This window comes from Streptomyces sp. NPDC034103 (genome assembly GCF_055575395.1).
In genome coordinates this window covers 223,810-280,263 of record NZ_JBVISS010000009.1, presented here as the reverse complement: position 1 = coordinate 280,263, position 56,454 = coordinate 223,810, and the positions used below count along the sequence as shown (strand labels likewise).

General features: G+C 70.3%; 52 protein-coding genes and 3 pseudogenes (2 of these 55 cut by a window edge). 24 read left to right on the top strand and 31 right to left on the bottom strand.

All coding sequences use genetic code 11. From position 1 onward, the window contains the following. Positions 1–1,539, top strand: the final stretch of a protein-coding gene (locus ACZ56U_RS21965) for an NACHT domain-containing protein (RefSeq protein WP_469085679.1). The gene continues 1,632 nt to the left of window position 1, outside the view; the window shows 1,539 of its 3,171 coding nt (coding positions 1,633–3,171); the start codon falls outside the window, past its left edge; its stop codon occupies positions 1,537–1,539. Here ACZ56U_RS21965 and ACZ56U_RS21960 read toward each other — a convergent pair. Beyond that, entirely contained in the window at positions 1,499–1,702 is a 204-nt protein-coding gene (locus tag ACZ56U_RS21960; protein ID WP_469085678.1) for a DUF397 domain-containing protein, read from the bottom strand. The genes ACZ56U_RS21965 and ACZ56U_RS21960 overlap by 41 nt on opposite strands. After that, complete coding sequence (locus tag ACZ56U_RS21955) at positions 1,699–2,502, bottom strand: helix-turn-helix domain-containing protein (protein WP_469085677.1); 804 nt, start codon at positions 2,500–2,502, stop codon at positions 1,699–1,701. The genes ACZ56U_RS21960 and ACZ56U_RS21955 overlap by 4 nt, the downstream gene beginning before the upstream one ends. Before the next feature lie 131 nt (positions 2,503–2,633). Between ACZ56U_RS21955 and ACZ56U_RS21950 the strand changes: the two genes are divergently transcribed. Then, positions 2,634–3,095, top strand: coding sequence for an ATP-binding protein (locus ACZ56U_RS21950; protein WP_469085676.1), 462 nt, complete (start codon positions 2,634–2,636; stop codon positions 3,093–3,095). A gap of 39 nt (positions 3,096–3,134) precedes the next feature. Here the strand turns inward: ACZ56U_RS21950 and ACZ56U_RS21945 are convergent, their stop codons facing one another. After that, positions 3,135–3,548, bottom strand: a complete 414-nt coding sequence (locus ACZ56U_RS21945; protein ID WP_469085675.1) for a hypothetical protein — start codon at positions 3,546–3,548, stop codon at positions 3,135–3,137. A gap of 238 nt (positions 3,549–3,786) precedes the next feature. Between ACZ56U_RS21945 and ACZ56U_RS21940 the strand changes: the two genes are divergently transcribed. Both ACZ56U_RS21940 and ACZ56U_RS21935 read left to right on the top strand, forming a co-directional pair. Continuing rightward, positions 3,787–4,752 (top strand): arabinan endo-1,5-alpha-L-arabinosidase, encoded by a 966-nt coding sequence (locus tag ACZ56U_RS21940; RefSeq protein WP_469085674.1) that lies wholly within the window; start codon positions 3,787–3,789, stop codon positions 4,750–4,752. After that, positions 4,734–6,170, top strand: coding sequence for a family 43 glycosylhydrolase (locus ACZ56U_RS21935; protein ID WP_469085673.1), 1,437 nt, complete (start codon positions 4,734–4,736; stop codon positions 6,168–6,170). The genes ACZ56U_RS21940 and ACZ56U_RS21935 overlap by 19 nt, the downstream gene beginning before the upstream one ends. 96 nt (positions 6,171–6,266) lie before the next feature. Here ACZ56U_RS21935 and ACZ56U_RS21930 read toward each other — a convergent pair whose 3' ends face one another. From ACZ56U_RS21930 to ACZ56U_RS21895, 8 genes and pseudogenes are all read right to left on the bottom strand, one after another. Further along, positions 6,267–7,895, bottom strand: a complete 1,629-nt coding sequence (locus ACZ56U_RS21930) for a pyridoxal phosphate-dependent aminotransferase (protein WP_469085672.1) — start codon at positions 7,893–7,895, stop codon at positions 6,267–6,269. 183 nt (positions 7,896–8,078) lie between these two features. Further along, positions 8,079–9,128, bottom strand: a pseudogene (locus ACZ56U_RS21925) (aldose epimerase family protein); the annotation flags it as partial. A gap of 63 nt (positions 9,129–9,191) precedes the next feature. Beyond that, positions 9,192–10,436, bottom strand: coding sequence for a multiple monosaccharide ABC transporter permease (gene mmsB, locus ACZ56U_RS21920; RefSeq protein WP_469085671.1), 1,245 nt, complete (start codon positions 10,434–10,436; stop codon positions 9,192–9,194). After that, positions 10,433–11,983: a multiple monosaccharide ABC transporter ATP-binding protein gene (mmsA, locus tag ACZ56U_RS21915; protein ID WP_469085670.1), complete on the bottom strand. Its 1,551-nt coding sequence runs from the start codon at positions 11,981–11,983 to the stop codon at positions 10,433–10,435. Before mmsA ends, mmsB begins: the two co-directional genes overlap by 4 nt. Positions 11,984–12,026: 43 nt before the next feature. Next, positions 12,027–13,133: a multiple monosaccharide ABC transporter substrate-binding protein gene (chvE, locus tag ACZ56U_RS21910; RefSeq protein ID WP_469085669.1), complete on the bottom strand. Its 1,107-nt coding sequence runs from the start codon at positions 13,131–13,133 to the stop codon at positions 12,027–12,029. 141 nt (positions 13,134–13,274) lie between these two features. Next, positions 13,275–14,243: a hypothetical protein gene (locus ACZ56U_RS21905; protein ID WP_469085668.1), complete on the bottom strand. Its 969-nt coding sequence runs from the start codon at positions 14,241–14,243 to the stop codon at positions 13,275–13,277. A gap of 122 nt (positions 14,244–14,365) precedes the next feature. Then, positions 14,366–15,370: a zinc-dependent alcohol dehydrogenase gene (locus ACZ56U_RS21900; RefSeq protein ID WP_469085667.1), complete on the bottom strand. Its 1,005-nt coding sequence runs from the start codon at positions 15,368–15,370 to the stop codon at positions 14,366–14,368. Beyond that, complete coding sequence (locus tag ACZ56U_RS21895) at positions 15,367–16,527, bottom strand: mandelate racemase/muconate lactonizing enzyme family protein (RefSeq protein WP_469085666.1); 1,161 nt, start codon at positions 16,525–16,527, stop codon at positions 15,367–15,369. The genes ACZ56U_RS21900 and ACZ56U_RS21895 overlap by 4 nt, the downstream gene beginning before the upstream one ends. Positions 16,528–16,867: 340 nt before the next feature. On the opposite strand from ACZ56U_RS21895, the gene ACZ56U_RS21890 reads away from it, so the two are divergent. From ACZ56U_RS21890 to ACZ56U_RS21865, 6 genes and pseudogenes are all read left to right on the top strand, one after another. Further along, positions 16,868–17,887 carry a LacI family DNA-binding transcriptional regulator gene (locus ACZ56U_RS21890; protein WP_469085665.1) on the top strand — a complete coding sequence of 340 codons (1,020 nt, stop codon included), beginning with the start codon at positions 16,868–16,870 and terminating at the stop codon, positions 17,885–17,887. Between the two features lie 135 nt (positions 17,888–18,022). Further along, positions 18,023–19,030 carry an ABC transporter substrate-binding protein gene (locus ACZ56U_RS21885; RefSeq protein WP_469085664.1) on the top strand — a complete coding sequence of 336 codons (1,008 nt, stop codon included), beginning with the start codon at positions 18,023–18,025 and terminating at the stop codon, positions 19,028–19,030. A gap of 130 nt (positions 19,031–19,160) precedes the next feature. Next, entirely contained in the window at positions 19,161–20,711 is a 1,551-nt protein-coding gene (locus ACZ56U_RS21880) for a sugar ABC transporter ATP-binding protein (protein ID WP_469085663.1), read from the top strand. Beyond that, positions 20,708–21,793, top strand: a complete 1,086-nt coding sequence (locus tag ACZ56U_RS21875) for an ABC transporter permease (protein WP_469085662.1) — start codon at positions 20,708–20,710, stop codon at positions 21,791–21,793. Before ACZ56U_RS21880 ends, ACZ56U_RS21875 begins: the two co-directional genes overlap by 4 nt. Beyond that, positions 21,793–22,815 (top strand): galactofuranose ABC transporter, permease protein YjfF, encoded by a 1,023-nt coding sequence (gene yjfF, locus ACZ56U_RS21870; protein WP_469085661.1) that lies wholly within the window; start codon positions 21,793–21,795, stop codon positions 22,813–22,815. Before ACZ56U_RS21875 ends, yjfF begins: the two co-directional genes overlap by 1 nt. Before the next feature lie 175 nt (positions 22,816–22,990). Next, positions 22,991–23,266, top strand: a pseudogene (locus ACZ56U_RS21865) (SCO2400 family protein); the annotation flags it as partial. 176 nt (positions 23,267–23,442) lie between these two features. Here ACZ56U_RS21865 and ACZ56U_RS21860 read toward each other — a convergent pair. Then, positions 23,443–23,607 carry a hypothetical protein gene (locus tag ACZ56U_RS21860; RefSeq protein WP_469085842.1) on the bottom strand — a complete coding sequence of 55 codons (165 nt, stop codon included), beginning with the start codon at positions 23,605–23,607 and terminating at the stop codon, positions 23,443–23,445. 453 nt (positions 23,608–24,060) lie between these two features. Next, positions 24,061–24,498 (bottom strand): MarR family winged helix-turn-helix transcriptional regulator, encoded by a 438-nt coding sequence (locus ACZ56U_RS21855; protein ID WP_469085660.1) that lies wholly within the window; start codon positions 24,496–24,498, stop codon positions 24,061–24,063. Between the two features lie 90 nt (positions 24,499–24,588). Between ACZ56U_RS21855 and ACZ56U_RS21850 the strand changes: the two genes are divergently transcribed. Both ACZ56U_RS21850 and ACZ56U_RS21845 read left to right on the top strand, forming a co-directional pair. Further along, positions 24,589–25,587, top strand: a complete 999-nt coding sequence (locus tag ACZ56U_RS21850; protein WP_469085659.1) for an NADP-dependent oxidoreductase — start codon at positions 24,589–24,591, stop codon at positions 25,585–25,587. Positions 25,588–25,681: 94 nt separating this feature from the next. After that, entirely contained in the window at positions 25,682–26,101 is a 420-nt protein-coding gene (locus tag ACZ56U_RS21845; RefSeq protein ID WP_469085658.1) for an organic hydroperoxide resistance protein, read from the top strand. A gap of 55 nt (positions 26,102–26,156) precedes the next feature. On the opposite strand, the gene ACZ56U_RS21840 is transcribed toward ACZ56U_RS21845, so the two are convergent. After that, positions 26,157–27,314: a serine hydrolase domain-containing protein gene (locus tag ACZ56U_RS21840; protein WP_469085657.1), complete on the bottom strand. Its 1,158-nt coding sequence runs from the start codon at positions 27,312–27,314 to the stop codon at positions 26,157–26,159. A 19-nt stretch (positions 27,315–27,333) separates the two neighbouring features. After that, positions 27,334–29,877: a M14 family zinc carboxypeptidase gene (locus ACZ56U_RS21835; protein WP_469085656.1), complete on the bottom strand. Its 2,544-nt coding sequence runs from the start codon at positions 29,875–29,877 to the stop codon at positions 27,334–27,336. Positions 29,878–30,078: 201 nt separating this feature from the next. Between ACZ56U_RS21835 and ACZ56U_RS21830 the strand changes: the two genes are divergently transcribed. Both ACZ56U_RS21830 and ACZ56U_RS21825 read left to right on the top strand, forming a co-directional pair. Beyond that, positions 30,079–30,864 carry an EI24 domain-containing protein gene (locus ACZ56U_RS21830; RefSeq protein ID WP_469085655.1) on the top strand — a complete coding sequence of 262 codons (786 nt, stop codon included), beginning with the start codon at positions 30,079–30,081 and terminating at the stop codon, positions 30,862–30,864. Further along, the gene (locus ACZ56U_RS21825) at positions 30,861–31,475 is read left to right on the top strand and encodes a LysE family translocator (protein WP_469085654.1); all 615 of its coding nucleotides are present in this window, start codon (positions 30,861–30,863) and stop codon (positions 31,473–31,475) included. Before ACZ56U_RS21830 ends, ACZ56U_RS21825 begins: the two co-directional genes overlap by 4 nt. Here the strand turns inward: ACZ56U_RS21825 and ACZ56U_RS21820 are convergent. From ACZ56U_RS21820 to ACZ56U_RS21810, 3 genes are all read right to left on the bottom strand, one after another. Then, positions 31,447–32,715, bottom strand: coding sequence for a pyroglutamyl-peptidase I (locus ACZ56U_RS21820; protein WP_469085653.1), 1,269 nt, complete (start codon positions 32,713–32,715; stop codon positions 31,447–31,449). The genes ACZ56U_RS21825 and ACZ56U_RS21820 overlap by 29 nt on opposite strands. A 93-nt stretch (positions 32,716–32,808) precedes the next feature. Continuing rightward, positions 32,809–33,075, bottom strand: coding sequence for a hypothetical protein (locus tag ACZ56U_RS21815; RefSeq protein ID WP_469085652.1), 267 nt, complete (start codon positions 33,073–33,075; stop codon positions 32,809–32,811). A gap of 146 nt (positions 33,076–33,221) precedes the next feature. Then, complete coding sequence (locus ACZ56U_RS21810) at positions 33,222–34,187, bottom strand: LysR family transcriptional regulator (RefSeq protein ID WP_469085651.1); 966 nt, start codon at positions 34,185–34,187, stop codon at positions 33,222–33,224. Between ACZ56U_RS21810 and ACZ56U_RS21805 the strand changes: the two are divergent. Together ACZ56U_RS21805 and ACZ56U_RS21800 are read left to right on the top strand one after the other, a co-directional pair. Then, positions 34,159–34,674: pseudogene (locus tag ACZ56U_RS21805) on the top strand (NAD(P)-dependent oxidoreductase); the annotation flags it as partial. The gene ACZ56U_RS21810 and the pseudogene ACZ56U_RS21805 overlap by 29 nt on opposite strands. 381 nt (positions 34,675–35,055) lie before the next feature. Next, positions 35,056–35,457, top strand: a complete 402-nt coding sequence (locus tag ACZ56U_RS21800) for a RidA family protein (protein ID WP_469085835.1) — start codon at positions 35,056–35,058, stop codon at positions 35,455–35,457. 175 nt (positions 35,458–35,632) lie between these two features. On the opposite strand, the gene ACZ56U_RS21795 is transcribed toward ACZ56U_RS21800, so the two are convergent. Continuing rightward, positions 35,633–36,604 (bottom strand): aldose epimerase family protein, encoded by a 972-nt coding sequence (locus tag ACZ56U_RS21795; RefSeq protein ID WP_469085650.1) that lies wholly within the window; start codon positions 36,602–36,604, stop codon positions 35,633–35,635. Positions 36,605–36,619: 15 nt separating this feature from the next. Continuing rightward, positions 36,620–37,522: an SGNH/GDSL hydrolase family protein gene (locus tag ACZ56U_RS21790; RefSeq protein WP_469085649.1), complete on the bottom strand. Its 903-nt coding sequence runs from the start codon at positions 37,520–37,522 to the stop codon at positions 36,620–36,622. A gap of 257 nt (positions 37,523–37,779) precedes the next feature. On the opposite strand from ACZ56U_RS21790, the gene ACZ56U_RS21785 reads away from it, so the two are divergent. Beyond that, the gene (locus tag ACZ56U_RS21785) at positions 37,780–38,274 is read left to right on the top strand and encodes a DUF3145 domain-containing protein (RefSeq protein WP_469085648.1); all 495 of its coding nucleotides are present in this window, start codon (positions 37,780–37,782) and stop codon (positions 38,272–38,274) included. An 84-nt stretch (positions 38,275–38,358) separates the two neighbouring features. On the opposite strand, the gene fabF is transcribed toward ACZ56U_RS21785, so the two are convergent. The 5 genes from fabF to ACZ56U_RS21760 form a co-directional block, all read right to left on the bottom strand. Then, positions 38,359–39,630, bottom strand: coding sequence for a beta-ketoacyl-ACP synthase II (gene fabF, locus ACZ56U_RS21780; protein WP_469085647.1), 1,272 nt, complete (start codon positions 39,628–39,630; stop codon positions 38,359–38,361). 71 nt (positions 39,631–39,701) lie between these two features. Beyond that, complete coding sequence (locus ACZ56U_RS21775; protein ID WP_391229396.1) at positions 39,702–39,950, bottom strand: acyl carrier protein; 249 nt, start codon at positions 39,948–39,950, stop codon at positions 39,702–39,704. Positions 39,951–40,025: 75 nt separating this feature from the next. Continuing rightward, positions 40,026–41,021 (bottom strand): beta-ketoacyl-ACP synthase 3, encoded by a 996-nt coding sequence (locus ACZ56U_RS21770; protein ID WP_469085646.1) that lies wholly within the window; start codon positions 41,019–41,021, stop codon positions 40,026–40,028. A gap of 17 nt (positions 41,022–41,038) precedes the next feature. Beyond that, positions 41,039–41,953, bottom strand: a complete 915-nt coding sequence (locus ACZ56U_RS21765; RefSeq protein ID WP_469085645.1) for an ACP S-malonyltransferase — start codon at positions 41,951–41,953, stop codon at positions 41,039–41,041. Between the two features lie 89 nt (positions 41,954–42,042). After that, a complete protein-coding gene (locus ACZ56U_RS21760) occupies positions 42,043–43,248 on the bottom strand; it encodes a PucR family transcriptional regulator (RefSeq protein WP_469085644.1) in 1,206 nt (401 codons plus the stop codon). Between the two features lie 71 nt (positions 43,249–43,319). Here ACZ56U_RS21760 and ACZ56U_RS21755 point away from each other — a divergent pair, with 71 nt between their 5' ends. Next, the gene (locus tag ACZ56U_RS21755; RefSeq protein WP_469085643.1) at positions 43,320–43,973 is read left to right on the top strand and encodes a pirin family protein; all 654 of its coding nucleotides are present in this window, start codon (positions 43,320–43,322) and stop codon (positions 43,971–43,973) included. Here the strand turns inward: ACZ56U_RS21755 and ACZ56U_RS21750 are convergent. Further along, positions 43,970–44,785 (bottom strand): serine hydrolase domain-containing protein, encoded by an 816-nt coding sequence (locus ACZ56U_RS21750; protein WP_469085642.1) that lies wholly within the window; start codon positions 44,783–44,785, stop codon positions 43,970–43,972. The genes ACZ56U_RS21755 and ACZ56U_RS21750 overlap by 4 nt on opposite strands. A gap of 85 nt (positions 44,786–44,870) precedes the next feature. Between ACZ56U_RS21750 and ACZ56U_RS21745 the strand changes: the two genes are divergently transcribed. Beyond that, positions 44,871–45,344, top strand: a complete 474-nt coding sequence (locus ACZ56U_RS21745; RefSeq protein ID WP_469085641.1) for a MerR family transcriptional regulator — start codon at positions 44,871–44,873, stop codon at positions 45,342–45,344. Further along, on the top strand, positions 45,341–46,357 hold the full coding sequence (locus ACZ56U_RS21740; RefSeq protein ID WP_469085640.1) for an aldo/keto reductase: 1,017 nt from the start codon (positions 45,341–45,343) through the stop codon (positions 46,355–46,357). Before ACZ56U_RS21745 ends, ACZ56U_RS21740 begins: the two co-directional genes overlap by 4 nt. Position 46,358: 1 nt before the next feature. Here the strand turns inward: ACZ56U_RS21740 and ACZ56U_RS21735 are convergent, their stop codons facing one another. From ACZ56U_RS21735 to ACZ56U_RS21725, 3 genes are all read right to left on the bottom strand, one after another. Further along, on the bottom strand, positions 46,359–47,219 hold the full coding sequence (locus tag ACZ56U_RS21735; protein ID WP_469085834.1) for a DUF4429 domain-containing protein: 861 nt from the start codon (positions 47,217–47,219) through the stop codon (positions 46,359–46,361). Between the two features lie 67 nt (positions 47,220–47,286). Further along, positions 47,287–48,495, bottom strand: coding sequence for an alpha/beta hydrolase (locus tag ACZ56U_RS21730; protein ID WP_469085639.1), 1,209 nt, complete (start codon positions 48,493–48,495; stop codon positions 47,287–47,289). 82 nt (positions 48,496–48,577) lie between these two features. Further along, the gene (locus tag ACZ56U_RS21725; protein ID WP_469085638.1) at positions 48,578–49,204 is read right to left on the bottom strand and encodes a TetR family transcriptional regulator; all 627 of its coding nucleotides are present in this window, start codon (positions 49,202–49,204) and stop codon (positions 48,578–48,580) included. Between the two features lie 66 nt (positions 49,205–49,270). Here ACZ56U_RS21725 and ACZ56U_RS21720 point away from each other — a divergent pair, with 66 nt between their 5' ends. Continuing rightward, positions 49,271–50,890 (top strand): MFS transporter, encoded by a 1,620-nt coding sequence (locus ACZ56U_RS21720; protein ID WP_469085637.1) that lies wholly within the window; start codon positions 49,271–49,273, stop codon positions 50,888–50,890. Between the two features lie 493 nt (positions 50,891–51,383). After that, positions 51,384–51,689: a small hydrophobic protein gene (locus tag ACZ56U_RS21715; RefSeq protein WP_469085636.1), complete on the top strand. Its 306-nt coding sequence runs from the start codon at positions 51,384–51,386 to the stop codon at positions 51,687–51,689. Positions 51,690–51,739: 50 nt separating this feature from the next. Here ACZ56U_RS21715 and ACZ56U_RS21710 read toward each other — a convergent pair whose 3' ends face one another. Then, positions 51,740–52,477 (bottom strand): potassium channel family protein, encoded by a 738-nt coding sequence (locus ACZ56U_RS21710; RefSeq protein ID WP_469085635.1) that lies wholly within the window; start codon positions 52,475–52,477, stop codon positions 51,740–51,742. A 71-nt stretch (positions 52,478–52,548) separates the two neighbouring features. Beyond that, positions 52,549–55,281 carry a pyruvate dehydrogenase (acetyl-transferring), homodimeric type gene (gene aceE / locus ACZ56U_RS21705; protein ID WP_469085634.1) on the bottom strand — a complete coding sequence of 911 codons (2,733 nt, stop codon included), beginning with the start codon at positions 55,279–55,281 and terminating at the stop codon, positions 52,549–52,551. Between the two features lie 363 nt (positions 55,282–55,644). On the opposite strand from aceE, the gene ACZ56U_RS21700 reads away from it, so the two are divergent. Beyond that, positions 55,645–56,082 carry a DUF3052 domain-containing protein gene (locus tag ACZ56U_RS21700; RefSeq protein ID WP_391229425.1) on the top strand — a complete coding sequence of 146 codons (438 nt, stop codon included), beginning with the start codon at positions 55,645–55,647 and terminating at the stop codon, positions 56,080–56,082. A gap of 134 nt (positions 56,083–56,216) precedes the next feature. Continuing rightward, positions 56,217–56,454: the 5' portion of a peroxiredoxin gene (locus tag ACZ56U_RS21695; RefSeq protein ID WP_469085633.1), read on the top strand. The gene runs 221 nt beyond the window's last position; only the first 238 of its 459 coding nucleotides appear in the window; it begins with the start codon at positions 56,217–56,219; its stop codon lies beyond the right edge, outside the window.

Here is a 56,454-nt window from a genome sequence, read left to right as displayed (position 1 = left end):
GTCGCCCAGCACACCCTCCTCCAGCGGCTGGCGATCTGGCTGGTGCGCACCGGACAGCAGCAGATGACGCACACCGAGGCGGTCAAGCAACTCGCCTCCGCCCTGCGGGACATGCCCCACGTCGAGGAACAGGGCCCGCCGGAGCGGGTGCTGCGCTTCCTCCTCGACCGCAGCGGGCTGCTCCAGGAGCGGTCGGACACCGCGATCCAGTTCATCCACCGCACCTTCCAGGACTTCCTGGCCGCCAAGGAGTTCCACGAGAGCGGATATCTCCGGGAACTCGACCAGCACGCGCTCGACGAGACCTGGCAGGACGTGATCGTGCTGGCGGCCGGCCACGCGGCCCGCCCGGACGCCTACCGCCTCATCCACCACCTCGTGGCCCTCGGGGACGCCGAGGAGGACAGGACGGGGCGATACCGGCTGCACGTCCTGGCGGCGCGCTGCGCGATCAGTGTGCAGACCCTGGACCAGACGCTGATGGAGACGGTGAAGGGACGCGTGGACGCCCTCATGCCGCCCCGGGACGACGGGGAGGTCGAGGATCTGGCCGGCCTGGGCGACTGGATCGTCGGCGTGCTGCCGGACGGACGGCAGCTGAGAGAACGCGCGGCCCTGAACACCGTGCGGCTCCTGACGCGGATCCGCAGCCCCAGGTCCCGGCGGAAGCTGCGGCAGTGCGCGTTCTTCTGGTCACCGGAGATCCGCAGCGAGGTGGCCAAGGGCTGGGACCTCCAGCCGACGGAGGAGTACACCGCCGAGGTCCTCGAAGGAGCCGACCTCCACGATCTGTTCGTCGACAGGGACGCGCAGCTCGAACGGCTGCCCAGGCTCGGGTCCGTCAGGAAACTGACGGTGCGGGGCTCCTACGGTGCCCGGCGACTCGACGAGCACCTCCCGGTGCGGCGCCTGGAGTCACTCACGCTCTGGGGCAACGGCGACCTGCGCGGCATCCGCTTCCTGCACAGCCGCAAGGACCTGCGCGTGCTCGAACTACAGGACTGCGCCGCCCTGCGCGACGTGTCCGTGCTGCGCCAACTCGACCTGGTGAGACTCCGGGTGATCGGAGGCGGCACCGCCCTGGACCTCGAACCGCATCCGAAGGTGAGCCGCCTGGAGATCGACGCCGAGCATCTCCGACGGCTCGACTACCTGCGGTCCTGGCCGGAGCTGCGGTCCCTGACGGTCGAGGGGTACACCCACAGCCCCGCCTGGATCCTGGAGGCGGTGTACCACGCCCCCAAGCTCACCGGGATCGGGCTGGCCGTCGACACGATCTCGGCACTGCGGTCGCTGGTCCCCTTCCCGCACATCCAGAAGCTGATGATCACCGGCCTGGAGTACTACACCGACATCGGGCTGTTGAGCCGCGTGTTCCCCAACCTGCGACGACTGGGACTGGAGCTGATCGGAGGGGGCCACCTCGACCTCAGCCCCCTGCACGACATGCCCGGACTACGGATCGACCTGTGGCACTCCATGCCGAGAAAGGCGGTCATCAAGGGCGCGGAGGCCTTCGGTGACCGGCTGCGCATGTGAGGAAGTCGGCCCAGGCGACGGGGGAGACGGCCAGTCGGGGACCGGGCCGGTTCTTGGAGTCACGGACGTGGACGGTGGCGGGGGTGAGGGCGACCTCGACGCAGTCGCCGTCGCCGCTGCTGCTGTAACTCGACGTGAACCAGGGCAGTGTGTCGCCGGTCATAGTGCTCCTCGCATCCGTTCGAGCAGGCCCACGGAGTCTTCGAGGGAGAGAGCCTGTGAACGCATCCTGGCATACCGCATCTGGAGCACGCTGATCTCTTTCGGGTCGCTGACGAACAGGCCTCCTCGTTGGCCTTCGTTGTACGCGAACCGCTGGTTCTCGGGGGTTTCCAGTAACTGCATGGGACCGGCGAGGCCAGCGTGCGCCCCTCGGGACTGCGGCATGATCTGGATCTCGACGTTGCGCAACTCCCCGATTGCCAGGACCTGTTCGATGACCTCGCCCGTGACGCTCGGCCGCAGGAGCAGGTGCTCCTCCAGGATGAAGCTGAAGGCGGTATTGGGCCGCTCCCGCAGCAGCTTCTGGCGGTCGGCGCGCGCGGACCACCGCTCCTCGATCTGAGCGTCGTCCAACGGCGGCAACTGCCCGGCGAACAGGCTCCGTGCGTACGCCTCCGTCTGCAACAGCCCGGGGATCATGCGGCATTCGTAGGTGCAGAGAGTGATCGCCACCCGCTCCAACCGAGCCCACCGCCGGAACCAGGCCGCCAACCCCGGCTGCCGAGCCAACGTAGGCAACGCCCTCCGCAGCGCGCCCGTGTTCCCCAGCACCTCCTCGGCTCGCTCCACATATGTGGGGTCCGGCATCCGCCTCCCCAACTCCACCGACGCCACCGTGTGTTTGGAGAACCGCACCAGATCGGCGTACGCCTCCCTGCTCATCCCGGCGTGCTCCCGCAGAGCCTGGTGCACCGCACCGAACGTCCTCAAGCTGTCCGACGCCTCCGGCTCATCGACCACAGTCGGTCACCTCCCGAGCCCAGGGTTACGGCCTGTGACGCGTACTGTCCACCCCGTGACCGCGTACGCTGCGGCAGCGTACGCGCGCCGGACCTGGTGGATCGCCGTGCTCACCCGCCAGATTGGGCCCCATGACCGGACCCGTCGCCCCCCACCTTCGGATTACCGTACGTGCGTTCTCCCAGCGCCTGAGCCCCACTCCGCGCGGCGCCCGGTTGGCCCGCCACCTCGCCCTGCACCAGCTGCACGAGTGGGGCATCCCGCACGGCAGCGACACCTCCGACACGGTCGCGCTGATCGTCGCCGAGCTGGCCGCCAATGCCGTGACCCACGGGCGCGTCCCGGGGCGGGACTTCGAGCTGCGGCTCAGCCTGGTCACCGGCAGCGTCCGGATCGAGGTCACCGACACCCGTACGGAACGCAGACCGCCCGCGCCGGGCGCCGTACCGGAGGTGCGGCCGCTGGACGAGGGCGGCCGTGGTCTCGTGCTCGTCGAGGCGCTCGCGGACCGGTGGGAGGTGGTGGACCGGGAGCCGCCCGCGAAGACCGTCCGGGCCGAGGTCGACCTGCCGGTCCACAGGTTCCGCCGATGACCGCACCCCCGGTCCCGGGCCGGGGGCGCGGTCGTGTGATCAGTTCGCGGCGCAGGCGAGGACCCAGCCGCCGTAGGAGCCGCTGACGTAGGCGCCGTCGTCGACGTGGCCGACGCGGAAGTAGAAGCAGGCGTCCTCGTTCATGTCGGTGTCGTACACGTAGGCGTTGGACAGGTCCCAGCCGGTGTAGCCGCCGGTGTAGTCCACGGTGATCTTCGTGTTGCTGGTGGACGGACTGCCCGTCGTGGGGTTCGTGTACTGCAGGCGCACGCCCTTGCCGTCCGTACAGACGTCGATCATCTTGAACGTGTCGCCGACGTCGTAGAAGTACGTGGCCCCGCAGGAGTTGCTGGAGCTGGCCGTGTAGGTCGAGGCGTAGGACGAGCCCGCCGTCCCGATCACGAGGCTGGCCGCGGCGAGTGCGGTGATGGCGAGGTGCCTGATCTTGGGCATGCCGAAATCTCCTTGCAGGGCGGGGACCGCTGGTGCGGGGGGTGTTCACGTCGTGATCACGACGTGAACGGATCATGCCCAGTATTTGATCTGTGGACAAGTCCCTGCCCGGTTGCGAACTCCTGTGAGTGCCAGGGCCATTGACGCGCGAGTGATTCGATTCTACGTTCCGTCCGTCCGAAGTGGCGACCGCTGTTCGGTCTACCGAACAGTCCCCCCTCTGTCAGGAGTCCGTGTGATGCGCACCCGCACTCGTACCACGCTCCTCGCCCTTCCCACCGCAGCCCTGCTCGCACTCGTGCCGTCCACCGCGTCGGCGTACCCCAACCCCGGGACCGTCACCGGGGCCACCGTCATCCACGACCCCACGATGATCCGCACCTCCGCCGGCCGCTACCTGCTGTACGGCACCGGCGGCGGCCTCGGCTACCGCACCTCCACCGACCGCACCGCGTTCACGGCCGGCCGCGACGCCTTCTCCACCAAGCCGGGCTGGTGGTCCTCGTACGCCGCCGAGGCCTGGGCGCCCGACATCTCCTACCAGGGCGGCAAGTACCTCATGTACTACGCCGTCTCGACCTTCGGCTCCAACAAGTCCGCCATCGGTCTCGCCACGTCGAGCACCGGCCTGCCCGGCTCCTGGACCGACCAGGGCACCGTGTACACCTCCACCACCTCCAGCGACTACAACGCCATCGACCCGAACCTGTTCGTGGACGGCGACGGCAAGTGGTGGCTGTCCTTCGGCAGTTGGTGGACCGGCCTGAAGATGATCCAGCTCAACCCCGCCACCGGAAAGCAGCTCTCCACCAACACCACCCGCTACTCGATCGCCTCCCGCCCCACCGGGACCAAGGCCGTCGAGGCGCCGTACATCGTGAAGCGGGGCGGCTACTACTACCTCTTCGCGTCCTACGACACCTGCTGCGCCGGCACCAGTTCGACCTACAAGGTCAAGGTCGGCCGCGCCACCAGCGTCACCGGGCCGTACGTCGACAAGAACGGCGTCTCGATGACGAACAACGGCGGCACCCCGGTCCTGGAGTCGCACGGCCGGTACATCGGCCCCGGCGGCCAGTCGATCATGAACGACTCCGACGGCGACCTGATCGTCTACCACTACTACGACGGCAACGACAACGGCACGCCCAGGCTGGGCATCAACCTTCTGAACTGGAGCAGCGGATGGCCCGTCGCCTACTGACCCTGCTGGCCGCACTGGTCCTCGCCCTGTCCCTGGGGCAGTCCTCGGCGAGCGCGGCCTCCTTCAGCAACCCGGTCAAGACCCAGAAGGGCGCCGACCCCTGGATCTCGTACTACAACGGCAACTACTACCTGGTGACGACGAGCTGGACCAACGTCATCACCCTGCGCAAGTCGCCGACGCTCGGCGGCCTCGCCACCGCCCCCAACATCCAGGTGTGGACCGGCGACAACGCCTCGCGCTGCTGCAACATCTGGGCGCCCGAACTGCACTTCCTGGGCGGCAAGTGGTACCTGTACTACGTGGCCGGCCAGAACGTCACCGACTACAACGCCACCCAGCGCACCCACGTCCTGGAGAGCGCGGGCACGGACCCGACCGGCCCGTACACCTACAAGAACCAGCTCAACTCCGCCTGGATGCTGGACCCGACGGTCGCCACCATCAACGGCCAGCTGTACCTCTTCGGCAGCGCCACCGGCGGCGGCACCCAGAACCTGGTCGCGGCCCGGATGTCCAACCCGTACACCCTGGCCACCGGCTTCTCGACGATCTCCACGCCCACCCACTCCTGGGAGACCTCCGGCGGCACGGTCAACGAAGGGCCCGAGATCCTCCAGCGGGGCGGCCGGACCTTCCTGATCTACTCGGGCAGCGGCTGCTGGACCCCGGACTACAAGCTCGGCCAGCTCACCCTGACCGGCTCGGACCCGCTGGCGGCCTCCTCCTGGACGAAGAAGTCAACGCCCGTCTTCCAGCGCAACGACTCCGCAGGCGTCTACGGACCCGGCCACAACGGCTTCTTCACGTCCCCCGACGGCACCGAGAACTGGATCGTCTACCACGCCAACGACTCGGCCTCCGACGGCTGCGACAACGGCCGCACCACCCGCGCCCAGAAGTTCACCTGGAACTCCGACGGCACCCCGAACCTCGGCACCCCGGCGGCCCTGGGCGCGAGCATGACGGGCCCGTCCGGAGAACCGTCGGCGACGTCCACGACGTACACCCTCACCAACCGCAACAGCGGCAAGTGCCTTGAGGTCGCCGGGGGTTCGACCGCCGACGGCGCCAACGTCCAGCAGTACACCTGCAACGGCGGCAGCAACCAGAAGTGGCGCGTCCAGGACCAGGGCGACGACACCAGCAGGCTGGTGAACGTGGCGAGCGGCAAGGTCCTGGACACGGCGGACTGTTCGAGCGCCGACGGCGCGGACCTGCGCCAGTGGAGCTGGCTGGACAACACCTGCCAGAAGTTCAGGTTCGTCGTGACCGACAACAGCTGGGTCAGGATCGTCAACCAGGCCACCGGCAAGGTGGCGGACGTCGCGAACTGCTCAACGGCGGACGCGGCGGACGTCAGGCAGTGGTCGTGGCTGGGCAACACCTGCCAGCAGTGGCGTCTGACCCCGGCCTAGGGCCGACCGACCCAGGGGCGCGGGGAACTGCGGGACCAGACACACCGGACCCGCGGTCGCCCCGCGGCACCAGCCCCTACGGCGAACAGGCCAACGTCACGCCCCCGCGGCGTTGGGCCAGCTCCCGGGGTTGGGCCACCCCGAAGCCGGCGCGGGCGTCAGCCCGTTCGTCCCCCGCACCTGGGCCGCCGTGAGCCCACCCCGTGCCGGCACCCCCGGCGGGGTGGGCCCGGCGGGCGCGGCGAACGGTGAAGGAGCCGCGGCGGCCGGAGCCACCGGCTGGGGAACCTGGGGCATCTGCGGCTGCGGAAACTCCGGCTGAGAAACCTGCGGCTGGGGAATCCGCGGCTGCGGGATCTGGGGCTGCGGCATCTGGGGCTGGGGAACCTGCTGCGGCATCTGCGGGGCGACCTGCGCCGCCGCCGGCATCGGCACCGGCTGAGGCTGCGGCATCGGCACACCGCCCCCGTACGACGGCGTGGCAGCCATCGCCTGGGCCGCCAGATTCGGCATCCCGGCCCCGTTGGACGCACCGACAAGCCGGTCCACGGCCGCCGTACCCGAGCTGTAGTTGGTCCCGGTGGCCAGCTCGGGCACGGCGGCTCCCCTCCTGGTCCCGTAGAGCACCTGTTCCAGGCCGGACACCAGGCGACGCACGTCCACCTGGGGGCGCACCACGAGTCTCAGGAAGCGGCTGGACGAACCGATCTTGTTGCCGCACTCGCGGACCAGGATCCGGTGCTCGGTGAGCAGCCGGTCCCGGACCACCGTGCCCTCGGCGCCCACCGGGAGGCGCACGAAGAGGAAGTTGCCCTGCGAGGGGTAGACGGTCAGGCCGGGCAGCGCGGAGAGCTGGCTCGACATGTCGAGCCGGTCCCGGAACACCTGCCGCAGACTCTGCGCGTACTCGGCGCCGTGCTCCTTGAGCATGAACACCACGTACTCGGCGAAGGCGTTGAGGTTCCACTTCGGCAGCATCGAGCGGACCCGGCCGGCCAGCGACGGGTTGGCGACCATGTAGCCGAACCGTATGCCGTGCAGGCCGAAGTTCTTGCCGAGCGAGCGCAGCACGATGACGTTGGGCCGGAGCATCGCCTCCTGGACGACCGACGGCTCGGCCTCGGCGTCGGCGAACTCCAGGAAGCTCTCGTCGATGACGATCAGGTCCAGGTCGGCCATGGCGTCCATGAACTGCACGATGGCGTGCTTGTGCAGGAAGCCGCCGTCGGGGTTGTTCGGGTTGCAGATGACCGCGGCCCGGGTGCCCCGGGCCCGGATGAACTCGGCGTACTGCGCGAGGTCGAGGGCGAATCCGCTGGACTCCTGGAGCGGGAACATGTCGACCCGCTTGCCGGTCTCCATCGGCTGGTCGGTCCAGCGGCCGAAGGTGGGGACGGGGATGGCGAGGGACTCCCGGACCAGCAGGTGGTCGATCCAGGTGATGAGCTCGGTGGAGCCGTTGCCCATCGCCACGGCCTGCGGCGGGAGTTGGAGGAGGTTGCAGAGCTCGGAGGTGATGGTGTCGGCGCTGCTCGGGTAGTACGTGATGATGTCGCGCAGCCGGCTCGACATCTCGTCCCACATCCCCGGGGTGGGGAAGTAGGGGTTGACCGGGATACAGAAGTCGATGGGGCCCGCCCCGTCCCCGGCCGCCCGCGTCAGCGCCGCCATGGACGGGCTGTGCGCCGCGGTGGCTCGAAACAGCGACGTGACGTTCTCGCCCATGGAACCTCCGTGTGGGGCGGACCCGGTGGGGACGTCCGGGGCCGTCGTCTTTGGGTGGCCCGCGCGGGGGAGCGCGGGCCGTCCCTACATACGGAGGCCGGGATGGCACTGTTCAACCGCTGAGAAACGGGTAAGAACATGTGCCCCCGCTGTGCGGAACGGGCAGGCGGCGCCCGCCGGGACTCACGCGGGGAACGAGTGCACCGTCGACGACCGGTACGTCTCGCCCGGCCGCAGCACGGTCGAGGGGAACGACGGCTGGTTCGGGGAGTCGGGGTAGTGCTGGGTCTCCAGGCACACCGCGTCGCCCTGGCGGTAGGCGCGCCCGCTCGGCCCGACCAGGGTGCCGTCGAGGAAGTTGCCCGAGTAGAACTGCACGCCGGGCTCGGTGGTGGCGATCTCCAGGGTGCGCCCGGACAGCGGGTCGTGCAGGGTCGCGATCGGCTCGGGTGCGGCCGTGATCCCCTTGTCCAGGACCCAGTTGTGGTCGTACCCCTGGGCGGCGAGCAGCTGGGGGTGCCCGGCGCGCAGGTCCCGGCCGATCGACCTGGACGCGCGGAAGTCGAAGGGGGTGCCGTCGACGGGCGCCAGCTCGCCGGTGGGGATCAGGCCGGGGCCGACGGGCGTGAAGCGGGAGGCGGCGAGCCGCAGTTCATGGTCCTCGACGGTGCCGCCGCCCTCGCCGGCGAGGTTCCAGTAGACGTGGTTGGTGAGGTTGACGACCGTGGTCCGGTCGGTGACGGCCTCGTAGTCGACGCGCCAGTCACCCCGGTCGGTGAGGGTGTACGTCACCTGCGCCGTGAGGGTGCCCGGGTAGCCCATCTCGCCGTCGGCGGAGGTGTAGGCCAGGCGCAGGCCGACGTCGGTGCCGTCGGTGAACGGCTCGACCTCCCACACCCGCCGGTCGAAGCCCTCCGCGCCGCCGTGCAGACTGTTGTCCCCGTCGTCCACGGACAGTCGGTACGCCGTGCCGTCCAGCGTGAACCGGCCCAGGGCGATGCGGTTGCCGTACCGGCCGATCAGCGCGCCGAAGTAGGGGCTGGAGTCGACGTAGTCCTCTAGACGGTCGAAGCCGAGCGAGAGATTCGCGTACACCCCGTGCCGGTCGGGTCTCTCCAGGGACTGCACGATCCCGCCGTAGGACAGGACCTTCAGACGGGTGCCGCCGTTCTCCAACGACCAGCGGTGGACCTCGGTGCCGTCGGCCAGGGTGCCGAAGAGTTCCTTCACCGGTGCTTGTCTCCTCCCATGGGAAGGGCCCCGCCTTGCGACGGGGCCCGATCCGGTCGATCCGGTCTACGAACCGGACTTGCGCTTGTTCCAGACGTCGAAGCCGACCGCGGCCAGCAGGGCCATGCCCTTGATGACCTGCTGCCAGTCGGAGCCGACGCTGAGCAGGTTCATGCCGTTGTTGAGCACGCCGAGGACGAGACCACCGATGATCGCGCCGAGGACGGTGCCGACACCGCCGCTCATGGACGCGCCACCGATGAACGCCGAGGCGATGGCCTCGAGTTCGTAGTTCAGGCCCGCCTTCGGGGAGGCCGCGTTCAGTCGGGCCGCGATCGCCAGACCCGCCAGGGCGGCGAGCGCGCCCATGTTCAGGAAGACGAGGAAGACGACCTTCTTGTCCTTGACGCCGGACAGCTTCGCGGCCGGCAGGTTGCCGCCGATCGCGTAGATGTGGCGGCCGAAGACGGCGTTGCGCATGAGGTAGCCGTAGCCGACGACCAGTCCGCCCAGGATGAGCAGGATGATCGGCGCGCCCTTGTAGCTGGCGAGCAGCATCGTGACGAGGAGGACCGCGGCGACGATCGAGACGAGCTTCAGCAGGAAGAGGTTGCGCGGCACCACGTCCAGGGCGAACTCCTGCTGGCGCTTGCGGTCCCGGAACTCCTGGAGGACCACGAAGACGATCAGGACCAGGCCGAGCAGCAGCGTGATGTTGTGGTAGTTGGTCTCCGGGCCGGTCTCCGGCAGGAAGCCGTTGCCCATCTTCTCCAGGCCGCTCGGGAACGGGCTGAGGGTCTGGCCCTCCAGCAGGATCTCGGTGAAGCCACGGAAGATCAGCATGCCGGCGAGGGTGACGATGAACGACGGGATGCCGAGATACGCGATGAAGAAGCCCTGGATGCCGCCCGCCACCGCGCCGACCACCAGGCTCAGCGCCACCGCGACCGGCCACGACACGTTGTGCTGCACGGTCAGCACGGCCGCGAACGCGCCCACGAACGCCGTCAACGAGCCGACCGACAGGTCGATATGGCCCGAGATGATGACCAGCATCATGCCGATCGCGAGGATCAGGACGTAGGCGTTCTGGAGGACCAGGTTGGAGACGTTGCGCGGCTCCAGCAAAACGCCGTCGGTCCAGACGGCGAAGAGGGCGACGATCAGGCCGAGGGCGATCAGCATGCCGTACTGGCGCATGTTGCGGCGCAGGCCGTCCAGCATCAGCTGCAGCAACCCGGCGTCGGAGGACGATCCCCCGCTCTTCCCCGGGGGTGCCACCGCCGGGCTCTTGGTCACGTTCGTGCTCATCGGGTTACCTCTTTGTCCTTGGTCATCTGTCGCATCAGCGATTCCTGCGAGGCCTCGGCCCTGGAGAACTCGCCGGTCAGCCGCCCCGCGGCCATCGTGTAGATGCGGTCGCACATACCGAGCAGCTCCGGCAGCTCGGAGGAGATGAAGACGACCGCCTTGCCCTGGGCGGCCAGCTGGTCGATGACGGTGTAGATCTCGAACTTGGCGCCCACGTCGATGCCGCGCGTGGGCTCGTCCAGGATCAGCACATCGGGACCCGCGAAGATCCACTTGCTGAGGACGACCTTCTGCTGGTTGCCGCCGGACAGCTTGCCGACCGGCTCGAAGACGGTCGGCGCCTTGATGTTCATGGTCTTGCGGAAGCCCTCGGCGACCTTCCGCTCCTCGTGCTCGTCGACGATCCCGCGCTTGGCCACCTTGTCCAGGGCGCTGAGCGAGATGTTGCGGTTGATGGTGTCGATGAGGTTGAGGCCGTAGTGCTTGCGGTCCTCGGTGACGTACGCGATGCCGTGCCCGACCGCCTCGGACACGGTCTTGGTACGGATCTCGCTGCCGTCCTTGAGCACGGTGCCGCCCGCGTACCGGCCGTAGGAGCGGCCGAAGACGCTCATGGCGAGTTCGGTGCGCCCCGCGCCCATCAGGCCCGCGATGCCCACGATCTCCCCGCGCTTGACGTTGATCGACACGTCGTCGACCACCTTGCGCGCCTGGTCGATCGGGTGGTGCACGGTCCAGTCGCGGATCTCGAGCGCCGGAGCCTCCTCCGACTCGCCCTTGTACGCGGTGCGTTCGGGGAAGCGGTGGTCGAGGTCGCGGCCGACCATGCCGGAGATGATCCGGTCCTCGCTGGTCTCCTCGGCCTTCACGTCGAGCGTCTCGATCGTCTGCCCGTCGCGCAGGATGGTCACCGAGTCGGCGACCTTGCGGATCTCGTTGAGCTTGTGGGAGATGATGATCGAGGTCATGCCCTGCTTCTTCAACTCCAGGATGAGATCCAGGAGTTTGCCGCTGTCCTCGTCGTTGAGAGCCGCGGTCGGCTCGTCGAGGATGAGCAGCTTCACCTTCTTGGAGAGCGCCTTGGCGATCTCCACGAGCTGCTGCTTGCCCACGCCGATGTCGGCGACGCGGGTCTCCGGGTGGTCGCTCAGACCGACCCGGCGCAGCAGCTCACTGGCGTGCCGCAGGGTCTCGCGCCAGTCGATGAGCCCGCTCTTGGCGTGCTCGTTGCCGAGGAAGATGTTCTCCGCGAGGGAGAGGTAGGGCACCAGCGCGAGTTCCTGGTGGATGATCACGATGCCGTGATCCTCGCTCGCGCGGATGTCCTTGAACTCGCAGCGCTCTCCCTCGAAGAGGATCTCGCCCTCGTACGTGCCGTGCGGATGGACGCCGGAGAGCACCTTCATCAAGGTGGACTTGCCGGCGCCGTTCTCACCGCAGATGGCGTGGACCTCGCCCTGCCGGACGGTCAGGGTGACGTCCGAGAGCGCTTTGACACCGGGAAAGGTCTTGACGATCGAGCGCATTTCCAGGACGGGTCCCGCCATGGTCGTGCCTTCCAATCTCTGTTCTGTCTACAGGCGGGCAGGACTACTTGAGGTCGCCCTCGGTGTAGTAGCCGCCGTCGACCAGGACCTGCTTGTAGTTGCTCTTGTCGACGCTCACCGGCTTCAGCAGGTAGGCGGGGACGACCTTGGCACCGTTGTCGTAGGTCTTGGTGTCGTTGGTCTCCGGCTTCTTGCCGTTGAGGACCGCGTCGACCATGCTGCCGGCGACCTTGGCCAGCTCACGGGTGTCCTTGTAGACGGTCTGCGTCTGCTGGCCCGCGATGATCGACTTCACCGAGGCGAGCTCGGCGTCCTGGCCGGTGAGGACCGGGAGCGGCTTGGCCTTGGTGCCGTAGCCGTCGGACTTCAGCGCCGACAGGATGCCGATCGAGATGCCGTCGTACGGCGAGAGCACCGCGTCGACCTTCTTCTTGGAGTACGACTTGGTGAGGATGTCGTCCATGCGCTTCTGCGCCGTGGCGCCGTCCCAGCGCAGCGTGGTGACCTGGGTGAGGCCCGTCTGGCCGGACTGGACGACCAGCTTCTTGCTGTCGATGTACGGCTTCAGGACGCTCATCGCGCCGCCGAAGAAGTACTTCGTGTTGTTGTCGTCGTTGGAGCCGGCGAACAGCTCGATGTTGAAGGGGCCCTTGCCCTCCTTCAGACCGAGCTTGTCGACGATGTAGTTGGCCTGGAGCTCGCCGACCTTGGTGTTGTCGAAGGACGCGTAGTAGTCGACGTTGGCCGTGCCGAGGATGAGGCGGTCGTAGGCGATGACCGGGATGTTCGCGTCCTTGGCCTGCTGGAGCACGCCGTTGAGGGACTTGTTGTCGATCGCCGCGACGATGATCGCCTTGACGCCCTTGGTGATCAGGTTCTCGATCTGCGAGACCTGGTTCTCCGGGTCGTCCTCGCCGTAGACCAGGCTGGTCTTGTAGCCCTTGGCCTCCAGGTCCGCCACGACGTTCTTGCCGTCGGCGATCCAGCGCTCGGAGGACTTGGTGGGCATCGAGATGCCGATGGTGCCGCCCTTGGCGCTGCCCGATTCCTCCGCACTGCCTCCTTCGCTGTCCTGGCCGCAGGCGGACAGGGTGAGGGCGAGGACGGCCGAGGTGGCTACGGCGGAGAGTGCGGCTCTGCGGTTCAGCATGATCATCTTCCTTGATGTTCTGGAGGCCATGGGGCGATTTGGCGGTGCGGGCGCCTGTCGGTGGTGCGGGGCGACCGAGAGAAGTTGTGTCGGAGTCTGTGTGACTCCGTGGACTTCTGTGAAGGGGCGTTGTCCGGAACGTTATGCAGGCGTTTCGAATCGCTTGAGCGCACCCGGCAGTCGCGAGCCGAGCGGCGCCATGTCGCCGTCCGCTCCATGCCGTGCGAGCAGGTCCAGGGCGAGCCGTCCGCGCCGCACTCTTTCCTTGGCGGTGGACAGCGTGAGCTCGCGCATGTGATGCCCGTAGGGGTAGATCCCCGGGGCCTTCGACAGGCCGAACTTCAGATAGAGCGGTGCGCCGCGCCGGATCAGCTCGGCGACCTCGTACATCCGGATGTAGCCGCCGAGGTCGTCGGGAGCCTCGATGTACATGTCCATGGGGGCGCCGGACACCCGGCGGATCTCGGTGAGGTGATCGAGCGTCAGGTCGCTCGGCACGTTGATCGAGTCGCCGCCGAGGTTCTCGTAGACGGCGTACGCGGTCGGGTTCACCGGTCCGATCAGCGCCGACACCTTCAGCGTGGTGTCGGCCGGGATGATCCCCGCGACGCGGGCCCGGTGCAGTGTCCACAGCACGCCCTCGTCGGCGACGAGCAGGCACTTCACCCCCAGCTCGGTGGCGCGCACGGCGTCCTCGACACACCCCGCGACCGCGTCGTGACCGCGGGCGCGCAGCCCGCCGCCCTTGGAGTCGGTCCGGGTGGAGCCGCCGATGTCCCAGGTACCGCGGGGGCCGGTGAACAGGCAGAGCTCGATGTCACGCTCGGCGGTCGCCTCCACCATCTCGGTGATCTCGGCGTCGGTGAGCATCCAGATGCCCGAGCCCTGGCTGATCCGGTGGACCGGCACATCGAGCCGCGAGGACTCCTTGAGGACCACGGCGAGGGCCTCGGGACCCTCCACGGAGGGCACTTCGGTGCGCCAGCGGCCGCCGCCGGGGAAGGTGTGCGGGGACGCGTCGGACGGGTCGAGGGCCGGCGCGTCCAGGCCCAGTGCGGCGAGTGCCTGCTCGCCGGGTCGTCGGGCCGCTCTGGCGGTGGTCTCGGTCACAAGCTGTCCTTCAGGGTCGATATTTCGGACGAGGATCGCGGCTCTGGGTGCGGGGGGCTGTGGATGTACGCCGGTACGGAGTCGTCAGGTACTCCGTACCGGCGTACGGCTCTCGGGACGGGTCACGGCCGCAGCAGGACCTTGCCGACCTTCGGGTCGCCGGACCCCACCAGCGCGATGGCCTCGGGGAACTCCTCCAGCCGCAGCTCGTGCGTGATGAGCGGCAGCGGGTCGAGCAGTCCGGCCCCGAAGACCCGCACGGCGTGCGCCCAGGCCTCCGGCGGCGCCCCGAACACGGTGTGCACCTCCAGCTGGCGGACGACGAGGTCGGTCGGGTCGAGGCCGTCGGCGCCCGCGGCCGGGATACCGGTCAGGACCAGTCGCCCGCCGCGGCGCAGCAGTGCGGAGGCGGTGTTCGCGGCGGACGCCGAACCGGCGGTCTCGATGACCACGTCGAAGTCGCCGGGCAGCTCCTCGCCCCGGACGCGGAAGTCGGTGGCGCCGAACCTCTTCGACAGCTCCGCGCGATCCGGGCGGGTGCCCACCACCAGCAGCGCCGCCGGCGAGGCCGCCTTGAGGAACTGCACGGCGAACATCCCGAGCGTGCCCGTGCCCACGACCGCGACCCGGTCACCGGGTCGAGCGTTCGCCTTGAGCGCGGCCGAGGCGATGCACGCGGCCGGTTCCAACAGCGCCGCCGCCGTCAGGTCGGCGTCCTCCGGGAGAGCGTGCAGCAGCCGGGCCGGCAGGGTGAGGGTGGCGGCCATGGCGCCGGGCTCGGTGAAGCCCGTCTCCTCGTAGCCGGCCGTGCACAGCGTGGTCTCGCCCGCGTGGCAGCGGTCGCAGACCTGGCAGTTGCGGAAGCCCTCACCCACCACCTTGCGGCCGACCAGCGACGCCGGGACGTCGGAGCCCACCGCTGTCACCGTGCCGGACCACTCGTGGCCGGGCGTCAGCGGGTAACGGACGTACCCCTCGGGCCGGTTGCCCTGGTAGACCTCGCGGTCACTGCCGCAGATCCCGACCGCGTGGACGCTGACCAGCGCCTCCCCGGCGCCGGGCTCACGAGGAATGTGCTCGACGAGCCGGTGCTCCCCGGGCGCCTCGATGACGACGGCGCTGCTCACGCCTGGGTGCCCTTCGGCTGACGCCGCTCCCAGCCCTCGGCCCACAGGTCGAAGCGGGCCTGCTGCTGCGGGAACTCGGCCGCCGCGTCGACATCCAGCTCGACGCCGAGGCCCGGGGCGTCGGAGAGGTGGAAGTAACCGTCCACGACCTGCGGGGCGCCCTTGACGACCTTCTTGATGTCGGCGTCGGCGAAGTCGTTGAAGTGCTCCAGGATCTTGAAGTTCGGCGCGGTGAAGCCGACCTGGAGCGAGGCGGCGGTCAGCACCGGGCCGCCGACGTTGTGCGGGGCCACCAGCATGTAGTGGGTCTCGGCGGTCGCGGCGAGCTTCCGGGTCTCCCAGATGCCGCCGATGTGGCCGACGTCGGGCTGGATGATGTCCACGGCCTGGCTCTCGAAGAGCTCGCGGAACTCGATGCGGTCGTGGATGCGCTCACCGGTGGCGACCGGCATGTCGACCTTGGCGGCGACCTTCTCCAGCGCCTTGAGGTTCTCCGGCGGGACCGGCTCCTCCAGCCAGGCGGGCTTGAAGGGGGCGAGGTCCTTGGCGAGGCGGACGGCGGTGGCGGGGGAGAAGCGGCCGTGCATCTCCAGCATCAGCTCGGCGTCGGGGCCGATGGCGTCCCGGACGGCCTCGATGAGGGAGACGGCGTACAGGCTCTGCTCGTGGTCCAGCTCGAAGTGGCCGGTGCCGAAGGGGTCGATCTTCAGCGCCTTGTAGCCGCGCTCCATGACCCCCCGGGCGGCCTTGTGGTAGGCCTCCGGCGTCCGCTCGGTGGTGTACCAGCCGTTGGCGTACGCCTTGACCTTGTCGGTGACCTTGCCGCCGAGCAGCTGCCAGACGGGGACGCCCAGCGCCTTGCCCTTGATGTCCCAGCAGGCCATCTCGATGACGGCGATGCCGGACATCACGATCTCGCCGGCGCGCCCGTAGTCGCCGTACTTCATCCGCTTGACGAGGTCCTCGACAGCGAACGGGTCCGACCCGAGAATGTGGTTGGCTTCTGCCTCACGCAGATAGCCGAGCAGAGCGTCGGTGTGGCCCAGCATGCGGGTCTCGCCGACCCCGGTGAGTCCCTCGTCGGTGTGCACCTGGACGTAGGTCAGGTTCCGCCACGGCGTCCCGACCACGTGCGTGCTGATTCCCGTGATGCGCACGTCAGCTTCTCCCTAGACTTTCTGGCTTGTTCGAAATTTCGGCTCACGTTCGAAATGCTGACCTGACCGTAAGGACGACGCGGTCGGGGTGTCAATGGGTCGGGTGGTCGAACGGCGTAACGGTTTTGGTGGCGTGCACATCTGTCCGAGATCACGACTCCCGCAGCCTGCTGCGTTATTCAACCGTGACGCCCTACCTTCTGCAGCCCTCTTGACCGCCGTGAATTGTTAGCGCTCACAATGACGTCCGCATTCACCGATCGATGCCGACCGGCATCCAAGGAGGTTCGAGCGTCGTGTCGGTAGTGCTCTCGCCCGTGACCGTCGAGGAGGTGCGGCCATGAACCACTTGCAGCTCCGGCCGCCCACCATGGCCGATGTGGCACGCTTGGCCGGGGTGTCGCACCAGACCGTGTCCCGTGTGCTGGGGGACCACCCCAACGTGCGGGACGAGACTCGGGCCAAGGTGCTGCGAGCGATCGAGGAGATGGGCTACCGCCGCAACTCCTCCGCTCGGGCCCTGGTCACCCGCCGCACCCGCACCCTGGGTGTGGTCGCCGCCAACACCACGCTCTACGGGCCGGCCAGCACGCTGTTCGCCCTGGAGGACGCGGCCCGCGCCGCGGGGTACACCGTCTCGACGGTCAGTCTGCGCAGACTGGCGGTGGAGACCCTCTCCGAGGCGCTGGACCACCTCAGCGAGGGCGGTGTGGAGGGGGTGATCGCCCTCGCCCCGCAGCGTTCCGCGGTCGATGCGCTCGCCGAACTGCGCCACCCCTTCCCGGTGGTGGCCGTGGGAACCGGCTCCGGCGCGGAGATTCCCAGCGTCAACGTGGATCAGTGGCTGGGGGCGCGGCTGGCCACCGGGCATCTGCTCGCCGCCGGGCACCGGACGGTCTGGCATCTCGCCGGACCCGGGGACTGGCAGGAGGCGGCGGACCGGGAGGCGGGCTGGCGGGCCACCCTGGAGGCGGCGGGCATCGAGCCGCCGCAGCCGCTCAGGGGAGACTGGAGTCCGCTGTCGGGCTATCGTGCGGGCCAGGAACTGGCCGGCTGGGTGGGCCGTGGACTGACCGCCGTCTTCGTCGCCAACGACCAGATGGCACTGGGGGCGTTGCGGGCCCTGCGTGAGGCGGGGGTGCGCACCCCGCAGGACGTCGCGGTGGTCGGCTTCGACGACATCCCCGAGTCGGAGTTCTTCGCCCCACCGCTCACCACCGTCCGGCAGGACTTCGCGACGGTGGGACAGCGGAGCATCGCCCTGCTGCTGGACCTCATGGAGGGCCGGGCCCCGTCCGGGACGCCCGGGGTCTCCATCGAACCTCAGCTCGTCGTCCGCGCCAGCACCGCTCCCGACTGACCTGACACCAGCCAGTCAAATTCGTACACCAGTGTGACCGATATTTCGAATAATGATCGACAGGCTGGACACAGTGTGGTCGGTCCCCGAGTAACAGCGGTCCTCCCCGGGCCGGCTCTTCAAAGGAGAAGCAACATGCTCAACAGAAGGAACTTCCTCACTGCGGCGATCGGCGTGGCGGCGGCGGGCACCCTGGCGGCCTGCGCCAAGGAGGACGACAGCCCCGAGACCGGCTCCTCCGGCGGCGGCAGCAAGGCCATCACCCTCGGCTTCTCCCAGGTCGGCTCCGAGAGCGGCTGGCGCACCGCCAACAGCGACTCGGTCAAGTCCGCGGCCAAGGAGGCGGGTTACACCCTGAAGTTCTCCGACGCCCAGCAGAAGCAGGAGAACCAGATCTCCGCCATCCGCAGCTACATCGCGCAGAAGGTGGACGTCATCGCCTTCTCCCCGGTGGTCGTCACCGGCTGGGACGCGGTGCTCAAGGAGGCCAAGGCCGCGAAGATCCCGGTCGTCCTCACCGACCGTTCCGTCGAGACCTCCGACGACTCCCTGTTCGCCACCCTGGTCGGCTCCGACTTCACCGACGAGGGCCGCCGCGCCGCCAAGATCCTCGAGAAGGTCATCGAGAAGGCCGGCCTCAAGGGCGCCGTGAAGATCGCCCAGCTGGAGGGCACCACCGGTGCCGCCCCCGCCATCGAGCGCGCCAAGGGCTTCAAGGAGGTCATGGACGCGGACCACGCGGACGACTGGAAGATCGTCGTCAGCCAGACCGGTGACTTCACCCGCGCCGGCGGCAAGCAGGTCATGGCGGCCTTCCTCCAGTCCAACCCGGACGTCAACGTGCTCTTCGCGCACAACGACGACATGGCCATCGGCGCCATCCAGTCCATCGAGGCGGCCGGCAAGAAGCCCGGCAAGGACATCCTGATCGTCTCGATCGACGGCGTGAAGGACGGCTTCGTGGCCATGTCCGAAGGCAAGATCAACGCCATCGTCGAGTGCAACCCGCTGCTCGGCCCCCAGCTGATGGAGGTCGTCAAGACGGTTCACGAGGGCGGCAAGGTCGAGCGCTGGATCAAGACGAAGGAGGGCGACTTCATGCAGGACCAGGCGAAGGACGCGCTCCCCACCCGCAAGTACTGACCGACCGCACCCACCGGCGGGGAGCCCCCGGCCGGCCGACCACACCTCGGCCGGGACGGCTCCCCGCGGGCCCGGCCCGCCGCGGCCCAACACCGGCGCGGGCCGAACCGATTCCGTGAGGAGCGCTGCCATGGCAGAGCCGCAGCCCGTCCTGGAGATGACGGGCATAGTCAAAGAGTTTCCGGGGGTAAGGGCTCTGTCGGGCGTCGACTTCCGGCTCTTCCCCGGCGAGATCCACGCCCTGATGGGGGAGAACGGGGCGGGGAAGTCCACCCTGATCAAGGTGCTGACCGGGGTCCACCCCCTGGACGGCGGCACCATCACCCTCGACGGCCGGCCCGTGCGGATCGGCAGCCCGCTGCAGGCGCAGCACGCCGGCATCAGCACGGTCTACCAGGAGGTCAACCTCTGCCCCAACCTGTCGGTGGCGGAGAACATCTTCATCGGCCGCGAACCCACCCGCGCGGGCCGCATCCAGTGGAAGCAGATGCGCCGACAGGCCGCGGAGATGGTCGACCGGCTCGGCCTCGACATCGACGTGAGCGCCCCGCTGTCCTCGTACCCGCTCGCCGTGCAGCAACTCGTCGCGATCGTACGGTCGGTGGGGCACGGCGACAGCGACGGCGCGGGCTCCCGCACCAAGGTGCTGGTCCTGGACGAGCCCACCTCCAGCCTCGACCGCGACGAGGTCCTCGAACTCTTCCGCCTCATGCGGCAGTTGCGGGACGAGGGCGTCGCGATCCTCTTCGTCTCCCACTTCCTCGACCAGATCTACGAGATCTGCGACCGCATGACCGTGCTGCGCAACGGCACCCTGGTCGGCGAGCACATGGTCCGCGACCTCGACCAGGTCCAGCTGATCGAGTTGATGATCGGCAAGGCTCTGGACCAGCTGGAGGAGCTGCACGACCACCAACTCCACGCGGACGTCGGCGAGTCGCTGCTCACCGCGGAGGGCCTCGGCAGGAGCGGCGGCATCGCCCCCTTCGACCTTGAGATCAAGAAGGGCGAAGTCGTGGGCCTGGCAGGCCTGCTGGGCTCCGGCCGCACCGAACTGGCCCGGCTGCTCTTCGGCGCCGACCAGCCCGACAGCGGCAAGCTCACCATCGGCGGCAAGCAGGTCTCCATGAGCGCCCCGAACGACGCCATCGGCGCCGGGGTCGCGTTCTGCTCGGAGAACCGCAAGGCCGAGGGCCTGGTCCCCGACCTGACCGTGCGCGAGAACATCATCCTCGCCCTCCAGGCCGCCCGCGGCTGGACCCGGCCCATCCCGGCCGCCCAGCGCGACGAACTGGTCGCCAAGTACATCAGGGCCCTCGACATCCGCCCCGCCAACCCCGAGGCGCGCGTGGGCCAGTTGAGCGGCGGCAACCAGCAGAAGGTGCTCCTGGCCCGCTGGCTGATCACCCAGCCCAAGCTGCTGATCCTCGACGAGCCGACCCGCGGCATCGACATCGGCGCCAAGACCGAGATCCAGAAACTGGTGGTCTCCCTCTCCGAGGACGGCATGTCCGTCCTCTACATCGCGGCCGAGCTGGAGGAGGTGCTCCGTCTCAGCCACACCATCGGAGTGCTGCGCGACCGCAAGCTGGTGGCGCGGCTCACCAACGGGCCCGACATCACCACCAGCAAGATCCTCGAGACCATCGCGAGCGGAGACCAGAGCGGAGAACTGAAGTGACCACCACCTCCCGCTGGCGAGCACTGACACGCCACAACCTCTTCTGGCCGGTGGCGGTCCTGATCGCCCTGCTGCTCGTCAACGTCCCCTTCACCCCCGACTTCTTCGCGATCCACATGACGGACGGCCACCTCTACGGCAGCCTCGTCTCGATCGTCCTGTTCGGCTCGCCGCTGATCCTGGTGGCGGTCGGCATGACCCTGGTCATCGCCACCGGCGGCATCGACCTCTCCGTCGGTGCGGTGGTCGCCATCACCGGCGCCCTGACGTGCTCCTACATCAGCGACCAGAAGGACCAGGACGCCCTGTCGGGAGTGCTGCTGGCGATGGGCCTCGGCCTGATCGCGGCGGTCGTCTGCGGCCTGTGGAACGGCTTCCTGGTGGCCCGGATGGGCATCCAGCCCATCATCGCCACCCTGATCATCATGGTCGCCGGCCGCGGTGTCGCCCAGCTGATCACCGACGGCCAGATCATCACCATCAACAGCGAGCCGTACAAGCTCATCGGCGGCGGCTACTGGCTGACCCTGCCCTTCTCCATCTTCGTGGTCGCCACCGTGGTGGCCGTGACGGTGGCGCTGACCCGCCGCACCGCCCTCGGCCTGCTCGTCGAATCGGTCGGCGGCAACGCCGAGGCCAGCCGCCTGGTCGGCATCCGCTCCCTCCGCATCAAGATCATGGTGTACGTCTTCTGCGCCCTGTGCGCGGGCATCGCCGGCCTGATGATCAGCTCCAACACCTCGGCGGCGGACGGCAACAACGCCGGCCTGTGGATCGAGCTGGACGCGATCCTCGCGGTCGTCATCGGCGGCACGTCACTGCTGGGCGGCCGCTTCTCCATCGGCGGGACGGTCGTGGGGGCCCTGGTCATCCAGACCCTGACCACCACGATCTACACCATCGGCGTCCCCACCCAGACCAACCTGGTCTTCAAGGCCGCCGTCGTCATCGTCGTCTGCCTGCTCCAGTCCCCGAAGTTCCGCGCCAAGGTCTTCGGCGCCCGGGCGAAGACCCCGCCCGCGGCCGCACCCGCCGTGGTCGCCGAGCCCGCCGACTCCGCTCCCAAGATGGAGGTGTCGTGATGAGTACGACCACCAAGACCCCCACGACACCGCAGACCCGCACGCCGTCCCAGGCCACGCGCCTGCTCGGTGACCGGCGGCTGCCCGTCCTGGTCACGGCGGCGCTGTTCCTCGCGATGTACATCGGCGGACTGAGCCGCTACGCGAACTACGGCTTCGGCGACTCGCAGGTCTTCCTCAACCTGTTCATCGACAACAGCTATCTCCTCGTCGCCGCCGTCGGCGCCACCTTCGTCATCCTCTCCGGCGGCATCGACCTGTCCGTGGGCTCGGTCATCGGCTTCACCACCATGCTCACGGCGTGGCTGGTCCAGGACGTCGGGCTGCCGCTGCTGGCGGTCATCCCCATCTCCCTGGGGGTGGGGGCGTTCGGCGGCTTCCTCATGGGCTACGTGATCCACAACTTCGAGATCCAGCCGTTCATCGTGACGCTCGCCGGTCTCTTCCTCTTCCGCGGACTGTGCCTCGTCATCAGCAAGGAGTCGATCGCGATCAACGACTCCTCGGTCAGCAGCCTCGCGGAGACGCGGGTGTCGCTCGGGCTGGGGGAGCTGTCGATCGGCGCGCTGGTGGCGCTCGCCGTGCTGGCGGCCGCCTTCTACCTCCTGCACTACACCCGCTTCGGACGCCGGATCTACGCCATCGGCGGCAACGAGCAGTCGGCGCTGCTGATGGGGTTGCCGCTCGGCGGCACGAAGATCGCCGTCTACACGCTGAGCGGCTTCTGCTCCTCGCTCGCGGGCCTGCTCTTCATGCTCTACATCCAGTCCGGTGACCCGCTGCACGCGGTGGGCATGGAACTCGACGCGATCGCCGCGGTGGTCATCGGCGGCACGCTGCTCACGGGTGGCTCGGGGTACGTCCTCGGCACGCTGTTCGGCGTTCTGGTGCTGGGGCTGATCAAGAGCATCATCCAGTTCGAGGGGACGCTGAGTTCCTGGTGGACGAAGATCGCGACGGGTGTGCTGCTGGGTGTGTTCATCCTGATCCAGCGGGTGATGACGACCCGTAAGCCGACCTGAGCGGAGGGGGACCGGCTCGTTCCGGCGCGTTCCGGCGCGTTCCGGCGGATGCCGGTTTCGGTGGGATGAGGGTGGATCATCCTCGGCCCGCCGTGCCGGAAGGGCTGGTTCCCCACACAACATTCACAGCCGGCTCTAGGAACGGCCCCGGTTCGGAACTTAACCTTCCCGCGTCATGGACTACTGCCTCCCGTGCCGACGGCACCTCAACGGCGCCCTCGCCTGCCCGGGGTGCGGCACTCCCGCCGAACAGCTACGCGCGTCCACGGACTTGGGGTCCGACCCGTATGAGGGGGAGTACTCGGGGGAGGCGGCCGGGGCGTACGTCGACGTCGACGAGGGCGACGTCGCTCACGGTGCCACGAGTCGGCGTGACCGCAAGGCGGCGGCGCATCGGCGCAGGCGGCGTCGGACGCTGCTGATCGCCGCGGGGTTCATACTCGCCGCGGGGGGTCTGAGTCTCGCGGAACTGGGTCTGGACGCGCCCGGGTCGTCGCCCACGCCGGCCGCCGCGGGTGGGGAGTCGGCGGACGGGGGTGCGTCGGCGGCGGCTGACGAGACGGCGGAGCCTCTGGCCGACTCGAGCGGTACGGCTCCGGCCTCCTCCTCGGCTTCGCCGGACGCCTCTCAGTCCGCCTCCCCCTCGGCGTCGGCGTCCGCGTCGGAGTCCGTCGACACGGACGCGCAGTCGGCGGCGGCCTCCGCCCCGAACCCCGCCACGACGGCTCCTGCGGCCACGAGTCCGGCGGCTTCCGCGACTCCTACGGCCGATCCCACGACGTCCGATCCCACGCCGGCTCCGTCGCCGAGCGAGTGCGACCGCTTTCTGTGGTGGTGTACCTGACGGTGGGGTGCGCCTCCGCGGTGCGTTGTGGGTCGGGGCCGCACCGGGGGGTGTCCGTCCTCGGTCGGGCGGTGCTGTAGGACCGAGCTGTGCTGTCGGTCGGACGCCCGACACTGCGGGCGGGCACCCCCCGGTACGTCCCCTTCCCGCCGTGGCGCCGGTGGCCGGTCCGCGGGGGTGCGCCCCTTCGCCTTCCATCCCCCGCCGGTGCCGGTCGCCTCGCCTCCCGGCTGGGGGCGCGTGCCTGTCTTTCAGCCCGTCCGGCGTTTGAGGACGAGGCCCGTTCAGGGCCGATGGGGGGTCTGGGGGCGCAGCCCCCAGGATGGGACGGGTAGGGGCGGCGGGGGCGAGAAACGCGTTGGGGGCGGTGCGAGGGGCGGGCCCCTGGCGGGGGCGTACCGCTACGCCGCCAGCATGCGTTGCAGCAGGCCCCGTAGGACTCGCCGCTCCTCATGGGACAGCCCGGCCAACGGTTCGCGGGCGAAGCGCAAGTCGTCTCTCAGGGTCCGGGCCACCGCCCGCCCCTCCTCCGTCACCGCGGCCAGCTTCACGCGGCGATCCGCAGGGTCAGGGCGGCGTTCGACCAGGCCACGGGACTCCAGACGGTCCACGATCCCGGTGACGTTCGACGGCTCGCAGCGGAGTTTGTGGGCCAGCTTGCGCATGGGAAGCGGTTCCAGGGACAGCAGGCTCAGCAGCCGCGCCTGGGCCCCGGTCAGCGCGTGCTCCGCGGCCGCCTCCTCGAAGTCCGCGTAGAAACGCGCCACCACGTCGCCGATCAGCTCGACGACTTCGAGGGTCAGCGCGTCGGGGCGGGCGGTCTTCTCCGGGGTGGCCATGGCTCCACGATACCCCCATTACTTGACAACCTGAAATATCCAGGCGCATGGTTGTTTCAGGTACTGAAGTAAATCCGAAAGGCTCCCGTCATGATCAACCGCGAGTGGCACCTCCTCTCCCGCCCCGTCGGCTGGCCGAAGCCCGAGGACTTCGCCCTGGTCGAGGCGGAGGTCCGGCAGCCCGTCGAGGGGCAGGTGCTCGTACGGAACAAGTACCTGTCCGTCGACCCGTACATGCGCGGCCGTATGAGCGCCGCCAAGTCCTACGTCGCCCCCTTCGAGCTCGGCAAGGTCATGCAGGGCGGTGCCGTGGGTGAGGTCGTGGCCTCCGAGGCTGACGGCATAGCCCCCGGTGACCACGTCCTGCACTTCGGCGGCTGGCGCGAGTACGCCACGATCGACGCCCAGCAGGCCGTCAAGGTCGACCCCGACGCCGCCCCCCTGTCGACCTACCTCGGCGTCCTCGGCATGCCCGGCCTCACCGCCTACGCGGGCCTGCTGCGCACCGCCGTCTTCAAGGAGGGCGACAGCGTCTTCGTCTCCGGTGCCGCCGGTGCCGTCGGCAGCCAGGTCGGTCAGATCGCCAAGCTCAAGGGCGCCTCGCGGGTCATCGGCTCGGCGGGCTCCGACGAGAAGGTCAAGCTCCTCGTCGAGGAGTACGGCTTCGACGCCGCCTTCAACTACAAGAGCGGCCCGGTGAGCGAGCAGCTGCGCGCCGCCGCCCCGGACGGGATCGACGTCTACTTCGACAACGTCGGCGGGGACCACCTGGAGGCCGCCATCGGTTCGCTGAACCAGGGCGGACGGATCGCGGTCTGCGGCATGATCTCCGTCTACAACAACACCGAGCCCGCCCCCGGCCCGCGCAACCTCGCCCGTCTCATCCAGACCCGCGGCCGTATCGAGGGCCTGCTCGTCGGCGATCACTATGACCTTCAGCCGCAGTTCGTCCAGGAGGTCGGTCCCTGGGTGGCCTCGGGTGCGCTCAAGTACCGCGAGACCGTCGTCGAGGGCATCGAGAACAACCTGGAGGCCTTCCTCGGCGTCCTGCGCGGCGACAACACCGGGAAGATGATCGTCAAGCTCTGAGCCTTCACTGGGTTTCCGACATGCGGTAACTTCTTTCCGAAACCGTCGGCGATCGTGGGCGCGAGTCGCGGCGGACCCAGGAGGTAGACACCGCATGTCCATCCAGCAGTCCGACGTCCTGTACACCGCCGTCGCCACCGCCGAGAACGGTCGCGACGGCCGGGTGGCCACCGAGGACGGCAGGCTCGACGTCGTCGTGAACCCGCCCAAGGAGATGGGCGGCAGCGGCGAGGGCACCAATCCCGAGCAGCTGTTCGCCGCCGGTTACAGCGCCTGCTTCCAGGGCGCCCTCGGCGTGGTCGCCCGTATGGAGAAGGCCGACATCTCCGGCTCGACCGTCACCGCGAAGGTCGGCATCGGCAGGAACGACGACGGGTTCGGCCTCATCGTCGAGATCTCGGCCTCGATACCGGCCGTGGACGCCGAGACCGCCAAGGGCCTGTTGGAGAAGGCCCACCAGGTCTGCCCGTACTCGAAGGCGACCCGCGGCAACATCAGCGTGACGCTGGTCTGATCGCGTACGACGAGAGGCCGCACCCCTGGACATGGGGTGCGGCCTCTCGTCCGTGTCACGCGCCCAGGGTCAGCGCCGCGCTGTGCACCGCCTTCACCAGCCGGTCGTTCTCCGGGGCCGCGCCGCCGGGGAAGGCGAGCCGACGGCGGGTGTAGCCGTAGGCCAGACCGCTGCGGGCGTCCGCGAAGGCCTGGGAGCCGCCCGCGCCGCTGTGGCCGAAGGTGCCGGCGCCCAGGAACCGGTGCCGGGTGTCGGCGATCGCCTGGAAGCCCAGGCCGTAGGCGCGGTACTCGCCGGCCACCAGGTCGTGGCCGCTGGAGTGGATCTGGCCGATCTCGGCGATCGTGTCCGGCTTGAGCAGGGGCGGCCGGTCACCCAGCTCGCTGATCGCCGCCGCGTACATACCGGCCAGGCCCCGCGCCGCCGCCACCCCGCCCGCCGACGCCGGCCCTTTGGCGCGCACGGTACGGGAGTTGGCGTGCTCCACCAGGTCACCCGGGTCCGGGACATGCGTGTTGAACGCGATCGAGGCCAGGGTGTGCGGGCCGGTGGGCATGGCGTCGATCTGGACCTGCTGGGTGGGGGTGGGCAGCATCGGCTGCGCGGAGCGGAACCTCGGCTCCAGGGCCGCCGGCAGACCGAGGTGGAAGTCCAGGCCGTACGGGGCCCGGACCCGCTCCTCCCACTGCTCCTGGATCGAACGGCCCGTAGCCCGCCGGACCACCTCGCCGGTGAGCGCGCCGATGACCAGGGCGTGGTAGCCGAAGGCCGTCCCCGGGCGCCAGAACGGGCGCTGGTCGGAGAGGCGTTCGGCGATCACCCGGTCGTCGGCGAGCTCGTCCCGGCTGAACCCGGCGTCCAGGCCCACCAGCCCGGCCCGGTGCGTGATCAGGTCACGCAGGGTCAGCTGGCCCTTGCCCTCGGCCGCGAACTCCGGCCAGTAGTAGGTCACCTTGCGGTCCAGTTCGAGTGTGCCGTCCTGGACGAGGAGAGCGACCACGAGATGCGCGGCACCCTTCGTCGACGAGAACACGGCGTGCAGCGAGTCGGCCTCGTTGCCGTCACCCGCCCACAGGTCGACGACCCTGCGGCCGTGCATGTACGCGCACAACTGACCCTCGTAGTCGGGGCGTTCACCGGCCACGAACGCGGCGAACTCCTCGCGCACCGCCTCGAAACCGTCGGCGACGCTGCCGTGGATCTCCTGAGTCATCCGCTCTCCTTGACTGCTCTTACCGCCGGCCGGCGTCAGCCATGCTGAACAACGCCCTTGCGACCTGCGGGAATTCCCCCTTCGGATGATCCCGGAAGAGGGGTTCGGTGCCGAAGAGGACCGACTGCGGACCGCTGACGACCGAGGGCCGGCCGGCCGCGGCGGAAGGTCCGCCGGTGCCGTCCGCCGACGGGCGCCAGTGCCCGGAGACAAGGGGGTTGCCGGCCGCGTAGGACTGCTCCACGCGGACCCCGGGGCCGAGATCCGTGAACCAGACGGGCGCGTACACGAACCCATGGCCGGGGGCACCGGCCGTCAGCCGTCCCGCGTTCACCACGCGCACCACACCGTTGGCGTCCCCGTTGCCCTCGACCGCCTTCACGGTCGACAGGCCCGTGGCGGTGCCGATTTCGGCTCCCGTGACACCGCGCCCGACCAGACCGTGGCCGTCCGCCAGGAAGGCGTCCAGGGCCGTGCGGGCGGCCGGGGTCAGGGCGGCGTGGTCCAGGCCCGTCGAGACGAGGAGGACATCGACCGAGGCCCAGTCGAACCCGGCGTTGAGCACGGCCGTCGACACCGGTGTGACCTCGAAGCCCATCTCGCGCAGCGCGAACAGCTCGCCGGGGGCGACGGCGGCGGCGACCCGGGTGCGGGGCAGCGCCCGTGCGCCGGTGAGGGGCGTTGCGTCGAAGACGACGTCGTACGCGCGTGCCGACTCGGCGGCCTGCGCGCGCGCCGAGGCCGGGACGATCGCGCTGCCCCCGTCGGCCGTCTGCCGTACCGCGACGCCCTGCTTGAGCAGGGAGTTGACGGCGGCGACCGCCCGCGGGTCGTCCAGGCGCAGCCGCAGGGCGCCGCGCGGGGCGACGTACCCCACGGGCACGGCCTCACGCACGGCACGCAGGGGCAGGCCGGTGAGGGTGCCCTTCGGCACGGCCGTCACCTCGGCGCCCCACAGCCGGCCCAGGCTCCAGCCCGAGATGTCGTACATCACCGTGACCTTGTCGCTGATGTCCCGCCCGTCGGCCAGCAGCGCGTTGGCGAGCCCCCGTTTGGGCTGCCGCATGTCGACGACGTAGGAGCCCTTCGGGTACGACCTCGCGCCGAGCCGGAAGGAGTGGCTCGCACGGGTGACACGGACGTCGTTGGCGAGGAGGTGGTCGACCAGGCGGGCGGTGGCGGTGGACCCGCCGGCGGGGAGTACGTAGGCGCGCGGGAACGTGGTCGTGTAGACGTCCTCCGGGCCGATGCCGGGCACCCCGGGGACCGTCGCGGCGGAGACCGGCACCTGTGCCGCGCCCGCGGCGCCGCGCCGGAACACCTCGATCTGGTCGGCGATCAGGCCCTGCCGGCGCTCCCGTACGAAGTCCAGGGTCGCGCGGAGCGCGGCGCCCGCCACGGCGACGTTGACGGCCGACCGGCGCCGCAGCTCCGCCACCGGCAGGCTGTCGTAGGCCGCGTTGTTCACCTGCAACGGGATCTCGACCGTGTGCGCGGCGACCGTGCCGTGGACGGCCGCGTACTGCGGGGTGAAGATCGGCGGCCAGTCGTCCCAGCCCTCCTCCTGGTCCCGGAAGGGGATCTGGGCGGGCTCGACACCGTCCTTCCGCGGTGTGTACCCGAGGCCGTTGACCGCGGCCTCCATGCCGAGGGCGTTGGCGTAGGTGTTCTTCAGGAACAGGTCGTACTCGTAGTTCTCGCCGTGCGGGGGAGTGGTCGGCTCGATGAGCGTGCCGTTGACGTAACCGTGCAGGTCGAGCATGACGGCGGGCTGCTTGTCGATCTCGATCCGCCGCATGGCGCGGGTCTCGGGCTGCGAGGCGGTGACGAAGTCCCGGTTCATGTCGAACCCGTTGGCGTTGGCGCGGGTGCCGGCGATACGACCGTCCGGATTGGCGGTGATGTTGAAGTAGAGGCGGGAGCGGGAGAGCAGCTCGCGGGTTTTCGCGTCCGTCGCGGTGGCGAGCTGCTCGACGAGCTTCAGGGAGGCGTCGGTGCCCTCCCACTCGTTGCCGTGGATGTTGTTGTTGAAGAAGACGGGCGCCTTGTAACCCGCCTTGATCTCAGGCGTCTTGGCGGCCCGCGCGGGGGAGTTCTCGATGAGGTCGCGCATCCGCTCCTGGGCGCGGGCCTGGCGGGCCGTCTCGGGCGCGGTGACGGTGACCAGGTAGAGGCGGTGCCCGCCGGCCGACCGCCCGGCGACCTCGACGCTGACCCGGTCGCCGAGTGCCTGGAGGGCGTTCAGCTTCGGGGCGATCGCGTGGTACGGGGTGAGGCCGAGCTTGATGGACTTGTCGGCGGGGTTCTCCGGGTCGGGGGAGAGGACCTGCTCGCGGGGGTAGCCACGGACGGCCCCGCCGAGGGCGCTCTCGTCGGCGAGGGCCCTCCTCGCGGCGCTCGCGGGGGCCCGCGCCGGGCGCTGGTCGAGCGCGGCCCCCTCACGGGTGACGGGCCGGGGGTCGGCACCGGCCGACTGCGGGCTGAGCAGCAGCGAGCCTGCGGTGGTGAGGGTGAGGGCGGCGATCAGTACGGGTCTCGCAGGGGCGGTTCTCGTCGTGCGCACGCGTCGTGCCTCCTCCGGGAGCTTCCTGAGATCGGTACGGCGACATGTACCTGTTCGACTCAACCGGAACAAGAGGGAGTTGGGTGAGGGCGCGGGGCGGGCGGGGCCGAGCGGTGGGGTGAGGGCGCGGGGGAGGGCGGGGCCGGTGTGGTGGGGTGCGGCCCGAAGTCCGGTGTCGGTGCCGCCCGATAGAGTTCGGGTATGCGCGATCTCGGGGTGGGTTTCAGCTATCTCCTGAAGGGCCAGCGGTGGGTGGCCCGGCACGGCAAGCAGTACGGGTTCGGACTGGTCCCGGGGCTCATCACCCTGGTCCTCTACGCGGCGGCGCTGGTCGCGCTCGCGATCTGGGGCGAGGACTTCGTCGTCTGGGCCACCCCCTTCGCCGACGACTGGTCCAGCCCCTGGCTCGGACTGTTCCGCGGTTTCCTGACCGTCGTGCTGTGGGCCCTCGCCCTGCTCCTGTCCGTCCTCACCTTCACCGCCGTCACCCTCCTGGTCGGCCAGCCCTTCTACGAGAGCCTCTCCGAGAAGGTCGACCGGGACGTCTCCCCGGACGGCACCGCCCCCGAGTCGGGGCTCCCCCTCTGGCGCGAGTTGCTGATCTCGGCGCGGGACAGCCTGCGGATCCTGGCCCGGGCCGCGCTGTGGGGCGTGCTGCTCTTCGCCCTCGGGTTCGTCCCGTTCCTCGGACAGAGCGTCGTCCCCGTGCTCGGGTTCTTCGTCACCGGGTTCTTCCTCACCGAGGAACTCGTCGCCGTCGCCATGCAGCGTCGCGGTGTCGAGCTGCGGGACCGGCTCGCCCTGCTGCGCTCCCGCAAGACCCTGGCCTGGGGCTTCGGCACACCCCTGGCCGTGGCGTTCCTGGTGCCGTTCGTCGCGGTGTTCCTGATGCCGGGCGCGGTCGCGGGCGCCACCCTCATGGCCCGCGAGCTGCTCGGCGAACAGATCCGCGAGGACACCGACGAGGTCAAGGAGGCCATGGCGTGACCGAGATACTCGCCGTCGCCGTCATCACCGTCCTGGCCGTCATCGCCCCCGGCGCCGACTTCGCCATGGTGGTCCGCAACAGCTACCTCCACGGCCGCCGCACCGGCCTGTTCGCCGCGACCGGCGTCGCCGCGGGCGTCCTCGTGCACGTCAGCTACACGATGCTCGGCGTGGGCCTGCTGATCGCCTCCTCCACCTTCCTGTTCACGATCATCAAGCTGGTCGGCGCCGCCTACCTCGTCTACATCGGCGTCCGCACCTTCCGCACCCGCGGCGAGGTGCAGGTCGACCTGGAGACCCGGTCCGACCTGACCCCGATGAAGGCCCTGCGCTCGGGGTTCCTCACCAACGTCCTCAACCCGAAGACGACCCTCTTCGTCGTCTCCACCTTCGCCCAGGTCGTCAGCCCCGGCACCCCCGTCTACCAGCAGGTGGGCTACGGCCTGTTCATGTCGGCGGCCCACCTGCTGTGGTTCGGGGTGGTCGCGGTCTTCTTCTCCCACGACCGCATGCGCACCCTGATGCTGCGCGGCCAGAAGGTCCTCAACAAGGTCATCGGCTCGGTCCTGGCCGGCCTCGGCGTCAGCCTCGCGTTCGCTCCGTCCCACTAGCGTCCGCGGCAGCGGCGTCCGCGGCCACGGTGAGGATCGCCCGCACCTGGCCGATGATGTCCAGCCGGTCGCGCACGAACTCGGGATCGGTTACCTCGGTGGTGTTCCCCGCCCCGAACTGCAGCACGGGCGTGTGCACATGGCCACCCGGCAGGACGTCGTGCAGCCCGAGCCGGTCCCGCAGCAGCGTGGCCCGGTAGGCGATCTCGTTGGAGAGGTAGTTCCCACCGCCCCCGGCCCGGGCGGTCGACCCCGCCGTCGGCCCGTCCGGCCGTACGACGGCCTCGGTGCCACCCGCCGGTATCTCGGTCACGCTCGTGTTGTCGTAGACCGGGAACCGACCGGTGCCCGCCGCGACGATCGCCGCGTACGGCAGGGTCGTCGTCGTCCACTGCGGCCGCGAGGCCGGATCGCTGACCGGGACGGTCTCGGTCAGCCCGACGTTCTCGTTGTCCGGGAACCCGCCCCGCCAGGCCCCGTTGGCCCGCTCGACGTCGAACCGTCCGACCCGCCCCTGGCTCACGGTCGTGAACAGGTCCACCCGCTGGAGATACGGCCGCAGGGTCCGCTCCACCGTCCCCTCGGTGAAGTCCCGCCACCGCACCGGGAACACGGCCGTCTCCACCCGGGCCGGTCCGTGTGCGGTCTCGATCACCGTGCCGTCGAGCGCGAGCGCGGTCGCCCCGGACGGGTTGGAGATCCGGATGTCCCGGTCGAGCGTGAACGGGTCGAAGCCGGTCACGAGGATCCGCCTGATCCCCTTCCCCGACGGATACCGGATCGCCGTCTGTCCCCGCGAGGTCCGCTCCAGCTCGTCGAGGAGCGCGGCCCGGCGCGGCTCGCTCAGCCCGAACCCCGGCTCCCACGACCGCACATGCCGGGTCATCCCCAACCGCGCCCAGTACAGCGGCCGGTCGTCGTCCCGGCTCAGATCACCCCCCGCCGGCCCCCGCCCCTGCGCCCGGTCCACGGCCCGCTTCCACAGCGCCGAGCCCTCGCGTACGACGATCCGGCGGGCCTGCGTGTAACTGTGCGCCGAGCCGAGCGCCCGCGCGAACCTCGGTGCCACGACATCGAATCCGGACCGCCGAAGGATCTCCTGGGGCACGGCCTGCTCCAACCGCCGCTCCTCGACGGTGGCGGCCGGCGCGGTGGCGGCACCGGCCGGGGACGGGGTGACCGTGAACCCGGCCATCAGGGCGAATCCGAGGACGACTGTCCGAACACGTAGTGCGCTCACGGGAGTTCAGCCTCCGTCTGGTGTGGGGGAGAGGGCTGAAGTATCGCGTGGCGGAAGTGGTCCACGCCATGGTGCGGGACCCGGGGGACGGTGTCAGGACGGGCCCATCAACGCGAGCAGCACGAACACCGGTACCGCCTGGAAGGCGGCCGCCCCCCACAGCCGGGCGAACAACAGCGCCACGCCGAGGGCGGCCGCCACCCCGCACGCCGTGCCCAGCTCCGCCAACGGCGGCCCGTACGGCTCCTCGTTCCAGGCCGCCGCCCAGCCGGCCCACCCCGCCGCCCACCAACCGTAGGACACGACAAGGAAGTTGACCGGGAGCAACGCGAGCACCGCGAGGGTGTTCTTGGCCTTCATGACGGCCATCCTCGCCGGGCGGGACACCGACCGCCTGAGTACCCGTACCTAGGCGTACTGAGCGCGAGCGTGGTCCACACCGGCTCGGGTCGGCCCCGCGTGCCGTCACGGACGCGGGCAGCCACCCCCGCCGGCCGGCGGCCGCGTCACCGCCGCTCCGGCGCCGCGACCCGTCCCACCGGGGTGGCGACCCGTCCCGCCGCCTCGCGCAGCGCCCGCACGAACGCCTCCGCCGCGGGTGTCGGTGCCCGCCCCCGTGCGGTCGCCGCGTACACCGCTCGGGCCGGTGCGCCCTCGTCCAGTAGCGGTAGCAGGGCGATGTCCGGTCGTACCGATGTGGCGGCCAGGGCCGGGACCAGGGTCACGCCGAGGCCCGCGGCGACATAGCCCTGTTTGGCGGTCCACTCCGCGACCACGTGGGCGACGCGGGGGCGGAAGCCCTGCCGCAGGGCCGCGTCGAGCAGGGTGCCCTCCGGGCGGGCGCTGCCGGAGATCCAGTCGGCGTCGGCGAACCGGCCGAGCCGCACCGGACCGGAGCCCGCCAGTTCGTGCGCGGCGGCGACGGCGACGTACAGGGACTCGTCGAGGAGGTGGTGGAGGTCGTAGGAGTCCAGGGGCGCGCGGCCCGTCGTGGAGACCACCGCCAGATCGAGGTGGCCGGCGGCGAGCCGGTCCAGGAGGGCGGGTGTGAGTCCCTCCTCGCGGGTCAGCCGGACCCCGGGGTGCCGGCGGCTGAACGCGGCGAGGGCGAGCGGCACCAGCGCGGCGTCGGCCGTCGCGAACGCCCCGAACCGCAGCCGCCCGCCCGCCACCTCACGCAGCGCCGCCAGCTCCCGCCCGGCCCCGTGCAGCGCCTCCACGACGGTCTCCGCGTGCGGCACGAGGACCCGGCCCGCCTCGGTGAGCCGTACGCCCCGCGGCAGCCGGTCGAACAGGGGCGCCCCGCCGAGCGCCGACTCCAGCGCGGCGATCTGCCGGGACACCGCGGACTGGGTCCAGCCGAGACCGCGCGCGGCGAGCGTGAACGAGCCCTGGCGGGCGACCTCGAGGAAGGCTCGCAGCCAGACGGTGGAGACATCGGCGATGGGATGCGGACTTGGCATGGCGACCATGCTAGACATTCGCTTGTCGCATCCCGTGAGCGGATCTAGCGTCGACGCCATGGAGCACATCGCATTCCTCGGCCTGGGGCACATGGGCGCCCCGATGGCCCGTCGACTCCTGGCCGCAGGACACCCTTTGACCGTCTGGAACCGCACCGCGGAGAAGGCGGAACCGCTGCTCGCCGAGGGCGCCCGGGTGGCCGGCTCGGCGGCCGGGGCGGTCCGGGACGCCGACGTCGTCGTCAGCATGCTCGCCGGTCCGGAGGCGCTCGCCGCGGTCGCGGAGGCCGCTGCACCGGCCCTGCGCCCCGGCACCCACTGGATCGAGATGTCGACCGTCGGTCCGGACGCGGTGCGCGAGCTGGCGGCCGGGCTCCCCGCGGGGGTCACCCCCGTCGACGCCCCCGTCATGGGCAGTACCGACAAGGCCGCCGCGGGCGCCCTCGGCATCCTCGCGGGCGGTGACGCGACCGGCGTGGAACACGTCCTCGCCCACCTCGGCCACGTCACCCGCACCGGCCCCCTCGGCTCCGGCGCCGCCCTCAAGCTCGTCCTCAACTCGGCCGTCATCAGCGGGGTCGCCGTGGTCGCCGAGGCCCTCCGCCTCGCCGACGCCCTGGGCCTGGACGACGACACCGCCCGCACCGCCCTCGCGAACGGCCCCCTCGCCCAGGTCGTCGCCCGCGCCTTCGCCGAGGGAGTCCACTTCGACACCCCCCTCGCCGTGAAGGACCTCGACCTCGCCACGCGGACGGCACAACTACCCGTGACCGAAGCCGCCTTGGCGCACTATCGCCGGGTCGCCGCACCCGGTGAGGACCTCGCCGCGGCCGCCGCCCGCATCCGCACCGGCCGACCCCCGACGACAAGGACCCCCATGAAGGTCACCCTCGACAACCCCGCCGGCGCACCCCAGCCCCTGAGCCCGTACTACTCGCAGGTCGCCCGCGTCGAACAGGCCGACGGCGGCGCCCTGTTGTTCGTCTCCGGTCAGATCGCCGAGGGCGCCACCCTCGCCGAGCAGAGCCGCGGTGTCTTCGAGACGCTCGACGCCCTACTGAAGGCCCACGGCGGCACGCTCGCGGACATCGTCAACATCCGCACGTACCTCACCGACATCGACAAGCTCCAGGAATACGGCGCCGTGCGACGGGAGTTCCTCACCGGCACCCCGCCCACCAGCATGACCTTCGAGGTGCCGAAGCTGTTCAGACCGGAGGCACAGATCGAGGTGGAGGTCGTCGCCGCGGTCGGTCCGGCCGCTCGCCCGGCAGCCTGAGGAGGAGGGGACGTGGTCGTTTGTGAAGGGTTCGTACGAGATCCAGATCGGCCGCTCGATCACGGACCGCAGGCGCACCACTACGATTAACGTCTGATCCGGGACAAGTCTCCCCACAGAGCAGCCCCGGTCCGGGACCTGACACCCGGACCGGGGCTGATGGCTGTGTCCACGGCTAGCGCGCGGAGAACGCGTACACCGTCTCCGAGCGGAACACCTCGCCCGGCCGCAGCACCGTGCTCGGGAACTCCGGTCGGTTCGGGGAGTCGGGGAAGTGCTGGGTCTCCAGCGCCACCCCGTCACAGGGCGCGAACGGCCCGGTCAGATGGTCGGCGGTGTACAGCTGGAGACCGGGCTCGGTGGTGGACAGCGTCAGCACCCGCCCCGACGAGGGGTCGCGCAGCTCGGCGACCTCGACGGGGGAGTCCGTGACCCCCTTGTCGAGCACGAGGTTGTGGTCGTACCCCGACCCCACCTTCCGGCTCTCCCGGAAGTCGAAGCGTCCCCCGGCCACGTCCTGGAGCGCCCCGGTCGGGATCAGATCCGCGTCGACGGGCGTGAACCGGGAAGCGGCGACCCGCAGTTCGTGACCGCTCGCGCTCCCGGAACCGGCCAGGTTGAAGTAACTGTGGTTGGTCAGCGCGAGAACCGTCGGCGCGTCCGTCACCGCCTCGTACGCGATCCGCAGCGCGCCGTCCGCGTCCAGCGTGTAGGTCGCTGAGACCTCCAGACGGCCGGGGAAGCCCTCCTCGCCGTGCGGGCTGACCCGGGAGAGCCGGATGCCGTGCGCCACCGGCTCCACGTCCCACACCCGCTTGTCGAAACCGCGCTCCCCGCCGTGCAGGGAGTTGGGCGCGTTGTTGGGCGCCAGCGCGTACGTCACCCCGTCCAGCGTGAACCGGCCACCGGCGATCCGGTTGGCGTACCGGCCGATCAGCGCGCCGAAGTAGGGCCCGGTGTGGGTGAGATAGCCCTCCAGACCGGCGAACCCCAGCACCACGTTCCCGGACCGCCCGTCCCGGTCGGGGACCTCGACGCACTGCACGATCCCGCCGTACGACAGCACCCCGACACGCACGCCGGACCGCTCCAGGATCCAGCGGTGGACCTCGGTGCCGTCGGGAAGTGTGCCGAAGAGTTCGTTCATGGTGAAAACTCTAGGTCACCCCCCGGAGGCCGTGACCTCCCGATAGGCGATCTCCGCCAGCCTGGCCTGTCCGTTCACGCTCGGATGGAACCAGTCCCAGTGGCTCAGCTGATCCGTGCCGAACCGGAACTCGTACACCGCGCCGCCGTCGAAACGGCACCGCTCGTCCTTGGCGCAGACCTCCTGGAGCACCTCGTTGTACGCCTCCACCCGCTGCTGCACGGTGGCCCGCCGCTCCGTCGCCGCCGCGTCCAGGGCGTCCGCGTCGCCCAGCATCGACGGGCATATCCCGAGCTTCCACACCTGCTTGCCCATCGGGTTGGTGCGCCCCTCGGACCACAGCCGCTTCAGGTCCGGCACACTCGCCACGTACACCTGCGCCTTCGGGGCCGCCTCGCGCAGGGTGCGCAGCGCGTCCTCGAACTGCGTCCGGAAGTCCGCCACCGACGTCATCGCCGCCGTCGAGTCCCGACACGCGTCGTTCGCCCCCGCCGTCACCGTCACCAGCCCCGGCCGCTTCGCCGCCGCCTGGGCTATCTGCCCGGCCAGGTCCGCCATCCGCGCCCCGCTGACCGCGTAGTTCCAGCTGCTGGAGGCCGCCTTCGCCCTCCCCAGCAGCCGTACGGCGAGACTGTCGACCTCGGTACTGCTGCCGGTCGCCCAGGAGGCCTCCGGGCAGTCCTGGAGGACGGAACAGGCGTCGAAGGCGCGGGTGATGGAGTCGCCCACCGCGGCCAGCGAGGCAGGGCTGGAGTCCCAGACGGGCGCGGTCGGGGTCGGGGTCGCTCTGCGCGCCGCGGTGCCGGAGCCGGACGGCCCCGACTCGTTGCCGCCGACGGCGTCACAGCCGGCGGCGCCCAGTACGGCCGCCGTCACGACGGCGAGCACGGCGCGCGCACGCTGCCTTCGCTTCCGCATCCCCTCAAGATCCCCTCGGTCGACATGGCATCCCCCGCGAACTTCGTCCCCCTCCATGACAACGTGCGGGAGTTCCCGACCCTTCCACGTGCGACGGCTAGCGTCCTGCCGGGTGAATGGCGGGCGTTTGTGGGCACCGGGACCGACGGTACGTCACACTCCTTGCGCCGTCGCACGGTAGCCTCGCCATCAACGTGGCTGCCGCCACCACCGTTCCGCCCATTCGCACAATGGTCCCGCTCTGCCCGGAGGTCCCGGTGACGACACGTGGAGTTCTGTACGTGCACTCCGCGCCGCGCGCGCTGTGCCCGCACGTCGAGTGGGCCGTCGCCGGGGTGCTCGGCACGCGCGTCAACCTCGACTGGATCCGGCAGCCCGCGGCCCCCGGCACCTGGCGCTCGGAGTTCTCCTGGCAGGGCGAGGTGGGTACGGCGTCCAAGCTGGCGTCGGCGCTGCGCGGCTGGCACCTGCTCCGCTTCGAGGTGACGGCCGAACCCTGTCCCACCGCCGAGGGCGAGCGCTACAGCTGCACCCCCGACCTCGGCATCTTCCACGCCGTCACCGGCATCCACGGCGACATCCTCATCCCCGAGGACCGTCTGCGAGCCGCCCTGACCCGCGCACAGGCCGGCGAGACCCAGCTGGAGTCGGAGATCGCCAGACTCCTGGGCAAGCCGTGGGACGACGAACTGGAGCCGTTCCGGTACGCGGGCGAGGGCGCCCCCGTGCGCTGGCTGCACCAGGTGGTCTGAGCGCGCGCGGCCGGCAGCGGCCGGGAAACGGCGAGTGGCCCGGCCTCCCCACGGAGACCGGGCCACTGTCAGTCAAAGGCGCTGTCAGACCGTACGGAACGCCAGCACCACGTTGTGCCCGCCGAACCCGAACGAATCGTTCAGCGCGGCGATCCGGCCCTCGACGGGCAGCTTGCGCGCCTCACCCCGTACGACGTCGGCGTTGGCCTCCGCCTCCGGGTCGAGGTTCTCCACGTTGATGGTCGGCGGGGCGAGGCGGTGGTACAGGGCGAGGATCGTCGCCACCGACTCCACACCACCGGCGCCACCCAGCAGGTGACCGGTCATGGACTTCGTACCGGACACCGCGAAGTGGTCGGCGTCGTCGCCGAACACCTTGCGCAGCGCCTTCAGTTCCGCCACGTCACCGGCCGGCGTCGACGTCGCGTGCGCGTTGACGTGCACGATCTCCGCCGGGTTCAGGTCGGTGCTGTCGAGCAGGTTCTGCAGGGCGTGGGCGATACCGCGCCCCTCCGGCTCGGGCTGCACGATGTCGTGGCCGTCGGCGGAGATGCCCTGGCCCACGGCCTCGGCGTAGACACGCGCACCGCGCTTCGCCGCGTGCTCCGCGGACTCCAGGACGATCACGCCGGCGCCCTCGCCGAGGACGAAGCCGTCGCGCGCGACGTCGTAGGGACGCGAGGCGCCCTGCGGGTCGTCGTTGTTCTTGGACATCGCCATCATGTTGCCGAACGCGGCGATCGGCAGCGGGTGGATCGCCGCCTCCGTGCCACCCGCGACGACGACGTCGGCGCGGCCGGTGCGGATCATCTCGATGGCGTAGCCGATGGCCTCGGCGCCCGAGGCGCAGGCGGAGACCGGGGTGTGCACACCGGCGCGCGCGCCCACGAGGAGACCCACGTTGGCGGACGGGCCGTTCGGCATGAGCATGGGGACGGTGTGCGGGGAGACGCGGCGGACGCCCTTCTCCTTCAGCACGTCGTACTGGTCGAGCAGCGTCGTCACACCACCGATGCCGGAGGCGATGACGGCGCCGAGGCGGTCCGGGTCGACGCTCCGGTCGTCCCCGGCCTTGCCCTCGAAGCCCGCGTCCTTCCAGGCCTCCTGGGCCGCGATCAGCGCGAACTGCGCCGAGCGGTCCAGGCGCCGGGCCTGAGGCCGCGGGATGACCTCGGTGGGCTCCACGGCGACGGGCGCCGCGATACGGACGGCCTGGTCGGCCGCCCACTCCTGCTCCAGGGGCTTGACGCCGGACTTGCCGGCGATCAGGCCTTCCCAGGTCGAGGCTGCGTCGCCACCCAGCGGTGTGGTTGCGCCGATACCGGTGACGACCACGGTGCGATTGGTCGGGCTCACGGGAAATCTTTCTCCAACGATTACGAGGATTCAGCGGCGCCACCGCCGGGTGGCGGCAGCCGGACCTGAGATCAGGCCTGGTGCTTGAGGATGTAGTCGGTCGCGTCGCCGACCGTCTTGAGGTTCTTCACGTCCTCGTCCGGGATCTTGACGTCGAAGCGCTCTTCGGCGGCGACGACGACCTCGACCATGGACAGCGAGTCGACGTCCAGGTCGTCGGTGAAGGACTTGTCCAGCTGGACGTCCTCGACCGGGATGCCGGCGATCTCGTTGACGATGTCGGCGAGACCGGCGACGATCTCTTCCTTGGTGGCGGCCATGTGAGGCGCTCCTTCGTAGATATCCAGGGTTGGGCGGTTCACCGTGTCCGGACCGGGTGATCCGGCACGGAGTGCCTAGGGGAGGGTAACGACAGTCGCGGCGTAGACGAGACCCGCCCCGAAGCCGATGACGAGCGCGGTGTCGCCGCTCTTCGCCTCGCCGGTCGCCAGGAGCCGCTCCATCGCGAGCGGGATCGAGGCGGCCGAGGTGTTGCCGGTGGTGCGGACGTCACGCGCGACCGTGACGGACTCCGGCAGCTTGAGTGTCTTCACCATCGAGTCGATGATCCGCTCGTTGGCCTGGTGCGGAATGAAGACGTCCAGGTCCTCCGCCGAGACGCCGGCGACATCCAGCGCCTCTTTGGCGACCTTCGCCATCTCGAAGACGGCCCAGCGGAACACCGCCTGGCCCTCCTGCGTGATGGCGGGGAACTTGCCCGTGCTGTCGTACTCGGTCCACGCCACGGTCTGCTTGATCGTCTCGGACTTGTCGCCCTCGGAACCCCACACGGTCGGGCCGATGTGCGGCTCGTCGGAGGGGCCCACGACGACCGCGCCGGCACCGTCGCCGAACAGGAAGGCCGTCGCGCGGTCCTCCAGGTCGGTCAGGTCGCTCAGCCGCTCGACGCCGATGACGAGGACGTACTGCGCCGAACCCTCGACGATCATGCCCTTGGCGAGGGTGAGGCCGTAGCCGAAGCCCGCGCAGCCGGCCGAGATGTCGAAGGCGGCGGCCTTGTTCGTACCGAGCTTGTCGGCGATCTCGGTGGCGACGGCCGGGGTCTGCTTGAAGTGCGAGACGGTCGAGACGATCACGCCACCGATCTGCTCCGCGGAGATCCCGGCGTCGGCGATCGCCTTGCCGGACGCCTCGATCGACATCGCGGCGACGGTCTCCTCGTCGTTCGCCCAGTGGCGCGTCTCGATGCCGGAGCGCGAGCGGATCCACTCGTCGGACGAGTCGATCGTCTCGAGGATCACCTCGTTCGGCACGACCCGCGTCGGACGGTAGCCGCCGACACCGAGGATGCGCGCGTACGGGGCGCCCTTGCTGGGCTTGATCTTCGACATTGCTCTCGGGCTCCTTTTCAGGCGCTCTGCTCGGCGAGGAGCTCGCGAGCGGCGTCGAGGTCGTCGGGGGTCTTCAGCGCCAGCGTCTTCACGCCGGGCAGCGCGCGCTTGGCGAGGCCGGTGAGGGTGCCGCCGGGGCACACCTCGATCAGCGCGGTCACGCCGAGCTCCTTGAACGTCTCCATGCACAGGTCCCAGCGCACCGGGTTGGCGACCTGGCCGACCAGCCGCTCCAGCACCTCGGCGCCGGTGGCGACGGTCTGCCCGTCCTTGTTGGAGACGTACGTCAGCTTCGGGTCGGCCGGCGTCAGATCGGCGGCGGCCTTGGCCAGCGCGTCGACCGCGGGAGCCATGTGGTGCGTGTGGAAGGCGCCGGCCACCTTCAGCGGGACGACCTTGCGGACACCCTCGGGCTTGTCCTCGTTCAGCGCGGCGAGCTGCTCCAGGGTGCCGGCCGCCACGATCTGGCCCGCGCCGTTCACGTTCGCCGGGGTCAGGCCGAGCTTCTCCAGGTGCGCGACGCTCACCTCGGGGTCCCCGCCGAGCAGCGCGGACATCCCGGTCGCGGTGATCGCGGCGGCCTCGGCCATCGCCAGCCCGCGCTTGCGCACGAGGGTCAGCGCGGCCGTGTCGTCCAGGACACCGGCGAAGGAGGCGGCGGTGAACTCACCGACGCTGTGCCCCGCGACGGCGCCCGGGGTGACGGCACCGAGTGCCGAGGCGGACAGGATTCCGGCGGCCACCAGCAGCGGCTGGGCCACGGCGGTGTCACGGATCTCGTCCGCGTCGGCCTGGGTGCCGTAGTGGGCGAGGTCCAGGCCGATGGCGTCCGACCACGCGGCGACGCGGTCGGCGGCACCGGGGAGTTCGAGCCAGGGGGTCAGGAAGCCGGGCGTCTGGGCGCCCTGGCCGGGAGCGACGAGTACGAGCACTCTCACACTCTCTCTTGTGGACGGGCACGGCCGCCCGTGGGGACAGGGACGAAGAACACGAGGGGGTTTTGTGGACCTCCGACAAAAGCCTAGAGCTGGATATCCCCGTCGACCAGACGCCCGAGGATGAGCGCGATCCGCAGCGTGAACGCCGAGCGCACGTCGGACGGTGACCAGCCGGTGACGTCAGTCACACGTCGAAGCCGGTAGCGCACGGTGTTGGGATGCACGAAGAGCATACGGGCGGCGCCCTCGAGACTGCTGGCCTGTTCGAGATAGACCGAGAGTGTCTCGAGGAGAGCTGAACCCGCCTCCTCCAGCGGTCTGTAGATCTCCTCCACCAGCTGCTCGCGCGCGCTCGGGTCACCCGCGATGGCGCGCTCCGGAAGCAGATCGTCCGCCAGCACCGGGCGCGGGGCGTCCTGCCAGGCGGAACAGGCCTTGAGCCCGGCCGCGGCGGCCTGCGCGGAGCGGGTGGCGGCCTGCAGATCGGGTACGACGGGTCCGGCGACCACGGGTCCGGCGGCATACGGCCCGATCAGCGACTTGGCGACGGCGAGCGGGTTGTCGCTGCCGCCCGCGATGACCACGAGCCGGTCCCCGAGGACCCCGGTGAGCACCTGGAGCTTGGCGTGCCGGGCGGCCCGCCGGATCGCCTCGACGGTCAGCTCGGAGTCGCCGTCGGGCGCGGTGCCGAGGACCACGCACACATGCTCGGGCGCGTTCCAGCCGAGCGCGGCGGCCCGGCTGACGGCGCCCTCGTCGGCCTCGCCGCTGAGCACGGCGTTGACGACGAGGGACTCCAGACGCGCGTCCCAGGCACCGCGTGCCTCGGCGGCCTGGGCGTAGACCTGGGCGGTGGCGAAGGCGATCTCGCGGGCGTAGACGAGCAGGGCCTCCCGGAGCACCGACTCGTCGCCGGGTGCGGCAACCTCGTCGATGGCGGACTCCATGACCTCGATGGTGGTGCGCACCATCTCCACGGTCTGGCGCAGCGTGATGGCCCGGGTCAGCTCGCGCGGGGCGGTCCCGAAGACGTCGGTGGAGATCGCCTGCGGCGCGTCCGGGTGCCGGAACCACTCGGTGAACGCGGCGATACCGGCCTGCGCGACCAGCCCGATCCAGGACCGGTTCTCCGGGGGCATGGCCCGGTACCACGGCAGCGTCTCGTCCATCCGCGCGATGGCCTGCGCGGCGAGTGACCCGGACGACTTCTCCAGCCGCTTCAGGGTCGCGGAGTGGGAACGGAGGGCGCGTGCGACGGCTTCGGTGTTGCTGGCTTCGGGTTCGGGCACGGGGACAAGACTGCCTTATCCGGACGTGAGTGCGCTCCGCCGGGTGCCGGGTCGGGGCTACGGTGGTGCACGTGACGGACGTACGGCGCGCCGCTGAGCGCTATCCAGGGGGCGATCCGGCGGCCGGGATCGAGTCGTTCCACGCCTTCTCCTTCGGACCCCACTACGACCCCGACAACCTCCGGTTCGGCGCGGTGATCGCCTGCAACGAGGAGCGGCTCGCCCCCGGCGCCGGGTTCGACGAGCATCCGCACAGCCACACCGAGATCGTGACGTGGGTGGTCGAGGGCGAGCTCACGCACCAGGACTCCGCGGGGCACGTGACGACCGTGCGCCCCGGTGACGTCCAGCGCCTCAGCTCCGCGGCGGGCGTCCGGCACGTGGAACGCAACGACGGCCGGGTCCCCCTGACCTTCGTGCAGATGTGGCTGGCCCCCCTGGAGCCGGGCGGCGAACCGTCGTACGACCTCGTCCGCGGCATCGCCGACTCCACGCCGTACGCCGTCCCGGAGGCCGCCGCCCTGCTGCACGTACGGCGGCTCGCGGCGGGCGAACGGACGGCGCTGCCGGCCGCGCGGTGGCTGTACGTCCATGTCGTCCGCGGTGAAGTGCGGCTGGACGGCACGGTGTTGGGCGCGGGCGACGCGGCCCGCGCCACGGGCGCCGAGGGCCTGGAGGCGGTGGCGGTGACACGGGCCGAGCTGCTGGTCTGGGAGATGGCCTAGATCTCGCCGAGCACGGCGTCCGTGAACGCCGGCCACGCCTCGACCGCCCACGGGCCGAAGGCCCGGTCGGTCAGGGCCACGCAGGCCGCCCCCGCGGCGGGGTCGATCCACAGGAACGTGCCGGACTGGCCGAAGTGCCCGAAGGTGCGCGGGGAGGACGAACCGCCCGTCCAGTGCGGGGACTTGGCGGCGCGGATCTCGAAGCCGAGGCCCCAGTCGTTGGGGTTCTGGTGGCCGTAGCCGGGCAGCACGCCCTTGGTGCCGGGGTACTGGACCGTCATCGCCTCGGCGACCGTGCGCGGGTCCAGCAGCCGGGGCGCCTGCACCTCCGCCGCGAACCGCAGCAGGTCCCCGACCGTGGAGACACCGTCCTTGGCCGGGGAACCGTCCAGGGAGGTCGCCGCCATCCCCAGCGGCTCCAGCACCGCCTGGCGCAGATACTCGGGGAACGGGATGTCCGTGGCCTTCGCGAGGTGGTCGCCCAGCTGCTCGAACCCGGCGTTGGAGTACAGCCGCCGCTCGCCGGGCGGCGCCTGCACCCGGTGCTCGTCGAAGGCGAGACCCGAGGTGTGCGCGAGCAGGTGCCGCACCGTCGATCCCGCGGGCCCGGCGGGCTCGTCGAGCTCGATCGCGCCCTCCTCGTAGGCGACGAGCACCGCGTACGCCGCGAGCGGCTTGGTCACCGAGGCCAGCGGGAAGCGGTGGTCGACCGGGCCGTGCGTGCCGAGCACCGTCCCGTCCGCCCGGACGGCACCCGCGGCGGCGGTCGGGACCGGCCAGTTCTCGATCATGGTCAGGCTCTTCAGCGACATGCGCCGATGCTAACCACCGGCTCCCGGGGAATTCTTACCGGTTCCGCTTGCCTGGAGTGCACTCCAAGGTCATAGCGTTGAGGGCATGACGGTGATGGAGACCACGACCACCACGGGTACCAGGACCGACAGCTGCAGCGCCCCGCCGCACCCGCACCGGCGCCCCCTGGGCCAGGACAGCTACACGATCAGCGAGGTCGTCGCCTTTACCGGCCTGTCGGCGCACACCCTGCGCTGGTACGAGCGCATCGGCCTGATGCCGCACATCGACCGCTCCCACACCGGCCAGCGCCGCTACAGCAACCGCGACCTGGACTGGCTCGACTTCGTCGGCAAGCTCCGGCTCACCGGCATGCCGGTCGCCGACATGGTGCGGTACGCGGAACTGGTCCGGGACGGCGACCACACCTTCGGCGAGCGCTTCGAGCTGCTGGAGTCGACCCGCCGGGACGTACTGACCCGCATCGCGGAGCTCCAGGACACCCTCGCCGTGCTCGACCGCAAGATCAGCTTCTACGCCGAAGCCGGACACACCTATGAAACGGAGAAGGCCGGATGACCGACAGCAGGATCCCGACCGTACGACTGGGCGCCGGCGGCCCCGAGGTGGGGGTGCAGGGCCTGGGCTGCATGGGCATGAGCTTCGCCTACGGCCCCACCGACGCGGGGGAGTCCCGGGCGGCCCTGGAACGCGCGCTGGAGCTGGGCGTCACGCTGTACGACACGGCGGACGCCTACGGCGCGGGGGAGAACGAGAGGTTCCTCTCCCCGTTCTTCAAGGCCCACCGCGACGAGGTCGTGATCGCCACCAAGTTCGCCCTGTCGATCCCGCCGGACGACCCGACCCGGCGCGTCATCCGCAACGACGCCCCCTACATCCGCCAGGCCGTCGAGGCGAGCCTGCGGCGGCTCGACGTCGACGTGATCGACCTCTACTACATGCACCGGCGCGATGTGAACGTGCCGATCGAGGAGACCGTCGGCGTCATGGCCGAGCTGGTCCGCGAGGGCAAGGTCAAGCACCTCGGTCTGAGCGAGGTCACCGGCGCGGAGCTGCGGACCGCCCAGGCGGTGCACCCCGTCGCGGCCGTGCAGTCGGAATGGTCGCTGTTCAGCCGGGACATCGAGGCGGGTGTGGTGCCGGCCGCCCGCGAGCTGGGCGTGGCCCTGGTCCCGTACTCCCCGCTCGGCCGCGGCTTCCTCACCGGCTCCTTCGCCGACGCCGAGCAGGATCTGACGGCCGGTGACTTCCGCCGCCAGCAGCCCCGCTTCACCGGTGAGAACGCGGCCGCCAACGTGGCCCTGCTGGAGCCGGTCCGCGCGGTGGCCGAGGCGCACGGGGTCTCCCTGGCGCAGGTCGCGCTGGCATGGGTGCAGCGGCAGGCGCGGGTCCACGGTCTGCCGGTGGTCCCGATCCCGGGCACCAGCAAGCCGGGCCGGGTGGCGGAGAACGTCGCCGCGACACGGGTCGAACTGACCGAGGATCAGCTGGCCCTGCTGGAGCCGATCGCCGGGAAGGTGGCGGGCGAGCGCTACGCGGACATGGCGTTCACCTCCGCCGGGCGGGAGTGACTCACAGCTCCGCGAGCAGCTCCGCCTTCTTCACCGAGAACTCCTCGTCGGTGACCAGCCCCGCCTGGTGCAGTTCCCCCAGGTGACGGATGCGCTCGGCGATGTCGGCCGGATCGCGCCGCGGCGCCCCGGCCGGCACCGCGGCGACGGGTCCGTTGCTGCGGACGGCGGCCAGGACCGCCGCGGCGAACGGCAACGACTCGTGCACCGGCCCGTAGCCGAGCCCGAAGATGACGGCGGCGGGGTCCTGGTCGGCCTGCGCGGGCGGCGTGCCGCCGTCCCGGGGCAGCAGCCGCAGATGCCCCTCGAACACCTCCGGGGAGCGCCACTCCACCCCGCCGAGGCCGGCGACCGGGAAGCTCTGGTCGCCGGCCTTCCACTTCGCCGAGGACGCGCCCGTCCAGAACCACCGGAAGCGCACGGTCGTGCCGTCGAAGGACGCCTTGCCGTCGTAAGCCTTGAAGGACAGCGGCACCTCGGGCGCCGGGACCAGGAAGCGCTCGGCCGGCTCGTCGTCCGGGCTCAGCAGGCCGCGCAGTTCGTCGGCGTAGTACTCGGCGAGCACCTCCCGCTCGGCGGGCAGCACCAGCCGGTACGGATCGCACCCTTCCTTCAGCTGTCCCGCGGCCGCCTCCATCAGCGGGTCGGCGCCGGGGCGGGGCTCGGCGCGCAGCACCACGGTGCCGCGCTTCCCGGGCGTCAGCGTCACGCCGGCCAGCGCCGAGAAGGGGACGCGCCGCTCTCCCAGGGACTGGAAGAGCTTGGGTGTTCGAATCCCCCGTTCGTAACGGATGAGCACGGAGTCGGACTCGAACTCCCAGGCAGCATGAAATCCGGCCAGTACGTCACCCATGCGGCTCATCGTATGTGGCACGAGCTCCTCCGTCGCCTCCCCGCGCAGACCGTGGTTCTTGCGGCCGCTACGCGCGTCAGCCCGCCATGGTGCCGGACAAACCGGCCTGGCAGGCCTCGTCGGTCTCCGCACAGTGCACCGAGCGGTACGCGCCGACGCCGATCTCGGCGAAGTTCGTGAGGCTCTCGGTGCCCGGCTCGAAATAGCCGCTGTGCCCCTTCGCGTCCGCCGCCGACAGCACCCGTGCCCCGAACGCGGAGGACACCGGGTCGGCTCCGTGGCCCAGCCCGCCCAGTTCCATGTACGGCACGTCCTGGATCCAGTCGTCGGCGTCCCGCATCGCCCACACCTGGGCCGAGGTGTGCAGCTGGGCGGCGTGGGTGACCCGCATGCCGGGGCTGCCGGCCACCGCGATGTCGGCCACCCGCTCCGGCAGCCGGTGCGCGGCGACCCCGCACACCACGGAGCCGTAGCTGTGGCAGAACAGGGAGACGGGCGTCTCGCCGGGCAGCGCGCGCACCAGCGCGTCCAGCCGGACGGCGCCGTTCTGGGCGCGCATCGCGGTCGCCGAGTCGAGGCCGAGACCGCCGGGCGAGGTGTAGTCGGCCCAGGCGATCACGGCCGTACGCGTCGAGGGGCTCGCCGCCTTCTCCGCGGCGTACAGCGACTTGGCCATGCCGACCGGGGCCGAGTACTTGCGGTAGGTGCGCTGGAAGGTGAGCAGGTCGGTGTCGACGCCGGGGACGACGACCGAGACCCGCTCCGCCCTCGTCAGGTCGCCGAAGACCTCCGCGACCCGCCCGGAGCCCTCCGGGTCGAAGGCGAGGATCTTGCGGCGCGCGCTCATCAGCGACTCGAAGCGGTGCATCCGGTGGCCGGCCGCGCGCTGCCCGTCGGCCGAGAGCCGGTGGTCGTGCATGCGCTTGAGCTCGACCTTGCGGGCCTGGCCGAGGGCGACGCGGTTGGCCCGGTAGCGCAGCTCGACGGGGGCGCCGTTCATGTTGCCGACCGCGAGGGGGTAGCGGCGGGCGAGGGTGCCGCGCTGCTGAGCGGTGAGCGAGGCGAAGAAACGGGAGAGCTTCGCGGGGGCGGCGTCCGGGGCGGGCAGCCGGTGTCCGGCTATCCGGCCGTGCTCCCAGGCGCTGATCGAGCTCTGGAGCGCGGTCGTGTTCCGCTGGTTGCGCAGGGCTGTCCAGCCGGTGGTCGCCAGCATCACGAACACCACGGCCAGCGCGAGCAGTCCGCGCCAGACGTTCAGTTGGGGAGAGGTGTCGAAGGAAGTCACTGAAAGGACACACTAGGAGAACGAGAGGGTCTCGCGTCAACCGAGTGACGGAGGTCACGTTTCGATCGGCAGGGGGATGACCTCAGTCGGTCCGCCAGTTCTCCGTCAGAGCCGGACCCACCTGTTCGAGATGCGAGACGGTGAGCGTCCGCATCGCGTCCAGGCTGAAGTCCGCGGCCATGTTCCACCGCCGCTCCGTCACCCGCATCACCCCGCTGAAGACCGCCACCGCGAGCCGCGGCCGCGGATCGGCGTCCACGTCGAGCCCCTCCCGCTCGGCGATCACCCGCGCGAGTGTCTCCTCGACCTCCATGGACCGGCGCAGATGCGCCGCGAGCAGCACCGGCGTCGACTCGACCACCCGGTACATCCGCAGATACAGCTCCACCGGTACGACGGACTCGATCACGTCGTTGAGCGTGTCCCAGCCCTCCAGGACCGCCTGCCGCAGCGCCTCCAGCGGTCCCTCGTGCGGCGGGCGGCCGCGCACCGCCGCCACGAAGTGCTCCACCGTCATCGCCTCCGCGGCGAGGGCGGCCTCCTCCTTGTTGGCGAAGTAGCGGAAGAAGGTGCGCTGCGAGACCTCGACCGCCTCGGCGATGTCGTCGACGGTCGTCCCCTCGTACCCCCGGGTGGTGAACAGCTCAAGGGCCGCTCGAATCAGCGCCTCGCGGGTGCGCTGCTTCTTGCGTTCGCGCAGGGTTTCCATGGGATGTCAGTTACCGACTTATGAATTGGATTGTCAACTGTCAGTGGCTGTCATTAGCCTCGCCGTATGACTAGTCAGACCACGCTCGACAAGACGGGGCCGGGGGACGGCAGGCCGGCCGCCCCGTCGGACGGAGCCCGTGCCTCGGGGCTGCGCGGCCACCCCTGGTTCACGCTCATCACCGTCGCCGTAGGCGTCATGATGGTGGCCCTCGACGGCACCATCGTCGCCATCGCCAACCCGGCCATCAAGGAAGATCTCGGCGCCACGTTCGCCGATGTGCAGTGGATCACCAACGGCTACTTCCTGGCCCTCGCGGTCTGCCTGATCACCGCGGGCAAGCTCGGCGACCGCTTCGGCCACCGCCAGACCTTCCTGATCGGCGTGGTCGGCTTCGCGGCCGCCTCCGGTGCGATCGGCCTGTCCGACAGCGTCGCGGCCGTCGTCGCCTTCCGTGTCCTCCAGGGCCTGTTCGGCGCCCTGCTGATGCCGGCCGCGCTCGGCCTGCTGCGCGCGACCTTCCCGGCCGAGAAGCTCAACATGGCCATCGGCATCTGGGGCATGGTCATCGGCGCCTCCACCGCGGGCGGCCCGATCCTCGGCGGTGTCCTCGTCGAGCACGTCAGCTGGCAGTCGGTGTTCTTCATCAACGTGCCGGTCGGCATCCTCGCCGCGGTCCTGGGCGTCGTGATCCTGCTGGACCACCGCGCCGAGAACGCCCCGCGCTCCTTCGACGTCCTCGGTATCGCCCTGCTGTCGGGCGCCATGTTCTGCCTGGTCTGGGCCCTGATCAAGGCCCCGGCCTGGGGCTGGGGCGCCGGACAGACGTGGACCTTCATCGCCGTCTCCGCCCTGGGCTTCACGCTCTTCGCCTTCTGGGAGACCCGGGTGAAGGAGCCGCTGGTCCCGCTGGGCCTGTTCCGCTCGGTCGCGCTGTCCGCGGGTGTCGTCCTGATGATCCTGATGGCCATCGCCTTCATGGGCGGCCTGTTCTTCGTGACGTTCTACCTCCAGAACGTCCACGGCATGAGCCCCATCGACGCCGGTCTGCACCTCCTGCCGCTCACCGGCATGATGATCGTCGGCTCCCCGCTCGCGGGCGTGATGATCACCAAGCTGGGCCCGCGCATCCCGCTGGCCGGCGGCATGGCGGCCACCGCGATCGCCATGTACGGCATGTCGACCCTGGAGACGGACACCGGCAGCGCGGTCATGTCCCTCTGGTTCGCCCTGCTGGGCCTCGGCCTCGCCCCGGTCATGGTCGGCGCCACCGAGGTCATCGTCGGCAACGCGCCCCTGGAGCTCTCCGGTGTCGCCGGCGGTCTCCAGCAGGCCGCGATGCAGATCGGCGGCAGCCTCGGCACCGCCGTCCTGGGCGCCGTGATGGCCTCCAAGGTCGACAGCGACCTCGCCGGCAACTGGACGGACGCCGGCCTGCCGCCGCTCACCGCGGCTCAGGAGGCCCGGGCCGCCGAGGCCGTCCAGGCCGGTGTGCCGCCCATCGCCCCGGGCACCCCGCAGGCCGTCGCCGCGAAGATCACGGACGTCGCCCACGACACCTTCATCTCCGGCATGAGCCTGGCCTCCCTGGTCGCCGCCGCGGTCGCGGCCGTCGCCATCTTCGTCGCCCTGCTCACCAAGCGCGGCACGAACGCGGAGGCGGGCGCGGGAGTGGGGCACATCTGAGCGGGTCCGGCGAAGTCGGCCGCGGTTCGGTCGCGCCCTGAAGGGGCGCGGGGAACTGCGCGACCAGCCACGTCGGCGCCGCAGACCAGCCACGTCGGCGCCGCAGACGAGCCACGTCGGCACGGCAGACGAGCTGCGGCCTCTCGCCGCACCTCTAGCCAGCGGAGCGCCTCGCGGCCCCGGTCCGCAGGAATGTCCGCGGGTCACCCCTGACGGGAGGCCCGCGGAACGAACTGACGGAATTTCAGGCGACTTCGCCTATCAGGGTGAAGCGGCTAAAGATTCCTCGCCCCGGGTACGCGCCGCAGGTCACAGTTAGTCAAGCCCTCCGCACGGCACGGCATATGCCGGGGAGGGCGGACCGGTGCTGCGGCGCGCTGCCGGAGGGGGGCGGCGCGCCGCGAGGCCGCGGAAGTGCAGCAGGATTGAAGGCCGTATCGGGGGTTACCCGCCACATCGAGCCCAGACTGCCTATGGGTTGAGGGAGTGGTTGATGATGGCGGGCTTCGGACACAGCACGCGCAGGCACCCCCGCTCACGTGGCCGGACGTGGTCACGGACCGGGCCGGATCGCGCGACCCTGGGGCTTGTCGGAGTCATCTGCGCGATCGCCGGGTTCTTCGTCCTGGGGATCATCCTCGGACCCGTGGCGGTCGTCGCCGGCTGGCTCGCGATGGGCCGCAGCTGGAACGGCTCCCGCCAAATGACGCCTGTGGTCGCCGTCGTCCTGGGCGCCATCGACACGCTTCTGGCCGTCATCTGGCTGGCCGGAGCGTCCCCCGGTACCGGCGTCTTCTGAGCCGGGGGGAGTGAGGGGAGGGCCCCCGGTGGATGGGCCGGGGGCCCACCTCAGTGTCTGACCGACTGCTCCTGAAGCGCCGCGACCTGGGCCCGCAGCGCCTTCACCTCCTCGGTCAGCGCGACGATCGCCTCCGTCTGCCGCCGCTCCTCCACGTCGTCCTTCTCGAACCGGGCGATGAACCACGCCGCGATGTTCGCGGTGACGACACCGAGCAGCGCGATGCCGGACAGCATCAGCCCCACCGCGATGATCCGGCCCAGTCCGGTGGTCGGCGCGTGGTCCCCGTACCCCACGGTCGTCATCGTGGTGAACGACCACCACACCGCGTCACCCAACGTCCGGATGTTCCCGTTCGGTGAGCCCCGCTCGGCCGACAGCACCGCCAGCGAGCCGAACATCAGCAGCCCGACCACGGCCCCCGCGACATACGTGGTCAGCTGGATCTGCGAGGCCATCCGGGCGCGCCGCTGCACCAGCAGCAGCGTGGCGACGACCCGCAGCAGCCTGAGCGGCTGGAGCAGCGGCAGCAGCACCGCGCACAGGTCCAGCCAGTTTCTGCGCACGAACGTCCGCCGGTCGTGCGCGAGCGACAGCCGTACGACGTAGTCGACGGCGAACGCACCCCACACCGTCCACTCGACCGCCGTGCACACGGTGGTGAGCGACCGGCCGGCCGTCTCGTCCACGATCGGCACGGCATAGGCGACGGCGAACAGCACAGCGAACGCCATCAGGGGCCGCTGGGTGAGGTGTTCCCAACGGACCTGCGCCGATTGTTCCTTCATGACCGCATCGTAAAGAAGCGGTAAGGGTGGTGGGGACATGTGCCCCACCACCCTTCACGTCACCGCGGTCCCTACGCGTCGCCGCCAGCGGCACCCGGGTCGGCCGCCGACACGTCGAGCAGCTGGTACCGGTCGATGGCCTGCTTCAGCGCCGACCGGTCGATCTTGCCCTCCCTGGCCAGCTCGGTCAGCACGCCCAGCACGATCGACTGCGCGTCGATGTGGAAGAAGCGGCGGGCCGCGCCCCGGGTGTCGGCGAAGCCGAACCCGTCGGCGCCCAGCGACTGGTAGGTGCCCGGCACCCAGCGCGCGATCTGGTCCGGCACCGCCCGCATCCAGTCGGACACCGCGACGAACGGACCCTGCGCACCCGACAGCTTCCGCGTCACGTACGGCACCCGCTGCTCCTCCTCCGGGTGCAGCAGGTTGTGCCGCTCGACCTCGACCGCGTCGCGGCGCAGCTCGTTCCAGGAGGTGGCCGACCAGATGTCCGCCCTGACGTTCCACTCCTCGGCGAGGATCCGCTGCGCCTCGACGGCCCACGGCACCGCGACACCCGAGGCGATGATCTGCGCCGGGATCGAGCCGGAGGTGCCCTCGGAGAAGCGGTGGATGCCCTTCAGGATGCCTTCGACGTCCACGTTCTCGGGCTCGGCCGGGTGCTGGATCGGCTCGTTGTAGACGGTGAGGTAGTAGAAGACGTCCTCGCTGTCCGGGCCGTACATCCGGCGCAGACCGTCCTTGACGATGTGCGCGATCTCGAAGCCGTAGGCCGGGTCGTAGGCGACGCAGCCCGGGTTGGTCGAGGCCAGCAGCTGCGAGTGGCCGTCGGCGTGCTGGAGCCCCTCGCCGGTCAGCGTCGTACGCCCGGCGGTCGCACCCAGGACGAAACCGCGCGCCAGCTGGTCGGCCATCTGCCAGAACTGGTCACCGGTGCGCTGGAAACCGAACATCGAGTAGAAGACGTAGACCGGGATGAGCGGCTCGCCGTGGGTGGCGTACGCCGAGCCCGCCGCGATCAGGGAGGCCGTGCACCCCGCCTCCGAGATGCCGTCGTGCAGCATCTGACCGGTCGGCGACTCCTTGTACGCGAGCAGCAGATCGCGGTCCACGGCCTCGTACTGCTGGCCGAGCGGGTTGTAGATCTTCGCACTCGGGAAGAAGGAGTCCATGCCGAACGTGCGGTACTCGTCCGGCGCGATCAGCACGAACCGCTTGCCGATCTCCTTGTCCCGCATGAGGTCCTTGAGGAGCCGGACAAAGGCCATGGTCGTCGCGATCGACTGCTGGCCCGAGCCCTTCTTCACGGTCGCGTACGTCTTGTCGTCCGGCAGCGCGAGCGGCTTGGCGCGCACCACGCGCGTGGGGACGTACCCGCCGAGCGCGCTGCGGCGGTCGTGCATGTACTGGATCTCCTCCGAGTCCCGGCCCGGGTGGTAGTACGGCGGCGCGCCGGACTCCAGCTCCTGGTCGGTGATCGGGATGTGCAGCCGGTCGCGGAACCCCTTGAGGTCGTCGACCGTCAGCTTCTTCATCTGGTGCGTGGCGTTGCGGCCCTCGAAGTTGGGACCCAGCGTCCAGCCCTTGACGGTCTTGGCGAGGATCACCGTCGGCTGGCCCCGGTGCGCCTTGGCCGCCGAGAACGCCGCGAAGATCTTCTTGTGGTCGTGACCGCCACGGCCCAGGTGCAGGATCTGGTCGTCGGTCATGTTCTCGACCATCGCGCGCAGCCGCTGGTCGTCACCGAAGAAGTGGTCGCGGATGTACGCGCCGGTCTCGGTGGCGTACGTCTGGAACTGGCCGTCCGGCGTGGTGTTCATCCGGTTCACCAGCACGCCGTCGCGGTCCTGCGCCAGCAGCGGGTCCCAGGAGCGGTCCCAGACCAGCTTGACCACGTTCCAGCCGGCGCCGCGGAAGACCGACTCCAGCTCCTGGATGACCTTGCCGTTGCCGCGCACGGGGCCGTCGAGGCGCTGGAGGTTGCAGTTGACGACGAAGGTCAGGTTGTCCAGGCCCTCGCGGGCGGCGATGGTCAGCTGGCCGAGCGACTCGGGCTCGTCCATCTCGCCGTCGCCGAGGAAGGCCCACACGTGCGACGTGGAGGTGTCGGCGATCCCGCGCGCGTGCATGTACCGGTTCATCCGCGCCTGGTAGATCGCGCCGATCGGACCGAGGCCCATCGACACGGTCGGGAACTCCCAGAAGTCCGGCATCAGACGCGGGTGCGGGTAGCTCGACAGGCCGTGCGGCGCCTTCGACTTCTCCTGGCGGAACGCGTCGAGGTTCTGCTCGCTGAGCCGGTCCAGCAGGTACGCGCGCGCGTAGATGCCAGGGGAGGCGTGCCCCTGGAAGAAGACCTGGTCGCCGCCGTCGCCCTCGTCCTTGCCGCGGAAGAAGTGGTTGAAGCCCACGTCGTACAGCGAGGCCGAGGAGGCGAAGGTGGCGATGTGGCCGCCGACGCCGATGCCGGGGCGCTGCGCCCGGGACACCATGACGGCGGCGTTCCAGCGGGTGGCGTTGAGGATCCTGCGCTCGATCTCCTCGTTGCCGGGGAAGAACGGCTCGTCCTTGGTGGCGATGGTGTTGACGTAGTCCGTGCTGCGCATCTCGGGCACGGCGACACGCTTCTCGCGGGCCCGCTCGATCAGCCGCAGCATGAGGTAACGGGCCCGCTCGCGGCCCCGCTCGTCGACGGCGGCGTCGAGCGAGTCGAGCCACTCCTGGGTTTCCTCGGGATCGAAGTCAGGAACCTGACTCGGAAGGCCGCCAATGATGATCGGATTGCGATCGGATCCGGAAGCCACGCTGTTCCTTCGCTGTCAGAGGGCTGTTTTCCATGGGTATGCGGGATGCCTGCACCGCTCCCCATCGTGTACCTCGGAAAAGCAAACGTCATCTCTACCGATTGGTAACCAAGACTCTTTGTGGGCTCCTCCGGTCCCACTCGGGTTCCGAAAGCCGCAAAGCGGGCACAAAGGTGTGGTGTAGGTCACTTATGGCCGCAATCGCGTGCCTGGAGTTGCGGTGACACGGCCAGGAACGTCACCGTTTCGGCGGTCTGAACGGCCGGGTACTTGCGCGATCCGTCCCGCCCGTGTGGACTACGGCCAATGCTTCGCGCACGCGCGTGGCTGAGTTATTCCCAAAACATGATCAGGAGGCAACCCGTGAGCGCGACCGCGGACCACGCGGAGGAGCGGACGAACCCTGCCGCAAGGCTGGGGTTCCAGCCCGAGCAGGTGGTCCAGGAGATCGGCTACGACGACGACGTCGACCAGGAGCTCCGCGAGGCCATTGAGGAAGTCATCGGCAGCGAGCTGATGGACGAGGAGTACGACGACGTCGCCGACGCCGTCGTGCTGTGGTTCCGCGATGACGACGGCGACCTCACCGACGTACTGGTGGACGCCACCACGTACATCGAGGAGGGCGGCTCGATCCTGTTGTTGACGCCGAAGACCGGCCGCGACGGCTACGTCGAGCCCAGCGACATCTCCGAAGCCGCGACGACGGCGGGACTCTCCGCCTCCAAGAGCGTCAGCGTCGGCAAGGACTGGAGCGGCAGCAGGCTCGTGACGCCGAAGGCGGCCAAGCCCAAGCGCTAACCTCCGCGCCCAAGCGCCAGACCTCCGCCGAGCAAAGGACGGGCCGGGTTCACCCGGCCCGTCCATCAGTCTGTCGTGAGCGCTGCGTAGGGTGTTCTCACCCGAACAGCCCCACCCGAGAGGGATTCACGACGATGGCGATCCAGGTCGGCGAAAAGGCCCCCGACTTCGAGCTCAAGGACAACCACGGCAGGACCGTCAGGCTGTCGGACTTCCGGGGGGACAAGAACGTCGTCCTGCTCTTCTACCCCTTCGCCTTCACCGGCGTGTGCACCGGCGAGCTCTGCGAGCTGCGCGACCACCTGCCGCAGTTCTCCGACCGCGACACCCAGCTGCTCGCCGTCTCCAACGACTCCATCCACACCCTGCGCG

Coding starts and splice junctions, on each gene's coding strand:
- ACZ56U_RS21960 (WP_469085678.1), bottom strand. CDS start 1,702: ATGACCGGCGACACACTGCCCTGGTTCACGTCGAGTTACAGCAGCAGC.
- ACZ56U_RS21950 (WP_469085676.1), top strand. CDS start 2,634: ATGACCGGACCCGTCGCCCCCCACCTTCGGATTACCGTACGTGCGTTC.
- ACZ56U_RS21945 (WP_469085675.1), bottom strand. CDS start 3,548: ATGCCCAAGATCAGGCACCTCGCCATCACCGCACTCGCCGCGGCCAGC.
- ACZ56U_RS21940 (WP_469085674.1), top strand. CDS start 3,787: ATGCGCACCCGCACTCGTACCACGCTCCTCGCCCTTCCCACCGCAGCC.
- ACZ56U_RS21935 (WP_469085673.1), top strand. CDS start 4,734: ATGGCCCGTCGCCTACTGACCCTGCTGGCCGCACTGGTCCTCGCCCTG.
- ACZ56U_RS21930 (WP_469085672.1), bottom strand. CDS start 7,895: ATGGGCGAGAACGTCACGTCGCTGTTTCGAGCCACCGCGGCGCACAGC.
- mmsB (WP_469085671.1), bottom strand. CDS start 10,436: ATGAGCACGAACGTGACCAAGAGCCCGGCGGTGGCACCCCCGGGGAAG.
- mmsA (WP_469085670.1), bottom strand. CDS start 11,983: ATGGCGGGACCCGTCCTGGAAATGCGCTCGATCGTCAAGACCTTTCCC.
- chvE (WP_469085669.1), bottom strand. CDS start 13,133: ATGCTGAACCGCAGAGCCGCACTCTCCGCCGTAGCCACCTCGGCCGTC.
- ACZ56U_RS21890 (WP_469085665.1), top strand. CDS start 16,868: ATGAACCACTTGCAGCTCCGGCCGCCCACCATGGCCGATGTGGCACGC.
- ACZ56U_RS21885 (WP_469085664.1), top strand. CDS start 18,023: ATGCTCAACAGAAGGAACTTCCTCACTGCGGCGATCGGCGTGGCGGCG.
- ACZ56U_RS21880 (WP_469085663.1), top strand. CDS start 19,161: ATGGCAGAGCCGCAGCCCGTCCTGGAGATGACGGGCATAGTCAAAGAG.
- yjfF (WP_469085661.1), top strand. CDS start 21,793: ATGAGTACGACCACCAAGACCCCCACGACACCGCAGACCCGCACGCCG.
- ACZ56U_RS21855 (WP_469085660.1), bottom strand. CDS start 24,498: ATGGCCACCCCGGAGAAGACCGCCCGCCCCGACGCGCTGACCCTCGAA.
- ACZ56U_RS21850 (WP_469085659.1), top strand. CDS start 24,589: ATGATCAACCGCGAGTGGCACCTCCTCTCCCGCCCCGTCGGCTGGCCG.
- ACZ56U_RS21845 (WP_469085658.1), top strand. CDS start 25,682: ATGTCCATCCAGCAGTCCGACGTCCTGTACACCGCCGTCGCCACCGCC.
- ACZ56U_RS21840 (WP_469085657.1), bottom strand. CDS start 27,314: ATGACTCAGGAGATCCACGGCAGCGTCGCCGACGGTTTCGAGGCGGTG.
- ACZ56U_RS21830 (WP_469085655.1), top strand. CDS start 30,079: ATGCGCGATCTCGGGGTGGGTTTCAGCTATCTCCTGAAGGGCCAGCGG.
- ACZ56U_RS21815 (WP_469085652.1), bottom strand. CDS start 33,075: ATGAAGGCCAAGAACACCCTCGCGGTGCTCGCGTTGCTCCCGGTCAAC.
- ACZ56U_RS21810 (WP_469085651.1), bottom strand. CDS start 34,187: ATGGTCGCCATGCCAAGTCCGCATCCCATCGCCGATGTCTCCACCGTC.
- ACZ56U_RS21800 (WP_469085835.1), top strand. CDS start 35,056: ATGAAGGTCACCCTCGACAACCCCGCCGGCGCACCCCAGCCCCTGAGC.
- ACZ56U_RS21795 (WP_469085650.1), bottom strand. CDS start 36,604: ATGAACGAACTCTTCGGCACACTTCCCGACGGCACCGAGGTCCACCGC.
- ACZ56U_RS21790 (WP_469085649.1), bottom strand. CDS start 37,522: ATGCGGAAGCGAAGGCAGCGTGCGCGCGCCGTGCTCGCCGTCGTGACG.
- ACZ56U_RS21775 (WP_391229396.1), bottom strand. CDS start 39,950: ATGGCCGCCACCAAGGAAGAGATCGTCGCCGGTCTCGCCGACATCGTC.
- ACZ56U_RS21770 (WP_469085646.1), bottom strand. CDS start 41,021: ATGTCGAAGATCAAGCCCAGCAAGGGCGCCCCGTACGCGCGCATCCTC.
- ACZ56U_RS21750 (WP_469085642.1), bottom strand. CDS start 44,785: ATGTCGCTGAAGAGCCTGACCATGATCGAGAACTGGCCGGTCCCGACC.
- ACZ56U_RS21745 (WP_469085641.1), top strand. CDS start 44,871: ATGACGGTGATGGAGACCACGACCACCACGGGTACCAGGACCGACAGC.
- ACZ56U_RS21740 (WP_469085640.1), top strand. CDS start 45,341: ATGACCGACAGCAGGATCCCGACCGTACGACTGGGCGCCGGCGGCCCC.
- ACZ56U_RS21735 (WP_469085834.1), bottom strand. CDS start 47,219: ATGAGCCGCATGGGTGACGTACTGGCCGGATTTCATGCTGCCTGGGAG.
- ACZ56U_RS21725 (WP_469085638.1), bottom strand. CDS start 49,204: ATGGAAACCCTGCGCGAACGCAAGAAGCAGCGCACCCGCGAGGCGCTG.
- ACZ56U_RS21720 (WP_469085637.1), top strand. CDS start 49,271: ATGACTAGTCAGACCACGCTCGACAAGACGGGGCCGGGGGACGGCAGG.
- ACZ56U_RS21715 (WP_469085636.1), top strand. CDS start 51,384: ATGATGGCGGGCTTCGGACACAGCACGCGCAGGCACCCCCGCTCACGT.
- ACZ56U_RS21710 (WP_469085635.1), bottom strand. CDS start 52,477: ATGAAGGAACAATCGGCGCAGGTCCGTTGGGAACACCTCACCCAGCGG.